51 protein-coding genes, 1 tRNA gene and 2 pseudogenes (1 of these 54 running past the window's edge) are annotated in these 57,671 nt (G+C 56.3%); 18 read left to right on the forward strand and 36 right to left on the reverse strand.

Features of this window, described 5'->3' with window-relative positions:
* Positions 1-108: 108 nt before the first annotated feature.
* Together COMA2_RS16530 and COMA2_RS16535 are read right to left on the reverse strand one after the other, a co-directional pair.
* Positions 109-3,117, reverse strand: coding sequence for an AfsR/SARP family transcriptional regulator (locus tag COMA2_RS16530; protein ID WP_090900896.1), 3,009 nt, complete (start codon positions 3,115-3,117; stop codon positions 109-111).
* Positions 3,118-3,123: 6 nt separating this feature from the next.
* Positions 3,124-3,336 (reverse strand): hypothetical protein, encoded by a 213-nt coding sequence (locus COMA2_RS16535; RefSeq protein WP_090900898.1) that lies wholly within the window; start codon positions 3,334-3,336, stop codon positions 3,124-3,126.
* A gap of 154 nt (positions 3,337-3,490) precedes the next feature.
* On the opposite strand from COMA2_RS16535, the gene COMA2_RS16540 reads away from it, so the two are divergent.
* Positions 3,491-4,075, forward strand: a complete 585-nt coding sequence (locus COMA2_RS16540) for an OmpP1/FadL family transporter (protein ID WP_090900901.1) — start codon at positions 3,491-3,493, stop codon at positions 4,073-4,075.
* Between the two features lie 20 nt (positions 4,076-4,095).
* Positions 4,096-4,872 (forward strand): OmpP1/FadL family transporter, encoded by a 777-nt coding sequence (locus COMA2_RS16545; RefSeq protein ID WP_175304676.1) that lies wholly within the window; start codon positions 4,096-4,098, stop codon positions 4,870-4,872.
* A 182-nt stretch (positions 4,873-5,054) separates the two neighbouring features.
* On the opposite strand, the gene COMA2_RS16550 is transcribed toward COMA2_RS16545, so the two are convergent.
* Positions 5,055-5,489, reverse strand: coding sequence for a putative toxin-antitoxin system toxin component, PIN family (locus COMA2_RS16550; protein ID WP_090900907.1), 435 nt, complete (start codon positions 5,487-5,489; stop codon positions 5,055-5,057).
* Between the two features lie 3 nt (positions 5,490-5,492).
* Positions 5,493-5,765 carry a type II toxin-antitoxin system Phd/YefM family antitoxin gene (locus COMA2_RS16555; protein ID WP_090900910.1) on the reverse strand — a complete coding sequence of 91 codons (273 nt, stop codon included), beginning with the start codon at positions 5,763-5,765 and terminating at the stop codon, positions 5,493-5,495.
* 118 nt (positions 5,766-5,883) lie between these two features.
* On the opposite strand from COMA2_RS16555, the gene COMA2_RS16560 reads away from it, so the two are divergent.
* From COMA2_RS16560 to COMA2_RS21420, 4 genes and pseudogenes are all read left to right on the forward strand, one after another.
* Positions 5,884-6,123: a hypothetical protein gene (locus tag COMA2_RS16560; RefSeq protein ID WP_090900913.1), complete on the forward strand. Its 240-nt coding sequence runs from the start codon at positions 5,884-5,886 to the stop codon at positions 6,121-6,123.
* Positions 6,124-6,358: 235 nt separating this feature from the next.
* The gene (locus COMA2_RS16565; RefSeq protein WP_090900916.1) at positions 6,359-6,649 is read left to right on the forward strand and encodes a hypothetical protein; all 291 of its coding nucleotides are present in this window, start codon (positions 6,359-6,361) and stop codon (positions 6,647-6,649) included.
* Positions 6,640-6,831 (forward strand): annotated as a pseudogene (locus tag COMA2_RS21415) (hypothetical protein); the annotation flags it as partial. The gene COMA2_RS16565 and the pseudogene COMA2_RS21415, both read left to right, overlap by 10 nt.
* The gene (locus tag COMA2_RS21420; RefSeq protein WP_407919021.1) at positions 6,798-7,025 is read left to right on the forward strand and encodes a toxin-antitoxin system TumE family protein; all 228 of its coding nucleotides are present in this window, start codon (positions 6,798-6,800) and stop codon (positions 7,023-7,025) included. The pseudogene COMA2_RS21415 and the gene COMA2_RS21420, both read left to right, overlap by 34 nt.
* Positions 7,026-7,540: 515 nt before the next feature.
* On the opposite strand, the pseudogene COMA2_RS21175 reads toward COMA2_RS21420, so the two are convergent.
* Positions 7,541-7,747 (reverse strand): annotated as a pseudogene (locus COMA2_RS21175) (DnaJ domain-containing protein); the annotation flags it as partial.
* Positions 7,748-7,897: 150 nt separating this feature from the next.
* On the opposite strand from COMA2_RS21175, the gene COMA2_RS16575 reads away from it, so the two are divergent.
* Positions 7,898-9,091, forward strand: coding sequence for an MFS transporter (locus tag COMA2_RS16575; RefSeq protein ID WP_139077441.1), 1,194 nt, complete (start codon positions 7,898-7,900; stop codon positions 9,089-9,091).
* A gap of 99 nt (positions 9,092-9,190) precedes the next feature.
* Positions 9,191-9,880, forward strand: a complete 690-nt coding sequence (locus COMA2_RS16580; protein WP_090900925.1) for a DUF6573 family protein — start codon at positions 9,191-9,193, stop codon at positions 9,878-9,880.
* A gap of 157 nt (positions 9,881-10,037) precedes the next feature.
* Here the strand turns inward: COMA2_RS16580 and COMA2_RS16585 are convergent, their stop codons facing one another.
* From COMA2_RS16585 to COMA2_RS16655, 14 genes are all read right to left on the reverse strand, one after another.
* Complete coding sequence (locus COMA2_RS16585; protein WP_090900928.1) at positions 10,038-12,686, reverse strand: CBS domain-containing protein; 2,649 nt, start codon at positions 12,684-12,686, stop codon at positions 10,038-10,040.
* A gap of 74 nt (positions 12,687-12,760) precedes the next feature.
* Entirely contained in the window at positions 12,761-13,207 is a 447-nt protein-coding gene (locus tag COMA2_RS21425; protein WP_090900931.1) for an RNA polymerase sigma factor, read from the reverse strand.
* 388 nt (positions 13,208-13,595) lie between these two features.
* Positions 13,596-15,140, reverse strand: a complete 1,545-nt coding sequence (locus COMA2_RS16600; protein ID WP_090900937.1) for an ATP-binding protein — start codon at positions 15,138-15,140, stop codon at positions 13,596-13,598.
* 4 nt (positions 15,141-15,144) lie between these two features.
* On the reverse strand, positions 15,145-15,861 hold the full coding sequence (locus COMA2_RS16605) for a response regulator transcription factor (protein WP_090900940.1): 717 nt from the start codon (positions 15,859-15,861) through the stop codon (positions 15,145-15,147).
* 165 nt (positions 15,862-16,026) lie between these two features.
* Positions 16,027-17,130, reverse strand: a complete 1,104-nt coding sequence (locus COMA2_RS16610; protein ID WP_090900943.1) for a lactonase family protein — start codon at positions 17,128-17,130, stop codon at positions 16,027-16,029.
* 263 nt (positions 17,131-17,393) lie between these two features.
* Positions 17,394-18,125: a DUF3047 domain-containing protein gene (locus COMA2_RS16615; RefSeq protein WP_090900946.1), complete on the reverse strand. Its 732-nt coding sequence runs from the start codon at positions 18,123-18,125 to the stop codon at positions 17,394-17,396.
* A 142-nt stretch (positions 18,126-18,267) separates the two neighbouring features.
* Positions 18,268-19,230, reverse strand: coding sequence for a class I SAM-dependent methyltransferase (locus tag COMA2_RS16620; protein WP_139077443.1), 963 nt, complete (start codon positions 19,228-19,230; stop codon positions 18,268-18,270).
* Positions 19,208-20,278, reverse strand: a complete 1,071-nt coding sequence (locus COMA2_RS16625) for a 3-oxoacyl-ACP synthase III family protein (protein WP_090900952.1) — start codon at positions 20,276-20,278, stop codon at positions 19,208-19,210. The genes COMA2_RS16620 and COMA2_RS16625 overlap by 23 nt, the downstream gene beginning before the upstream one ends.
* Entirely contained in the window at positions 20,275-20,772 is a 498-nt protein-coding gene (locus COMA2_RS16630) for a hypothetical protein (RefSeq protein WP_139077445.1), read from the reverse strand. The genes COMA2_RS16625 and COMA2_RS16630 overlap by 4 nt, the downstream gene beginning before the upstream one ends.
* A 268-nt stretch (positions 20,773-21,040) precedes the next feature.
* Positions 21,041-23,290, reverse strand: a complete 2,250-nt coding sequence (locus COMA2_RS16635) for an efflux RND transporter permease subunit (protein ID WP_175304677.1) — start codon at positions 23,288-23,290, stop codon at positions 21,041-21,043.
* A gap of 11 nt (positions 23,291-23,301) precedes the next feature.
* Positions 23,302-23,760: a YHS domain-containing (seleno)protein gene (locus COMA2_RS16640; RefSeq protein WP_090900961.1), complete on the reverse strand. Its 459-nt coding sequence runs from the start codon at positions 23,758-23,760 to the stop codon at positions 23,302-23,304.
* Between the two features lie 395 nt (positions 23,761-24,155).
* Positions 24,156-24,995 carry a DUF3047 domain-containing protein gene (locus COMA2_RS16645; protein ID WP_245631073.1) on the reverse strand — a complete coding sequence of 280 codons (840 nt, stop codon included), beginning with the start codon at positions 24,993-24,995 and terminating at the stop codon, positions 24,156-24,158.
* 4 nt (positions 24,996-24,999) lie between these two features.
* Positions 25,000-26,556 (reverse strand): mercuric reductase, encoded by a 1,557-nt coding sequence (locus COMA2_RS16650; RefSeq protein ID WP_090900964.1) that lies wholly within the window; start codon positions 26,554-26,556, stop codon positions 25,000-25,002.
* Between the two features lie 75 nt (positions 26,557-26,631).
* On the reverse strand, positions 26,632-27,369 hold the full coding sequence (locus tag COMA2_RS16655; protein WP_090901325.1) for a TVP38/TMEM64 family protein: 738 nt from the start codon (positions 27,367-27,369) through the stop codon (positions 26,632-26,634).
* Positions 27,370-27,554: 185 nt separating this feature from the next.
* On the opposite strand from COMA2_RS16655, the gene COMA2_RS16660 reads away from it, so the two are divergent.
* Positions 27,555-28,199, forward strand: coding sequence for a sulfite oxidase-like oxidoreductase (locus tag COMA2_RS16660; protein ID WP_090900967.1), 645 nt, complete (start codon positions 27,555-27,557; stop codon positions 28,197-28,199).
* 108 nt (positions 28,200-28,307) lie between these two features.
* Here COMA2_RS16660 and COMA2_RS16665 read toward each other — a convergent pair whose 3' ends face one another.
* The 12 genes from COMA2_RS16665 to COMA2_RS16720 form a co-directional block, all read right to left on the reverse strand.
* The gene (locus tag COMA2_RS16665; RefSeq protein ID WP_090900970.1) at positions 28,308-28,643 is read right to left on the reverse strand and encodes a YdbL family probable chaperone protein; all 336 of its coding nucleotides are present in this window, start codon (positions 28,641-28,643) and stop codon (positions 28,308-28,310) included.
* A 15-nt stretch (positions 28,644-28,658) separates the two neighbouring features.
* Positions 28,659-28,868: a YnbE family lipoprotein gene (locus COMA2_RS16670; protein WP_090900972.1), complete on the reverse strand. Its 210-nt coding sequence runs from the start codon at positions 28,866-28,868 to the stop codon at positions 28,659-28,661.
* An 11-nt stretch (positions 28,869-28,879) separates the two neighbouring features.
* Entirely contained in the window at positions 28,880-31,705 is a 2,826-nt protein-coding gene (locus tag COMA2_RS16675) for an intermembrane phospholipid transport YdbH family protein (RefSeq protein WP_245631089.1), read from the reverse strand.
* A 174-nt stretch (positions 31,706-31,879) separates the two neighbouring features.
* Entirely contained in the window at positions 31,880-32,434 is a 555-nt protein-coding gene (locus COMA2_RS16680; RefSeq protein ID WP_090900978.1) for a type IV pilin protein, read from the reverse strand.
* Positions 32,431-33,054 carry a methyl-accepting chemotaxis protein gene (locus tag COMA2_RS16685; protein WP_090900981.1) on the reverse strand — a complete coding sequence of 208 codons (624 nt, stop codon included), beginning with the start codon at positions 33,052-33,054 and terminating at the stop codon, positions 32,431-32,433. The genes COMA2_RS16680 and COMA2_RS16685 overlap by 4 nt, the downstream gene beginning before the upstream one ends.
* 130 nt (positions 33,055-33,184) lie before the next feature.
* The gene (locus tag COMA2_RS16690) at positions 33,185-33,400 is read right to left on the reverse strand and encodes a DUF3565 domain-containing protein (protein ID WP_090900984.1); all 216 of its coding nucleotides are present in this window, start codon (positions 33,398-33,400) and stop codon (positions 33,185-33,187) included.
* A gap of 105 nt (positions 33,401-33,505) precedes the next feature.
* Positions 33,506-33,925 (reverse strand): hypothetical protein, encoded by a 420-nt coding sequence (locus COMA2_RS16695; protein WP_090900986.1) that lies wholly within the window; start codon positions 33,923-33,925, stop codon positions 33,506-33,508.
* Positions 33,926-33,957: 32 nt separating this feature from the next.
* Positions 33,958-34,506 carry a GlcG/HbpS family heme-binding protein gene (locus tag COMA2_RS16700; protein WP_217490802.1) on the reverse strand — a complete coding sequence of 183 codons (549 nt, stop codon included), beginning with the start codon at positions 34,504-34,506 and terminating at the stop codon, positions 33,958-33,960.
* 118 nt (positions 34,507-34,624) lie between these two features.
* Entirely contained in the window at positions 34,625-36,616 is a 1,992-nt protein-coding gene (locus COMA2_RS16705) for an amylo-alpha-1,6-glucosidase (RefSeq protein WP_090900988.1), read from the reverse strand.
* A gap of 110 nt (positions 36,617-36,726) precedes the next feature.
* Positions 36,727-39,408, reverse strand: coding sequence for an MGH1-like glycoside hydrolase domain-containing protein (locus COMA2_RS16710; protein WP_090900991.1), 2,682 nt, complete (start codon positions 39,406-39,408; stop codon positions 36,727-36,729).
* A 264-nt stretch (positions 39,409-39,672) separates the two neighbouring features.
* A complete protein-coding gene (locus COMA2_RS16715; RefSeq protein ID WP_090900993.1) occupies positions 39,673-39,858 on the reverse strand; it encodes a hypothetical protein in 186 nt (61 codons plus the stop codon).
* A gap of 153 nt (positions 39,859-40,011) precedes the next feature.
* Positions 40,012-41,040 carry a right-handed parallel beta-helix repeat-containing protein gene (locus tag COMA2_RS16720; protein ID WP_175304678.1) on the reverse strand — a complete coding sequence of 343 codons (1,029 nt, stop codon included), beginning with the start codon at positions 41,038-41,040 and terminating at the stop codon, positions 40,012-40,014.
* A 63-nt stretch (positions 41,041-41,103) separates the two neighbouring features.
* Here COMA2_RS16720 and coaE point away from each other — a divergent pair, with 63 nt between their 5' ends.
* The 4 genes from coaE (at position 41,104) to COMA2_RS16740 (ending at position 44,210) form a co-directional block, all read left to right on the forward strand.
* Positions 41,104-41,721: a dephospho-CoA kinase gene (gene coaE / locus COMA2_RS16725; protein WP_245631074.1), complete on the forward strand. Its 618-nt coding sequence runs from the start codon at positions 41,104-41,106 to the stop codon at positions 41,719-41,721.
* A gap of 90 nt (positions 41,722-41,811) precedes the next feature.
* Entirely contained in the window at positions 41,812-42,732 is a 921-nt protein-coding gene (trxB, locus tag COMA2_RS16730) for a thioredoxin-disulfide reductase (protein WP_090901001.1), read from the forward strand.
* A gap of 47 nt (positions 42,733-42,779) precedes the next feature.
* Entirely contained in the window at positions 42,780-43,961 is a 1,182-nt protein-coding gene (thiI, locus tag COMA2_RS16735) for a tRNA uracil 4-sulfurtransferase ThiI (RefSeq protein ID WP_090901003.1), read from the forward strand.
* A 159-nt stretch (positions 43,962-44,120) separates the two neighbouring features.
* Positions 44,121-44,210, forward strand: a tRNA-Ser gene (locus COMA2_RS16740).
* Positions 44,211-44,422: 212 nt separating this feature from the next.
* On the opposite strand, the gene COMA2_RS16745 is transcribed toward COMA2_RS16740, so the two are convergent.
* The gene (locus COMA2_RS16745; protein ID WP_175304679.1) at positions 44,423-45,961 is read right to left on the reverse strand and encodes a DUF2779 domain-containing protein; all 1,539 of its coding nucleotides are present in this window, start codon (positions 45,959-45,961) and stop codon (positions 44,423-44,425) included.
* A 72-nt stretch (positions 45,962-46,033) separates the two neighbouring features.
* Between COMA2_RS16745 and COMA2_RS16750 the strand changes: the two genes are divergently transcribed.
* The gene (locus COMA2_RS16750; RefSeq protein ID WP_090901008.1) at positions 46,034-47,359 is read left to right on the forward strand and encodes an MATE family efflux transporter; all 1,326 of its coding nucleotides are present in this window, start codon (positions 46,034-46,036) and stop codon (positions 47,357-47,359) included.
* Here COMA2_RS16750 and COMA2_RS16755 read toward each other — a convergent pair.
* The 3 genes from COMA2_RS16755 to COMA2_RS16765 form a co-directional block, all read right to left on the reverse strand.
* Positions 47,344-49,626 carry a bifunctional SulP family inorganic anion transporter/carbonic anhydrase gene (locus tag COMA2_RS16755; RefSeq protein WP_090901010.1) on the reverse strand — a complete coding sequence of 761 codons (2,283 nt, stop codon included), beginning with the start codon at positions 49,624-49,626 and terminating at the stop codon, positions 47,344-47,346. The genes COMA2_RS16750 and COMA2_RS16755 overlap by 16 nt on opposite strands.
* A gap of 120 nt (positions 49,627-49,746) precedes the next feature.
* A complete protein-coding gene (locus COMA2_RS16760; protein WP_090901013.1) occupies positions 49,747-50,046 on the reverse strand; it encodes a hypothetical protein in 300 nt (99 codons plus the stop codon).
* Positions 50,047-50,188: 142 nt separating this feature from the next.
* A complete protein-coding gene (locus COMA2_RS16765) occupies positions 50,189-51,541 on the reverse strand; it encodes a 2-dehydropantoate 2-reductase (protein ID WP_090901016.1) in 1,353 nt (450 codons plus the stop codon).
* A 90-nt stretch (positions 51,542-51,631) separates the two neighbouring features.
* Here COMA2_RS16765 and COMA2_RS16770 point away from each other — a divergent pair, with 90 nt between their 5' ends.
* Positions 51,632-52,378: an SIR2 family NAD-dependent protein deacylase gene (locus tag COMA2_RS16770; RefSeq protein ID WP_090901019.1), complete on the forward strand. Its 747-nt coding sequence runs from the start codon at positions 51,632-51,634 to the stop codon at positions 52,376-52,378.
* Here the strand turns inward: COMA2_RS16770 and COMA2_RS16775 are convergent.
* The gene (locus tag COMA2_RS16775; protein WP_090901021.1) at positions 52,346-53,071 is read right to left on the reverse strand and encodes an HAD-IA family hydrolase; all 726 of its coding nucleotides are present in this window, start codon (positions 53,069-53,071) and stop codon (positions 52,346-52,348) included. The two genes, COMA2_RS16770 and COMA2_RS16775, sit on opposite strands and share 33 nt — an antisense overlap.
* A 142-nt stretch (positions 53,072-53,213) precedes the next feature.
* Between COMA2_RS16775 and COMA2_RS16780 the strand changes: the two genes are divergently transcribed.
* The 3 genes from COMA2_RS16780 to nadC all read left to right on the forward strand — a co-directional run.
* The gene (locus COMA2_RS16780; protein ID WP_175304680.1) at positions 53,214-54,359 is read left to right on the forward strand and encodes a response regulator; all 1,146 of its coding nucleotides are present in this window, start codon (positions 53,214-53,216) and stop codon (positions 54,357-54,359) included.
* A gap of 262 nt (positions 54,360-54,621) precedes the next feature.
* Positions 54,622-57,366: a valine--tRNA ligase gene (locus tag COMA2_RS16785; RefSeq protein WP_090901027.1), complete on the forward strand. Its 2,745-nt coding sequence runs from the start codon at positions 54,622-54,624 to the stop codon at positions 57,364-57,366.
* Between the two features lie 3 nt (positions 57,367-57,369).
* Positions 57,370-57,671 carry the start of a carboxylating nicotinate-nucleotide diphosphorylase gene (gene nadC / locus COMA2_RS16790; protein ID WP_090901030.1) on the forward strand. 580 nt of this gene lie beyond the right edge of the window, so 302 of the gene's 882 nt are visible here — the first part of the coding sequence; the start codon lies at positions 57,370-57,372; the stop codon falls past the right edge of the window.

A 57,671-nucleotide genomic window follows, 5' to 3' on the forward strand; every position in this document is an offset into this window, starting at 1 on the left:
ATTGTTTCGCCAATTCCAACACGCCAACCTTCGCCCGGATAATTTTCTGTTCGGTGGTCATCGTCCGCACTCCTTTCGTGAAGGCGAGGACTCTACCGGACTGTCAGATTAAGTTCTAGCACTTACATTCTTGGCGAGGCGTTGCATTTCCGTCGAGGGTTCTCTTCCAGCCATGATCACTGCCTTCTGATAGCGGGCCAAGACTTTCTTAGCCTCGCTCTGTCGATCTAAGCTATGGAGAAATCTGATCAAACGCGGATAAAGCGGTTCGGCCAGTGGATCGGCTTCCAGCCCGTTTTCCAAACAGGTCAATGCTGCTTCCTCCTGGCCTTCTGTCTTCTTCCAGTCACTTACGTGCTGCACCGCTTGTTCAAATTGATGTCTGAGGCGTTGTCTGTAGTGATCAGCCCATTCATGAGCACCATCGTCCTCAAGAAATGGCCCTCGATATAAGGCGATTGCTTGCTCATCGCGTCGGATTCTTGCATCCGGCTGAGTTTGTCGGTGCTTGGAATCGTCCGCGCCGCTCAGCAGTGTTTGAAATGCCATGGCATCGACCCAACACATCTGCCGGTTCAACGAGACCTTGCCATCTCTGGCTTGGATAAGGCCGTCAACGGCCAGGAAGCGCCGCAACCGTTGGAGAGATTTGTGAAGGTTTTCCTGACCTGTATCTCCTTCGGCATCCGGCCACAGCGCGTCGATGAGTCGCGAGACAGGCACGCCATCACCGCCCAACGCAACGATCGCCTTCAGGAGCTTCAGGACTTGATAGGGTGCTTTCCGGCGTGGCGGCAGGGGCTTGCCATCCAGATGAATCTCAAAGCGACCCAACGTGTAAATTTTGATGGGCCAAGGCCAGGCTTCGTTGGTAGCCGCTTCTCCCACGGGAGTCAGCTTGGTTGTACGGATCAGCTTCTGCACGTATTCCACTTCGATCTTGGCTTCCAAGGCCTGTGCACACAATCGCGCCATCATGTCCGGCATCCACCAGTAGATGAAGGTAAAGCCATGCTGATTACCGATGGCCAGCGCTTGCTGCAAAATGGCCCTCGCTTCCACCTCGTTCTCGTGATCAAAGGCAAAGAATGCTTTCAGCAGGTGCGCTACGTATCGAACGTATGGACTCTCCATGTCTTGTGCAATCTTCTCAACACGATTCAAGTATTGTCGTGCTTCCATAGTTTTGCCAAGCGCGTGAAGGAGATCTGCCGCAGCATAGCTGAGGTGTGCTTCCGGGAACGGACTGCCTTTCAAGCCTTTGACCTCAAGACCTTCCTGGATTAACGTCCAGGCCCTGGATAGGTCCCCTTTGATTCGATGAACCCAGGCTTGTTGATAGAGAAAGTTTGCGCGCATCATATGATCGGGATGCGCCACTAAAATGCCGAGTCGATTGAGGTACTGCTCGGCAGAGATCACATCACCCTGAAACAGCGCGCCATAGGCGCATACTCCTAACATCGTCGAATCAAATACATGCACCCCGGTTTTTTGGGAGATCTCAAGGCCCTGCTCTCCGTGGTGCACGGTTTGTGCGGGATCGCCGCAAAACCAGGCCAACATTGATGCATTTGCATGGTAGACCAGACGTGTCAACGGCTGGGTGGATTCAGATTCACCGGCAGATTTCAGGAGTCTCGCATATTTGTCGGCCGACGCTATCTGCTCGAGCCACAGGAGGAGGATAACCAAGCCCGCGACGAGAGTGGAGTGTTTCTCGATGCCTTGCACCCCTTCGATCAGATTCTTTGAACGGTCAATCCAGGGTGTGATGACTGAAGCGCGCGGACATCTCCACATCAATGCATTCAATAAGGAAAACGTTACCTGCGACTCGATCTCCGGGGAAGGGAAGGAGACATCCGACGAAACCACATCCAGCATGATAGCGATCCAGCGATCGAGTTTGCGGAAATCGAGCCAGGATATTAGGATAGAGGACAGGACGCCGGCGCAGGCCATGAGCATGCCCGCCCTGTCATTCTGCGCTTTGAACCTTTCGAATGCCCGCGCGAACAGGTCCTGGCTTTCAACCGGATCGATCGGCATTCGGCAAGCCCCGAGCCAATACGACAACCATGGTTGCTGATCGTACTGCTCAGCCGGAATCAGCTTGAGCCAGCCTTCCAACGTTTGAGTTCGTCCCTGTTGTAATAGCATCGGTGCCCGCGAGAGGATCAACCGGACAATCTGCTCTAGTTGACCCGCTTCGTAATAAAGGGCGACTGCTTCCTCAAATCTATCCGTCTCTTCCAGCAGCGAGGCCGCAGTCCGTTGAGTTGCTGCGATTTCGTCCGGGGATAAGGCAACCTTTGCATGTGCCCGTAGGAACTCCCGAAAGAGTGGATGGTACTGATATACGGGATCAGTTCCCATCTTCCGCTCGGTGAAGTAACGGGATTGGTAGAGATTGAACAGGATGTCATCCGCCATGACATTCCTCGTCAGCCGCTCGGCAAGCGCCGGAGGTATGTTTGGCAGAAAGGCCGTCTGCAAGAGGAATCGTTGGTGTTCAGGACTCAGACGGTGCAATACTTCACGGGCCAAGTACTCGAAGATCACCTGCGGCGTCTCGGAAGTGGAAGAAAGATCAGGGAGGCTTGCCGCCTTCTGTTCCAATTGCAGCACTAATCCTGCCACCCATCCCTGGAGCCGATTATGCAGTACCGCTGCCAGAGCTGCTACTTTCGCCGTTTGAGCACGGGCATGGAGTCGAATAATCGCTCGCGATTCTTCATTCGTCAGCCGAAGGGCTTCCTCATCGATGAAGTGGATCTGCCGGGTTGCCTGCAGTCGCGTGAACGCAGGCGGCGGCAAGGCGCGACTCATGACGATCACATTTATCTTTTCCGGTAATGCTTCTACGCCCAACGCCACCGTTTGATGGAAGAGAGAATCCAGAGGCACTTCCTGGTAGTTGTCGAGAATCAGGAGCGCGGGTCGCTTAAGGCGCGTATAGAGCTGTTCGAAAAAGCGGCGGGTGAACGTCGGCAGTCCTTGCAAGTATTCTGGCGTGAGGTGGGGAAGCGGCGTGCGGTACCGAGGCGCTGCTTGTTTGGCTGCCACACCCAGATAGTGGAAGAATGTGGCGAGGTCGCCGTCTCCCTCGTCCACCTGATATCACAAGGGACGGATCTTCCGGGCGCGGAGATAACTCGCCACGAACGTGGTCTTGCCGAATCCCGGTGGAGCATTGATCCAAATGACAGGTCGCTTGCGGGCTCCATCGAGCAATCGATACAGGCGGGGACGTTCGACTATTGCAGGAAGCCGTGGCGGGTTAAGTTTGGCCAGCGAAGCGTGGAGCTTGCGCGACTGACGCGCCCGTGGCATTCGGCATCCTCGCACTAATAGGTTACCAAAGCAGTCGCATCATCCCATGTCTGCCCCCGCAACTCAACATGAAACATTGACTCCCCATCTCTCTGTAGATCATTATGATGGCGACTCGCGCTCCAAAAACTCAGAACATCTGTGCTGAGCTTCTATGCGAGCAGACCGAGATACGAGTCAAGCACTGCGGAAACACCTGCAGCGCCTGCTTCCGCTGAGCATCGTTCTTTTCATTCTGCTGGATTGGTCTTCAGTTGTACGAGCCGACGGTATCCGCAATCCCTTCCAGGGCGCAGCCGCCATTGCACAGGGGAATGCCTTTGCGGCTCAAGCGGACGACCCTACCGCCGTCTTTTATAATCCTGCAGGCATGACACAGTTGCATGGCGTCCAGCACACGGCAGGCGTGCAATTTCTCAACGTCAATACACACTTTACGAGTCCTACCGGTGTTTCGACCAGAAATGATCAGCCGTTTCCAGTTGGTCTTCCTCCACCAGGGCAACTGTTCATCACGGCCAATCTCAAGGGTCTTGGCGTTCGCGCGCTAGGTGATCTCTCCGTCGGTCTCGGATTGCAGAACCTGTTTGGGTTTGCGGCGAAGTATCCACGGAATGGTCCATTCGCCAGTGCCGTCACGTTCGCGCAGTTCCCTTTGATCGATATCAAACCGACGTTTGCCTATAAAGTGACAGATAGGCTTTCTGTCGGGCTCGGCGCTGACGTCTTTACATTGTGAGCCTGCTGGGAGAGGGCCACTTGGAACAGCAGTCGGTCCAAGGAGGCAGCACCATCGAATTGAACGGGAAAGGCACCACCACCGGGCTCAATGCCAGCATATTATATACGTTGTTTCAAACCGATGAAGGGAAGCCTCGCCTCAATCTCGCTTTCGTCTGGCGCAGTCAAACGGTGCTTCCCGTTGACGGGGTATTCTTGGAAAACGGAGTCCGTGTAGCAGACACCGCCTCTTCAATTCGTCTTCCTGAGATCTATACGTGGGGCGTGGCCTTCTGGCCCATCCGGGACGCAGAGCGCGAATGGAAGGTTGAGGTGGATGTGGATTATGCGCGATGGGAGTCGATTCAAGATTTCGATGTTCGTCTTTCGAATGGCGTGATCCTGGCGAACCCACAACAATGGAGCAATGCCCTTAGCATCGGCGTCGGTACGGAATATCGATTGCTTTCGCTGACCAGCCATCCAGCTTGGAACGTGGCCTTGCGCACCGGCTATCTCCACTCTCAACAAGCCATCCCGGATGTGAATTTCAATCCGGCGGCGCCGGACGCCCCGTCTCATACCCTGTCCGTTGGTGTCGGCTTTCTATGCAAAGAGAACGGAAGATTTTTAGGCCTTTTAACCTGTGGCGCGGAAGCAGGCTTCTTGGGGAGGAAGGCCCTAGGAATCGATGTGGCATACCAGGCTCTTCTGTTCGAGTCTCGAACTGTCGTCGGCAATCCGAATCCGACCGTGAACGGCACCTACCAGACCATCATACACGCCGGCTCGATGACGATGCGGGTCAACTTCTAGACCCAGAAAGCCTCGCAATGTTGCACATGGTCGCCGCTGGGACATAGAACGTTGGTTACAAGTTTCGAGGTAGGCTTTGAGATGACGACTGTCCGCCGGAGAGCTGTGGAATGTTGAGTGACAGAAAGTGCTGAGCTCGGTCGAGACTGAAGGCCTGGCGCGGTAGAATACCATGTCATCATTTATGCCCCAGCTTGTCCAAGGATACGGTGGAACTCATGAGCCTTGACAATGCGCACCTCTTTATATTCGTGAAGGTCGAGAAGATCCGAGTCCCCACTAACAAGATAACTTGCGCGCCCCTCCAGTGCAGCAACCAGATATTTGTCATCATCCGGATCTTTCTCGACCGCCCTGATCTTCAAACGGCCTTCAGTGGGCTCAGCAATCAACGCAAGGGCGATGACCCAACGATCAATCTCCTCAGTGGTCAGGGAAAGATACCGTCGAACGCGTGGATAATTCAGACCGCGTCGAACTTCCTCAAAGATTGCAGCGGACCCGACAAGATGAAATGCCTGATCGTCTAATAAGAGACGAAGAATACGTCCCGGCAGTCCCTGCGGACGAAGACACGCACTGATATAAATATTGGCGTCGAGGACGGCTCGAATCACACGTTACTTCCGACGCGGCTTGCGAGTACGATGCTTGGCTTCGTTACCAAGTTGATCGGCCTGGCCTTGAGAGATCCTGTCCGATCTCTGAACAAGGATAGAAAGCAAGTGTACGCGCGCGGCTTGCTGCATTTGTTCAAGTCGTTCGACAGGGACCATCGCCGCCAGGGGCTTGCCTTTGCGCTCAATGACAAATTGGTCATGCCGAAGCGCCACCCGATTCAGGAGATCTCCAAGCCGTTGACGGATCTCAAGGGTCGACACTGTTTCAATCATAAATCACCTCATCCATTGCAACTAGTATAGTTGCGAGAGATCAACCAGTCAACACGATCTTCCCGTAGTTGACTACGAATTTAGTGAGCAGGATACTGGCGGCAAGGGAGGAAACGTTATGAGCAAGAAAATCAGATACACCAATGAGCGCTTGACCATGGGGGAACGTGTCGCAGATTTCCTGCCGCCACCTTCGGCCTTAGTCAAGCATGAGCCGACCACTAAGGTGACGCTCGAGCTGACGCAAAGTAGTCTTGCGTTCTTCAAGAAACAGGCCAAGGGTGCACATGTACCCCACCAACGAATGTTACGTGATCTCATCAATGCATATGCGAAACAATACGACGTTGCGGTGTGAGAAACCTTCGCTGCCCACTGCGCATCGCCCGTCACGAAGAAAGCGAGTTCGCCTATCGAAATGACGATAAGACAGGGCTCCCCTTTGTCTGTAGTGGGCAACATCATCGTCGTGCCGGATCCTCTTGCATCTGTCGGCGGCGGAGAACATGTTGACACTCCGCAAGGCCTTTGCTAGCGTCAGTACAATTCGCTTTTGATCGATCGAATGGTTATTCCGATGAAGGGATCCTCGCATGGCCACGATTCAAATTAAGACTCCCTCTCCCGATCAGACCATTCCGTTGGTCAAAGACGCCCTGGCAATGGAAACCAAACTTACACGCGACAGCCTGCGCACTACCGACGATCGTATCACCGCATTGACCCGACAACTCGATGTCACTCCGGAGCAAGTCCTCGCAGGCTCTGTCCATCGGACGGAAGGCAACGAGGCGCTTCTTCTCGATCTTGAAGGCGAGCTGGAGCTCCGCCGGGTGTTGCAGGACACGCTTCACCATCTCGAACAACTCGAAGTATGTCCGTAGCCGACTACGTTGCGGACATTCGCCGCCATATCCTCGACACCCCGCACATTGTCTCTCACTCGCTCGGATACGAAGAGCGCCCTCCTCTCGGCGCAATTGTGAATGGCTTCGTTACCTTCGCGGACGGATCGCGCGTCCACTTCAAAGAATTTCTCCAGTTTCGACCGGTAACCACCAGACTCAAGTACGTGTACCACTACACCTCTTCGACTCACGGCCCTTCCGATATGACAATGCCCGCGATCCCGCGGCTCGGCACCTCTCCACATACCCCGACCATCTTCATACTCCCGACGGTCTCTTTCCATCGTTCAGCCCTACGTTCACCTCTGCTCTGCGCGAGGCGGCCACACACGTAAGGCGTTCTTCTCGATAGCCGATCGCCCACCACCAGCCCTACGATGTTGTCTTTTCCTCTCACCTCATACCGTTTCACGTTTCGTCTTTTACTTTTCACGCCTACCTCCGTTCATAGAACAGCTCCAGCGCCGAGGCCACGCCGTGGATGCGGCCTTTGTAAAAACTCTCCTCGAGACGGGCCCGCAGTGAGCGAATCCCGCCTTCGTCGCTTCGCTTGGCGAGTCCCTGAGACACCAGCATTTCCGTGGCCACGTCGACGAGCCGGTGTTTCCGCCGATTCATCTCTGCCGTCACAAAATCGCCAAGAATTTCAGATGCCCTTGCCGCAACGACCGATTCCAGGAACGAATCGTACCCCTGTTCTCGGATAATTCGCTCACGTATCACGCTCAGTTCCGCCCGCACTCGAGCCACGTTCCGCATCAAGATTGAAAACAGCTCTTTTCGGCCTTCATCGAATAACTTCTGCTCGATGTCGTCGAGAATGAAGCCGGGATCAACCGCCGCCGCGCGCGGCTCATCTCCCCATGATAACCGGTCGTAGCTTTGGCGGTTTTCCGCATCACCGATGATTTCGTACGCGGCATTGAGTTCGCGGATCTTGGCTTCGGCCTCTGCATTGTCGGGATTTCGATCCGGATGATGCTGGAAAACCAGCTTGCGATAGGACTTTTTGATTTCCTCATCGGAAGCTTCGCGGGAGACTCCCAGCACACGATAGTAGTCCATCCGTGGCATGCGCAGGACTATAGCACGGAGCTTCTGAAGGCTTCACCTTGACTCCAACGGCGAACGATTCTAGCCTGGTGCCTCCATGACTTTTCTCACGACACCACATCCACAACGGTGCGCTGGCCTGCTTCGATATGTTCGCTGTGAGCGGTTGTGGTGAGCGACAAATCTTGGCACTCCGGCGTGATGTCCTATCAATGGCTCGTGCTCTTCGTCGCCTGGTTGGGCTGGGTCTTCGATGCGATGGACGCGACGATTTATGCCATTGTCTTGCATCCGGCCTTGCACGATCTGCTGCATACGGCTGGTGGCCCGCCGACCGCCGAGCAGATCGGCTGGTACGGCGGCATCATCTTTTCTATCTTTCTGATCGGCTGGGCGATCGGCGGTATTTCATTCGGCGTCATGGCCGATCGATTCGGCCGCACAAAAGTCTTGATCGCGACGATCATCATGTACGCCGTCTTCACCGGAGCAGCCGCATTGGCGGAAACCTGGTGGCACCTGGCAATAGCCAGATTTCTCACCGCGCTCGGCATCGGCGGGGAATGGGCGGCCGGTGCCGCCATCGTGGCTGAGACGTGGCCCGAAGAGAAGCGTGCCAAAGCCGCGGGTGTTCTCCAGTCGGCGTGGGCCGTGGGGTTCTTCCTGGCCGCCGCCATGAATCTGACATTGAAGGAAACCTATGGCTGGCGAGGATTGTTTGTCATCGGTATTCTTCCCGCGTTCGTCGCGCTCCTCGTTCGCTGGTGGGTCAAGGAGCCGGTACGCTGGACCCATGCGCTCGAGCAGCAAGCCGTTCCCTTGACGGCCATCTTTCGTGGCGAGTTGCGGCGAGCGACGCTGGTCGGTTCAGCCTTGGCATTCGTCGCGGTGTTCGGTCTCTGGGGGGCCACGAATTGGGCTCCGACGCTGATCCGTGAATTGCCGGACTTGAAGGGGCAAGATCCGGCGATACTCACCAGATATGTCAGTTATGCCATCATGGCGTTGAACGCGGGGGCGATCTTCGGCTATCTCGGCTTCGGCCCACTCGCGGACCGATTCGGCAGGCGACCGGTATTCGCCTTCATGTGTCTCGGAAGTCTCATCATGTTGCCGGTCACCTATTTAACGCCGTCGAGTTATATAGGCGTCTTGATGCTCCTACCGATCCTCGGTTTTTTTAACAATGGGATCTTCAGCGGATTTCCGATCTATCTTCCAGAGTTGTACCCAACACAGTTACGGGCGACCGGCGCAGGATTCTGTTTCAACGCGGGGCGGGTTCTGGCGTCGGCTTCTCCGTTCCTTACCGGCTGGCTTGTCACGACGGTAGGCTCGTTCGGACGTGCGGCACCATCGCGCTGATCTATCTGCTCGGACTTGTTGTGCTTTTGTTTGCGCCGGAGACGAAAGGCCGTCGCTTGCCTGACTAGCCCTTGACTTATTGGTGTCCGAGCTTATCTCATGGCCATGGACATGACAGGTACCCCACGAGCGCTTACTCATGATGAGCGAAAAGCTGCGGAAGCGGCCTTTTCAGGTCGGCCGTGTAATCCCGCCTGGTCTGAATCCGCCAAGAGAGTGTATGACGGCCTCATCCATGCGCTTCCCACTCCGTCGGATGAGACCGTGGCGACGTCCAATCAGAATGCCCCAAGCGAAGAATTGCCTATCCCAGCGGCTTCGACGTTACCGACGGAGGAAGAATCGAAACTCCAAGGTTCGGCTGATGCGGGCAAAACGCCGGAGGCACGAACCGACGTTCCGACCAAGCTGATCGCGAACCGCCAACAGGCGATTCAAGCCGGATTCCTGATCGATGTGTCGACGGATGCGCAAAAACTCGGCCTGACCTTCCCCGTCACCGTGACGAAGCCCTTGTGGGAAATCGGGATCGCGCCCGGTGAATCGATGTCGGATGAGGAGAAGGCGGAACGGTTGCGAGATGTGTTGATGGCGTTTCGGCTGCGCATTGCCAGCCAGACCACCCTCTCGCCGCTGATCGACTTTCCGGCGATGCTGGCCCTGCCGCCCGGCGGCGTGCCGCAGCCGGTGCCGTTATTCGCATTGATTCAACCGGATGAACAGAACCGCGCGATGGCCACCCTACTGCTGCCCAACGAAGTCTCCGCGACGATCATTCCGATGAACTAACAGGCTGTTGGAAAAGCCCGCTCGCGGCGCTTAAAGGCTCAACGTACGGCCCAAAGTACGCTTCGCCTCTTCGTTTGCTGCGGCCTTGCTGGACGAGCTTTTTGAACAGCCTGCGGGTTCTTGTGAAATGGTCCAGGACTTCTGGAGCCCCTGATTGCTAACCATCTAGTTTCAACCCGGCCAGCTTCATGACCACATCCTTCTCTTCCGATTCCGTCTTGATCTCCCCGTTCAGATGCCCCTCGAGCAGTTGGTCAAGAATCTGTTTGAACCGTGGTCCCGGTTTGAACCCCATGGCCTTCAGATCCGCACCGGTCAGAATCGGCTTCACGTGTTGATAGGTCGTCAGGAAGGCCGAGACCTGCCGCTTGACGGTGTCTCCTTTGCTCTTGGCCATGAGGAGCAACAGGGTTTCATCGGACAGTCCGGACAGGAGGCGGTACACGTCCGCCGGTTTGAGTGGTCGTTGCGACGCAAGTCGGCGAATCACTTTGTGACAGCCCACGCGGGCCATTTTGAGCCTGCCGGCTTCTTGTTCGGAAAAGGGAAACCGTTTGAGCAGATCCTTCACGGCGCGCTCCGGCAACAGCTCGAGGAGTGCCATCATGTAGACCAACCAGACATCCATTTTCCGATCCAAGTACAGGAGCCGGTACCAATCGACGGCTGCCTCGAGCGCGACCAACAACTTGTCCAACCGGTCGGACCAACTCAGCTTCGGATGGATGAATTTCAAGAGATTCAGCTCAGCCAATCGTTTGATGGCCTGCTTCGGTTCCCGCTCGACCAGCAGCAGTTTCAATTCTTCCAGCAGCCGGTGGCCGGATAATCGTTGGAACAGGTTCATCTTGACGGCGCCGGCGATCAACGCCGCCGTGTCCTTGCCCAAATGAAAGCCGAACCGGGATTCAAATCGGATGGCCCGAAACACGCGGGTCGGATCTTCAACGAAGCTCAGCCCGTGCAAGACGCGGATCACCTTGTCGTTCAAATCCCGTTGCCCGCCGTAGAAATCGAGCACGTCACCAAAGCCCTGGCCGTTCAAACGGACGGCAAGCGCATTGATCGTAAAATCACGCCGATAGAGATCTTTCTTGATCGAACTTTGCTCTATAGTGGGCAACGCCGTGGGGTACTCGTAATATTCGGTTCTGGCGGTGGCCACATCGAGCCTGAAGCCGTCCAGCATCAACAAGATAGCCGTGCCGAATCGTTCATGCGCCTTGACCCGCGCATGCAGCGTGTCACCGAGCTTTCGCGCGAAGGCGATGCCGTCGCCTTCGACCACGAGATCCAAATCCAGATTTTCGATGTTCAACAACAAGTCACGCACACAGCCGCCGACGACAAAGAGGGCGACCTCGCAGCGGTCAGCCAATCGACCCGCCTCTTCCAGCAATGTCACAAGCCGCTGCGGCAAGCGGCTCCGTAAGAGCCCCTTCACGTTGCGGCGCGATCCGCTGATTGCAGCTTCGGCTTCGCTCGGGCGGATGGACCGCATTCTGGCGACCTTCAGCACATCGTCATGCAAGGTCCGCAGCAAATCCGTCCGCGTGATGACGCCCACGATTTTCGCGTCTTTGATGATCGGCACAAAGCGCTGGTTGCGCTCGATCATGGCTGTTTCGATTTCATGAAACGGAGTGTCCGGCTGCGCAATATAGGCATCGGTCTGCATGATGTCACGCACCACCATCTTGCCGAGCCGATGAAACAAGGCTTTCTGAATCGACTCCCGACTGACGAGCCCGGTGTAATGGTCCTTCTCATCCAAGATCGGGAAGACATTCAGCCCATAGGCCGTCATCCGCTGTCCCGCTTCAGTCACGCTGGTATCGAGCTCGATCGCTTTGACCGGTCGGGTCATGACATCCTGGGCCAGCAGAGTCGGTCGATACTGTGTGGTCAGCAGCCGGACGACCTTCTCTTTGACTTCCACGAGTGTCTGCCCTTTGACCGTGGCGGCCGCCGCCACGGCATGGCCGCCGCCTCCGAATTCCCGCGCAATCCAGCCGACATCGATCTCGGGCCTGCGGCTTCTCCCGATCACTTCCACTCGGTCCGCCATCATCACCGCCACGACGACGGCATCGACCCCCTGTAATTCGGCGAGTCTATGCACCACGCCGGCCGCTTCTCCACGGCAGCGATCGACCGTGCTCGTGGCTACCAGTACCTTGCGGCCTTCTAGATAATGCACGTCGCTATGTTCCAATAAATCGTTCAACAGCGCGACGGCATCCGGATCGAGAGGGCGGTGCAGGGTCTCCGCCACCAGATTCAGATCCGCTCCGGCTGCGGCGAGAAACGCCCCGGCCTCAAAATCACGACTGGTCGTGGAGGAGAAGACGAACGACCCGGTTTCTTCGTAGAGGCCCAACGCCATCACGGTCGCCTCGAACGGCGTCACGGGAATATGCCGCCGTCGGAGTTGCTCGGCGAGAAGCGTCGTCGTCGCCCCGACCGATTCAATCACGGACTGCTTCGAACGGGCGGCGAGGGCTGAGTTTGGATCGGGGTGGTGATCGAACACGACGACTTCGACCGCCGGATTCTCGATGCACGATTTGAGCGTTCCGATCCGGTCGGGTTCTTGCGTATCGACAATCACCAGTCTGGTGATCCGCGAGAGATCGATGTCCTTGAGTTTGCTGATCTCGAGATCGTGCACCGCAAGAAAATTACGGACGGCTTCCTGGCCTCCGGCGGGCAAGACCAGCTTCGCTTCTGGAAAGAGTTTGCGCGCGGCAACCATGGAGGCCAGGCCGTCGAAATCCGCATTGCTATGTGTGGCAATGACCTCCATGCGTCCATTCTAGCAGGGGCCTTTAGACAGCGACATGATTGCAAGGATAATGGGTAGCGTGAAGAACCGCAAGCTCACACGAGGGAAAGCAGCCGAGTCGTCATACTTCTGCGCCAGCGGTCGCAAGAGGCGATGGTCGTCCCGAAGCTGCTGGGAGAACGCTGCCGACCAGGCCCCCTCCCCGCGTGGTCTGAATCGAGAGAGGTCGGGTTCGCCGCTCCATCTTTCGGTTTCCGATTCGAAGTCTGAGAAGACATTCTGTCGTTTCTCTCGGATGCCTCGATCCTTTGCCTTGTGATGAGAATCCCACAGATCCATGCATGGAGGGACGACCGGCTCTCGAACCGATTCAGCCCGTTCATCACCGCCATCCAACTCTCCTGCACGACTTTCTCCGCCGTTGCTCGATTGGCGACATAGCGTCTAGCCATTCGGATGAGTGTTTCCTGATAGTGGGTGACGACGGTTTCACATGCCTCTTCTTCCCCCTGCCCGCAGTTGTGACACAAGCCGATCCTCATCGTTCATCAAATGGGAGACGTTCTTCATCGGCGATGTCCTGCTCGCCGGTACAGCAAAAGGAATTGAGCCTGTATACTTGGTCACGTTTGTACTCATACTCTTCCTCCGGTCTACGGTCGCCTTGGACGCTTGCGTTCCAACACAGGTTTTTCGAACAAATCGATCGATTCAGCACTCATCCGTGAAGGCCGATGATAGACTCATCGACATATTCGCAAACAATGATCAAAAAACCTTCACGAAATCATGACGTCTTCGTCACAGACTAATTGTTTTCCGGACATATGGCCGTGCGATCACACCATGGCCCAGTAGAAAACACGGCTTGTCCGTATGAGGTGAGTGAAGAGGATCAGGACGGGAAGACGTGATATGTGACCGAAAACTCTACATGTGGGATGAGTATTCCGTTGTTACTGTAGCAACCGGCAGGACGCTCGGCTGGGCAACTGCGAGGTGAAAGACAAAGGTCGTCCCTTGATTGACGACACTCTGCACCTCGATGGCGCTCCCGTGCAGCTCTAGAATTCGCTTCGTGATCGCGAGCCCGAGCCCTGCCCCCTTGTCATTACTTCGATGGTTCTTCCCGACTTGATAGTATCGGTCAAAGACATGCGGCAAATCCTCCGGTGGAATGCCGCAGCCGGTATCCGTGACCCGTGTCATGACGTTCTCACCCATGCGGTTCAGGATCACCGTGATCCGCCCCCCTTGCAGCGTGTATCTGAGAGCATTCTCAATCAGATTTTCGAGAACCCGTTCGATCAGTCCGATATCAGCCGAGACAAACGGGAGATCCTCACCCAGCTTGGCCTGAAGGGTCATCTGTTTGGCTTCAACAGTCAACCGAAACTTTTGAACGACGTCCTGCACCAGTTCACTCAGGGAAAACGACTCGATACGAGGCTTCATCTCCTGCGAGTTCAGTTTAGCAAGCTCAAACAATTCCTCAATAAGTTCCCCTAATCGTTTGCTCTGCGCGATGGCAATGCCCAGATATCGCTGGCGCTCCTGCTGCGAGAACATGCCCTCCTTCAGCACCAAGGTCTCAAGATATCCCTGGAGACTGGTGACAGGGGTACGCAAATCGTGCGAAACATTGGCAACCAGTTCCCGCCGCAACTGGTCGGTTTCCTTCAACTGGTGAACTTGTTGACGAATGAGACTCGTCATGTGTGAAAAGGTCATCGCCAACTGATCGATATCGTCCCCCCGTCTGGTTGCGGATGGTTCTGCATCGGCTGGAGACGAGACGTCCGGCTGGGTAACCAGTTCACCGCACCGGAAGGTCTCCATTACCGACGCCAGCGAGCTGAGTCTTCGCGTCAAGAGTTTCAAACAGAGCAGTCCGGCTAGGAGGGTACCTACCAGGATGGCTCCGACAGTCCACAAGCTCAGCCGGAGAATATAGCTCTGCTCAAGCATCTGCATGACCGAGTCGAACTCTTCCCCGCCCAGGATAATGTACAGATAGCCTTCGAGGGAGCCGTCCAAGGTTTCGATGGGAAATACCGAAAACACCTTCCGACGCGTGATATCTCGAGGATCATCTCCCAGAATCGGGAAGTCCTCGGCGCCAGACAGAAAACGTTCAAGTGGTTCAAGGGAGATACGTTGTCGTTTGACCTTCCCTGGTGGAGCGGAAAAGGTCAGAATTGTGCCCTGCGGATCAAGCAGATACAGTTCAATGCTGGGATTGATCACCATGAGCTGGTGAAATACTTCCTTCAGCGCCTCCTCATTGACCCGTCCCTCCAGCATCAGCACCTGTTCGGACACCATCCGTTCGGCAAGCGTTCGATTCAGCTTCTGGCTGACCTCTTGAAAGTACAAGCGCGTGCTATACAGCGTGAGTGCCACCGCCACGGCGCCGATCACACAAAAGAGCCCGAAGAGCACGGCCGCTAATTTTCCATACAGTGTGTTGAACATGACGCTACCGATCCGACCATTCTTCCGAAAAGCTATAGCCGACCCCCCACACGGTCAAAATATACCGAGGCCGACTGCCGTCATTCTCGATTTTAGCCCGCAGTCGATTGATGTGAGAGTTCACGGTATGTTCATACCCCTCATGTGAGTACCCCCACACGTCGTCCAACAGTTTTGCACGGGTATAGACCTGACCCGGATGCTGGGCAAATTGGAGTAAGAGGTCAAACTCTTTGGCCGTCAATTCAATCGATCGGCCGCGCAGCTGGACCTTTCGCTTATCGACCTCGATCACGAGGTCACCCGCACGAATGGTCAAGGGTTTCGCAATGGGCGCCTGTGCACGAATGGCATCCATGCGCCGAAACAAGGCTTTGACTCGTGCAAGGAGTTCCAAAATACTGAACGGCTTGGTGAGGTAGTCGTCTGCCCCGACTTCCAAGCCCAGCACCCGATCCAGTTCCGTCGACTTCGCTGTGACCATCAGAACCAGGCTATACTTCGATGAGGCGCGCAGTTTCCGGCACAACTCCAATCCATCCATTCCGGGCAGCATCAAATCGAGAATGATCAGGTCATAAGATTTGGCAAGAGCCTGCTGAAGACCTGCCGGACCATCCTGCGCCACATCCACGTCATACCCCGTATCGCGCAGATGGAGATGCACGAGCTGGGCGATGTCAGGATCGTCTTCAACGACTAGAATCGTGCGAGGTGCCATCTGTTCCCCATCCTGTCCACCGCCAACCACTCGACAATGTCTGGACCAGCGCCGGTGTGAGCGCTTCAGTGTTCCCGTCGACTCGTCCGTCTCCAGACACTTAGAAGCCTCGCCTACGCGAGACTTCTGAGTGGTCCTGAGCCAAGGATCGGACACGGCGGGCGGTTACTGCGCCACAAGGCCATTCGCCCCATTAGGGAGGCCCGAAACACCGGTCCCGGCGGTCAAGCGCCCATTGGCGCGATTGACCTGAAAGACCTCGATCGAACGGGCCCCTGCATTGAGCACATACAGAAACCGACTGTTCCGATTCAACGCCATATCAATGGGACCAGCACCGGTGGGGGTTGCCACGGCTTCCTGCAAAGCCAACCGTCCGCTCCGGCCGACTCGATAACTCGAAATATTGTTACTACCGGTATTGCTGGCATAGGCGAACTGTTCGTTCTTCGTAATGACGATCCAGCAGGCGGCCGTTTGGGTGGTGGGCACCGACCCACTCCGCACGTTCAAGGTCCCGTCACGAAGAGTATATGAGGACACCGCAGAGGCATTCGGCGTGCCGCCAAACGCCTCACTGACTACCAACACCCCTCGCCGAGTAAAGGAAAATCCAAATGGGGTGATGCCGCTGGACGGCTGTGACACGGGACCAGACGCCACACCATCCTCGTCGACTGCATAGGTGTCGATGATCTGCGTCGCCTTCTCAGTCACGACCAGCGTATCTCCGGATGGATTGAACGAGATTTGCGCCGGGGCGGTGTTGGCCCCACTCAGCGGCCGAATCGATCCAGCGATAGGCTGCAACTTATTGAGGTGCGTCAGTTCGAACCCTGCGATGTTGCCGGCCCCTCCCGCGTTCAACACATAGACGTAATCATTATGAGTGGCAATACTGATGGGGCGAGTACCCCCGGAAGGCACTCGGTCCGTTAGCCTGAGTTGACGGCCGTGGATTTGAAACACCGAGATATCATTGCTGCCGGGATTCACCACCAAGAGCTCGTCTCCATCATCGCTGAATACCAGAGCCCCTTGATTGCCAAGGCCGCCTCCTGATCCCTTGCCTCCAGTCGGAAACGATCCTGCCGGTACCAGGGTGTCTCCATGCTGTCTGAAGACCAAGACAGTATTGCTGTCCGGATCATTCGACATTGTGTACACAACGGGCGACTGCCACTCATCGTTGGCAACGACTGAATCGGTGGCTCCCCACGATAAGGTGACGGCTGCCACCAGCGCACCTATGATCAATTCACGTATCATCCAATCCTCCTTGGTTTATGAGCAAATTGCAAGAACTCGACTCTCCCACGATAGAGCCGCCATCTCACGTCACTCTCGCGAAAGCATCACATTTCTGTCACAGAGCTGAGGATTGGAGCTTTGGTCTCCGGCCCTTATGAGGAGTACAGAGAAGTGAACCGGCAAGATGAATACTTGGGATTCGACGACAGCTGTCGTCGAACACGAGTTATTCAATAACTTGAGGGCTGGAAATGAGATCGAGGTGTATCGACGAACTCTTCTTACCGCGATTTCATGAACACAATATCGCCGTAATAGGCGGTGGCTCGTTCCTTCGTATTGTCCGTATCGCTCATGATGGCAATGCCGTTGATCATCGGCGGCTCTTCTCCGAAGGCCTTCTTATAATCCTCGTAGATGTTACGGGACTCCTCGATCCAGGCACCGAGTTTTTGAGGCCCGCTCTCAACCACCACCATTTTGACGAAATCCGTATAGGCATTGTCGATCATCGCCCCAACGGGAGTCTTAGTTTCCCACACGTAATTGATGGCTCCGATCGGAATATCTCCAAACAGCGCCTGGCCCGCCTTGTACTTGAGTTTCTTGCCGAAACTGACCTTGTCCGGGTCATATTCAAAGGTAATGTAAAGCCGGGCCGGATAGTCGTCCCCGTCTTTTCGCGTGGCATCGCTCTTCTGGAGTAAATTCTGGACCTTCCACCGCCATCGCACGATCGGAAATTCCTTCGGATCGATCCTGATTTCTTTGGTCAAGCCGGATGCCGATGCATCGCTCATGGCCTTGACGACCACTTGCGCCTCGTCTTTCACCAGTTCGTAGGTCGTCAGCCTCGGGATCTTCTTGAAGGTCAGCGGCATCCAGCCATCGGGCAAACTTGTGCCCGGTTCACTTGCGGAAAACTTCCCCACCTCAAGCACAGCACCGCCCTCTGCCCGTGCGGAGGTGACCGGCAACAGCGCGCACAAAATGACCAGCATGCGTGCCAACATATTCGGTCTCATTGTGTGAGTCTCCATACTACCGTATCCTTCACACAAACAGCTGCTCATTCGGGTTCGGCAGCCAGTCTTCCATGACTCGATCAGTTTCCGAAGGACCGCGGCTATATACACAGTTTGGCCCGACTCAAGCTCACACCGCATCGCCGTACCTTCCATCGCATAGGGCGCCGCGCGCGAAGGTCTTGAATGGCCCCCTGACCCGTTGTTGAAGCACGTCCAACTTCCGCCCCTCATCCAATTCGAGTGCTTGAACCACATTGGCTGTAATATCCTCTTCCCTAATCAGGCGCAATGAGCTTTCCGCCAGTTCAGTCTGCAGACGTTCCAGGGCGCCTCCTCGTCGTGAGGCAAAGCCTGCGAAGAGGAGCTCTCCTCCGGGCCGAAGTACACGGTACACCTCCGCCAGAAAGCGCGGGATTGAAAGATAACAGTGGGCGCTCTCGATGTTGATCGCGACATCGAAACCCGAAGCCTCGAACACAAGATTCTCCGCGTCTCCTTGTACATACCGCGGCCCTGTGTCTGTTTGATGATGTGCACGTGCTAAGGTTGTGGCACTTTGGGAGAAATCCAGCGCGATGAACGTCTTTGGCTTGAGGGTCCGTGCGAGGTAGGCCGCGCCGCCTCCGCGTCCGCTCCCAATCTCGATCACATCCAGGTCGGTTAACCGATCTCTCCGCGATCCTAAGGTAGCCACATACCTGTAGAGTTGCAGTGCAAAGCGTTCCGTGTCATGGAGTCCGAGGTTCTGGGGATGTGCATCGGATCCCAGTTCCGCATAGCCATAGTTCATGGTCGTCCACTCGCCGAACGGATAGCACCGCGCAAGGTACTCGTACAACAGGCGCGAGCCAATACGCTCAGCTTGTTCAGCAATAAAGCCATGACCGCGCGCACCAGTTACATAGCGCCAGGGGTGATTAAGCTGGAGGACATGCGTTTCAACCATGCCAAGACTGCTTGAGAAGCATGGCTCTGGCTGGAAGGCGAGTTGTGAGCCATAGATTTGAACCCGATAGGTTAAACCATTGATCGCATGACACAATCTTTTCAAATCTGGAAATGACCTTTCAGTGTTGATACATACATCCACCGTACAAGAATTTGCTTGCTTCGGCGCCTAATATGAGAACGCGTTGCCCTTTTTTAAGGTCTCCGGATCGGCGCAGCATATCGAGGCTGACCCAAATTGCCGCTGACCCCAGATTTCCCAATTTGTCCGCGGTGACATAGATCTTCTCTTCCGGCACGTCAAAGTATTGGCTGAAAAGATGGGCCAGACGTCCATTGGCCTGATGGGGAAGAATCCAATCGAACTCCCGCAGAGCATGTCCGCGCTGCATCATGGCCTCGACTCCGCGCACAAACAGCTCTCCTCCGTGCTCCCGCACGGTTTGCACATGATGTCGAAACACGGGCACCTGCATGCCGCACTGCGGCTGAGAAGATCCTCCGCCATCAATGAAGAAGCCCGGCTCTCGCCCAAGACCGATCTGACCTACAAAAATATTAGAGAGGATCTGGTCCTCAGATCCATCGTCCTGCCCAACGATCACAGCCCCGGCGCCATCACCCATCTGCACGTAATTCACGAGTTGTTCGTTGTTAAGAAACGCATCGGAAATGTCGCAATACGGAGACCCTGTCTCACTTCCGACAATAGCGATGGCCTGAAGCCTGTTCGCGGCTGCCATTGCCGACGCGATTTGCAGCCCGTTGGCGAACCCAGTGCATGCCTGACGCAGTTCTAGATAGGGGCCCGTGTACCGAAGCTCATCGGCGACCCAAGCGATATTGGGCGGCAACAGCGTGTGAGGGGATGAGGTATGGCCGATAAGGTACTCGATCGAACCGATGCCGATTCCCGCTTCCCGCATCGCTCCGGAAAGCGCAGCGTGGCACAACTGCGGCGCCTGCATGGTAATACGTGTGCCACTGAGTGGAACTTGCAGATCACGGCTGACATGGCGATGCGTGATCCCAAGCCGATAGGCAATACTTCTTGCACGTCGCACCGCGCGAGGATTGCAGGCATTCTCCAGCGCTTCAAACAAGGTGTCATTGCTGACCGCAGGCCCAGGCAGGCTTCGACCAGTGCCGAGCAGCTTCAGACGATTGATCGCGAAGTGCGCAGCCGTCACAGCGCTCCCCTCTTGATGCGAGTGAATAACAAGCCTGCGTCTATCCCAATATCCTCAAAGGAGTCGGCCACGTGCTCAAGCATGCCTGTCAGGCCGCCACGGACGAGTTCCCCCAAGCGCGAATAGTCATCACGGGAAAGGCCCAAGGCAAACGCATGTCGGCGGCTGATCGATACATGCCGTGCTTCGTCGTGCCGAATGTGTTCAACCAGCCGGCCAAGCATGCTGTTGCCGCCTACCGCACTATGCTCCATGTACCACATGATGGCGCACACGGCACTATCCAATTGTGACACTTGTCCGAAATGATGCGCGACGGTTTCAGCTCGTCCCAGGCTCGCGAAGTACGCCTGCGACCGCCGTCGAATCGCATGTTCGTCACTGGCAGCCGGTAGGTTGGCACGTAAGACTTGCAAGCTCGCTTCGTGGGCAGTCTCGTCATTCTCGATGCCGTGCAAGAGCGTCACGCTCACATGCAGAGTCTTGCGTGTCAAATGTCCGTCTTCAATCCGAAAGAGGTTAATGGCGGATTGTTCCCCGCACAACAAGGCAGGCGCTAACCTGGCCAGCGCCTCCTGATGCTTGCTCTTCATTATCAAGGGAAGAGTAGAGAACTCCTTACTCCATTGAGCGAACCAGGTCCGCGCTGGGGTCGAACGCCATCGCGGAGGAGCAAAGCATCGGAACACTTTTCTCGGACTGTTTGCACTGTCGTGAGGCGCTGGCCAGGCACCAAGAGGATTGGTGTTCTTCATGAAACCCTTATGGCACCGTTTGCCGAAGGAGGTTTTTGGAATAGGTACGTTGCAGCAATGCCGGCAGCACGAGAAGATCCGCTGCCAAGGCGACCAAGATGATGGAGACAGAAAGACTACTCATGGCCAGAATAGGAGCGAAATCGGAAAGCAAGCCTATCAACAATCCCATTGATAACGTCATCGTCGTGATGATCAGAGCCGGTCCAACCTGGTTGAGCACCGCCGGGATGACCATGTCGCTCTGAGTCTGATTCAGTCGCCAATACCTCGCCAGAAGGTAGATCGTATCATCCACGATGATGCCCAGGATCATGCCCAGCACCACCGCTCCCCCAAGAGCAATATTGCCATCCACCAGCGCCCACAGCGCATACGCCACGAGAACAGGAACAACATTGCACACGACACCGATCCACGCGGCCTTCACAGAACGTAAAATCAATCCGGCAATGAGGGCGATGGCGACAAGACCAATACTGAGTGAGTAGACCATACTGGCCGCGTTTCTCTGACCAAGATGGGCGAACGTGAGATTGGCGCCGGCACCGCCTTGATAGGAAAAAGGCGTGAGATGACGATCAAGCCAGGCACGGACCCGATCATCGAACGCAATCATGGTTCGTGCGTCAAGGTTTTTGAGATAGACCGCAGCATGAATCGCCGAGTAGTCTTCGGATACATGATGCTGCAGCGACAAGGCAGCAGGCGTGTTGTCCTCCGCAATTCGTTGATAGCGCATCAATGATGATGCGTCTCGCACACCCACCCCTTGGCGGATTCGAGGAAGATCGGCAATGGTCACCACACGGTTTACCTCTGGCTGTGTACGCAGCCAGAGTGAGAACGCTTCCATCCTTTCAAGGAACATCTGCTGGAAAATCCCGTACCGTTGGCCCGTCTCGAGAGAATAGCTAATCTTATTCACACCACTAAACTCTTCATCAATAAGCCTGGTAGCTTGGCGGAACTCATGGCTATCCGGGAAATATTCAAACACATTGTCGTTAATCTCATTACCAAACACTCCCACAGCGGAAAGAAGAGCCACCAGAGTAAACGATGTCACGATCGACCGAGAATTGGTGGTAATGAATCGAATCAACAGGGGAATCTGAAACACGGTGCGAAAATCGAGACCTGGCTTCACCTTCACGCCGCACAGTAATACCGGCAATAGAATCACCGTCACCAGGAACGACAACGCAATACCGAACGCAACAATATACCCAACGGTCCGTACCGGCGGCGAGGGACTGAATGCGAGTCCTAGGAATCCCAGGATCGTTGTGAAGTTGGTGAGAGCGAGCGGCAACAAATTGAGTGTCAGCGCATGCCGGACGCTCTCCATTGGATTCTGCCCGTCCGCACGGCTATGGAGATATGATGTGGTGAAATGAACGGAGCTTGCGATGGCCATGCTGACAATGATCACGGGGACATACACAGCGATCGACGCCAACTCGAATTCTAACCAACCGGCAACTCCGAAGGCACCCACCACTGGGAGAAGGGCGGTGAGCAGGATGGAGACGGCGACCCAAAAGCTAGAAAAGAGTACCCAGAGGGTCGCCAGGAAAAGCAGGATCAGGGCCGGCAAGAACATCTTCAAATCATGTCGAACCACCAGAACATAGGCTTCTTTCAGGGCTAACGTACCGGTGTAGTGGGCAATGATTGGAACCTGAGCGAGGCTGATCTCTTTCTTGACGAAGGCCCGCAGTTGCGCCATGGTGTTCAGCAGAACATCGGCCTTCCCGTCGCCGGGCAGGGCAAGAGTTATTTCGATAAGCGCGAACCGACCATCTTCCGACAATAGCAGGCGGCGTGCATATTCATCACTCAACAAACGGTCGCGGTTGGGATGGAGGACAGCAGGTTTGGTTGAGGGGGTTCCTTCATTATCCGAATCATGACCTTCAATCTGGACGGTATCAATTTCCGGATGGAGATCAACGAAGTCGGCAATGGAACTGACGCGCTTAATAAATGGGAGGGCTCGCTCAGCGGCGATGATACGATCAATGACCGCATAATGGGCAGGAATGAGCATGTCGTGTTTCACACTCTCGAGAATAATAATGACACTATCGTCGCCGGCGTACTTATCAGCCAGATCATTGTTGACGGCAAGCAGCGGATCATTGGTGTCAAAATAGGCGTCGTAATTGGCGTTCAAGCGCAATCCGCTGGCGCCGTACCCAAGCGCGCCAATCACCACCAGGACGGCAGCAACGGAAACCCATGGGTACTTCATAGTTGTCGCTATTAACAACATGACCTGTCGGCTAGGCTTTTAAGCTTCTCAGCCCAATGGTCATCAGCTTTTCTGACCTTGCCCGAGAGGTCTTCGAGCCAGTTGTCTCTGACGCGCAGGCTGTAATTGAGGTACAGTTTGCCTGCATGGATGGTCCACGCTTCGGGAACCGTTGAGGCGATGAAACCTTTGCTCATCGCATAGGCGCAATAACCCCCGTACTGGGGCATGTACGCCTCAGGAGCATTTGCGAACAGGTCGCGGTTCGTTTTGTTTTCAAAGTACCAGGTCGCTCCCGCATGTTGGTGCGTGAACTGGGAGCTACCTTTGACTGGCCTGTTTTGGCTGAAGTAGGCCACCGGGTCATAGCCGCGGATCGCAACATCATCTGTGGTGAACGTCCTGCTTTCTAAGGTGGTGCAGCCCACACAGATAAACACCAGCAGGGTTAAGAAATAAAGGAGTCTCATGTTTATCCCATCATATCCGTTCCGTTTATAGATTATCGCTACGTGGGCAACAGATCTGTCTTCTTGAGCTAATCAGCTGACACGACCAGAGGGCGTCGCCATCATCGCTGAAAGCTAACGCGCCGTGATTGCCCAGCCCACAACATTGCAAGAACGCGACTTCCCCACGATAGCGTCGCCATCTCACGCCGTTCTCGCGAAAGCATCACATTTTCGTCACGGAGTTGAACCTTGGGGCAGCAATCTCCGACCCCCAGGAGGATTCAATAGCCAGGAAACAGAAGGATGATGGGATATGTGGGATTCGACTACGGGTGTGTTTGAACGTGGTTGTTCAACGAGCAGAGGGTTGGAACGCAATCGAGGCGTGTTGCGCCGCTCTTCTTACTCATAGGTCAGCAATTTGTACGACAGTAGATCAAGCATCCACGCGGGTTGCAGGGCTGTTTGTGTTGTCTAAGTTGCTGACTTCGGAGTAATGCTTTTATAAACACAATATCACCGTAGTAGGCAATGGCCCGCTCTTTCGTGTTGTCCGTATCGCTCATGATCGTCACCCCGTTGATCATCGGCGGTTCTTCTCCGAATGCCTTCTTATAGTCTTCGTAGATGTTGCGTGACTCATTGATCCATATGCCGAGATTGTGAGGGCCACTTTCCACGACCACCATTTTCACAAAATCTGTATAGGCGTTATCGATAATCTCGCCGACCGGTGCTCTCCTCTCCCAGATATAGTTGATCGCTCCGATGGGAATGTCTCCGAACAAGATTTGACCGGCCTTGTGCTTGAGTTTTTTGCTCATGCTCACCTTGTCAGGGTCGTATTCGAAGGTGATGTAGAGCCGAGCCGGATAATCGTCTCCGTCTTTGCGCGTGGCATCGCTGTTCTTCAAAAGATGGTCGACCTTCCAACGCCACCGCACGACGGGAAATTCCTTGGGGTCGATCCTGACCTCCTTGGTCAATCCCGATGCGGACGCATCGCTCATGGCCTTGACGACGACATGTTCGCCGTCTCTCACCAACTCATATGTCGTGAGCGTAGGGATTTTCTTGAAGGTCAACGGCTTCCAGCCATCCGGCAGACGGCCGCCTGGCTCGCTTGCGGAAAACTTGCCCACTTCCAGCGCAGTTCCACCCTCTGCCATAAGCCATGCCGGAGCGATGAACAACCACATGGCAATCCCTAGGCCCGTCGCGATCAGCCTCTTGCTGTTTTCGTCGGACTCCATCCTCCTATCCCCGTCTCATCCATGCGAACAGCTTGGTCAGAATGTGTTTTGTGCTCTGTGTAAAGTGGGCCTTCCGCCAGAGATTGACTACCTTTTTGTTCACCTCGGCTTGGGTAGGATAGGGATGGATGGTCCCGGCGATCGTTTTGGCTCCTCCGCCCGATTTCATTGCCACGGAGAATTCACTGATCATCTCGCCGGCATGGGCCGACACGATCGTGGCGCCGAGGATTGTATTCGTCCCCTTTTGAATGTGCACCCGCGCGAACCCTTCTTCTTCTCCGTCCAGAATCGCCCGATCCACCTCTTCGAGCTTGTACGTATAGGTTTCCACCTCGATGCCTTTCTGTTTGGCATCGCTCTCGTACATCCCGACATGGGCGATCTCCGGTTCCGTGAACGTACACCAGGGCATGTGTAGCGACTCGACATTGGCATACCCCAAGCCCAATGGATGAGGGAAGAGCGCGTTTTGGATGACGATTTGCGCCATGGCGTCCGCGGCATGTGTGAATTTATAACGAGAGCAGACATCACCGGCCGCGAAAATCTTGGGATTGGTCGACTGCAATCGGGCATTCACCCTGATCCCGTTCTTATCGTACGAGACTCCCGCGGTCTCCAAGCCGATCCTCTCTGTGTTGGGAATCCGACCGACGGCGACGAGAATCTCGTCGACGATGACATCGTACTGTTGTCCGTGTGAATCGACCGTCAGACGTTTTCCGCCGTTGATCTTTTCGACCTTCATATTTTTTGCGCAACAGCGCAACTTCACGCCATCGCGAAGCATCTGTTGTTCAACGATACCCGCCGCATCTCGATCCTCGTTCGGCAGGATGCCATGTGTCTCTTCGATCAGATAGACTTGGCTCCCAAATCTGGCAAAGGACTGCGCCAGTTCGCATCCGATGGGGCCGGCCCCGATCACTCCAATACGTTGCGGTAGTTCCGTCAGTGAAAAGACCGTTTCGTTCGTCAGATAGCCGGCTTCCTGAAGGCCGGGGGTATCCGGTATTGCCGCTCTCGCGCCCGTGCAAACGGCGGCGGTCGCGAAGGTGAGAAGTCGATTCCCTGCCGGACCTTCCACTTGAGCCGTATCAAAACCGAGAAACCGCCCGCCGCCGATATACACGTCGACGCCGAGTTTCGTATAACGTTGGGCCGAATCGTTCCGGCTGATACGTGCGCGCAGCTTGCGCATCCGAGCCATGACCGCGCCGAAGTCATACTGCACGCCTGTGGGAATATGGAGGCCATACTCCGTGACCTTCCGGAGATCGGCCCAGACCCTCGCTGCTCGGATCATGGCTTTGGAAGGGACGCATCCGACATTGAGACAGTCCCCTCCCATCAGATGTTTCTCGATCAAGGCGACCTTCGCTCCAAGGCTCGCGGCGACGACGGCCGTGATCAAGCCGGCGGTCCCTGCCCCGACGACCACGATGTTGTAGCGGCCGGTCGGCTCCGGATTGACCCAATCGGCGGGATGCACATTGGCGACCAGCTGCTGATTGAATTCGTCGTTCGGGGTGAGTAAGGGCTGATCGTGCGTACTCATTTCAGCGACCTGGTAGAGGTTCGGTCATCATAGCGTGGCACTCTTCGTTGTGAATCGTCCATTGAGAGATGTTCATCACGCTCGTTTGGCCGTAACCCTCTTATAGATGACAGGCAACAAGGCAAGTAGTCCTAAGAGGACAAAGGCGCCGACGACGTTCGGGGATGCGATTTCTTTCAATGAGTTGATCGTCCCCAGCTGACGGCCTGCATAGGCATAGACGAAGGAACCGGGAATGATGCCGAGCGCCGTGGCGGCAACGTAGGTTCCGACGTTCACGCGCGTGAGCCCGGACACAAGGTTCACCACGAAGAAGGGAAAGAGGGGGATGAGTCGCAAGGTCAACAAGTAGCTGAACGCGTTCTTGGCAAATCCTTCTTGGAATGGTCCCAACCACGTGCCGAACTTCTGTTCAACCGTATCTCGTAATAGATACCGAGCGGTCAGAAACGCGAGGGTCGCTCCGGTTGTTGCTCCAATATTCACAAGCAACGTTGCCAAAACAGCGCCGAACAAGAACCCTCCGGCCAATGTGAGGATGACCGCGCCCGGCAGCGATAATCCGGCAACGATCACGTACGCAGTGATGAAGATCCCCACCGCTGAGACAAAGTTGGCATCCGTGAACGCCAACAACCCGTCTCGATGTTCTTTCAACGTGGCCAAGGACAACAATCGTCCCAGGTCGAAATAGAAGAAGGCCGCGATTGCCAAGCCGATCACAATCGCGACAGAAATCTTGCCGAGATTCGAATCGCTGGATTCATTCTGATTCAAGATCGGGGTCGTCATGGCGGCGTCGTGGCGTATCATGGTGGCTCCTGGTGGTTCTGTCAATGAGATAAGCTGCTGGCGTGTAAGATCCGACAGGACGGCACATTCGTCGATGCTGTTCGATGAAATGTTCGGTTGCCGGAATGCTGTCAGGTGATCGACCGTCGGTGGGTGGGTTGCCAGATCGACTTCGATTCCCGTAGTCTGTTCAACAGGAGGCCGCAATGGATGAAGCAAGCAGACTCACCAGAACTAAGGAACAGTGGGCGAAGGCCCGTCGAGGGGGAGAAGAACGCGAAGTGTTCTATGAAGGAGACGAGCGTCTCCCTCCCGGCCAGCATCTAGTCGAGAATTTTCCCGTGCTGGATCTCGGCTTCAAGCCGGAGATTTCCGTACGCGAATGGAGGCTCACGATCGGTGGATTGGTCGCCGCCCCTCTCGCTTGGACCTGGGAACAATTTTTGGCGCAACCCCAATTCAAAAACCGGTCGGATTTTCATTGCGTCACCTCATGGAGCCGGTATGACAACGACTGGGAAGGCGTGAGCTTCAAGCACATCGCATCCCTGGTGCAACCGCTGGCGCTTGCCCGATTTGTCCTGTTCAAGTCCTACGACGACTACACCACGAATCTACCGCTCGAAGCCTGTGACGATGATGATGTGCTGCTCGCCCGCAGTTGGAACGGCACTCCCCTCTCCAGGGACCATGGTGGGCCGGTCCGTGTGATCGTCCCGAAACGATATGCCTGGAAGGGGGCGAAGTGGGTGAAAGAAATTACGTTTTCGGATACGGATGAGAAGGGGTTCTGGGAAGTTCGAGGATATTCGAACACCGCGTTTCCCTGGAAGAACGATCGCTACGGATAGCAGGTGTTGAAAAAGGTCTCCGGCTTCACTCTCGCGTCGCACGCCTCGTCGCCTCTTCACTCGCCGCGGCCTTGCTGGAAGGCCTTTTTGAACATCCGGGAGGGCTGGTTATTTCTTGATCCACCCACCCGGACCTTCAACGAAGTTTCCCGGTTTGGTATTCTGAACGGCCTTTTCTCCGGCGAGCGTTTCAACGGCCTGGACGTTGGTGCCGTTTCGCTTGGCGATCTCTTCGTAGGCCTGCCGCCGCTTCTGATTCACGTCTTCGATCAGTGCTCGGGCTTCGGCATCGGCAAGGGTCACCGCCCCCAAATAGCCGTTGGTTTTCTCCCCGACCAACCCCTTCGCTTTCGCGTCATCCAAGGACAGGGCGAAAGCGGAAGAAGCGACCGTGGTCCATAAGATCGCCGCACACACCGCGATGGTCAGCCGCGCAATGAGCATGATTTCCTCCGATAGCTAGAACAGTCCGCTGTCATTCGACAACACTTGATCCAAGTCCTTGTCGACCTTCAGCCGAATCTCATGATCGATCTTCACATTGAGATTAATCGTAATCGGTTTCTCCGGCGCGGCAACCTCGACTCGCGGGGTACAGGCGCCCAACGTGAGGAGCAGGATTCCCCACGCCAATATCCCGGCGCCGATCGGTTTGGGTCCACTCTGCATGGTCCGCCTCATCATAATGGTCGCCTATACTTTCTTTCGATGGCTCCCTGGATATCTTCGACCAAGCGAAGGCTCTTGAGGAGCGTGGGGATATGTTCCTGCACGGTCAGGTTGAAGTGAATCGGAGGGGTATTCTGGAGGTCCGGATTCCTGCCTTCCAACCGCGCATTCAAGTCCAATATGCCGGTTTCTCCGTATTTCACGCCGACGCGCAACAGCGAGTACTGAAAGTTGTTGAGGGCTTGCGCGACAAGCTGGAGTTGCCGATCCGAATCTGAAAGGATCTTCGACGAATCGGACGTCGAAGCATACCGTATGATCCCTCCGGGAGGCTGTGCCTCGATCACTCCGTCTTTCACGATGATCCCATCCGATGTCATGGTCACGGGAAGCGTCCCGTTGAGCGTTCCGGTTCCCTGAAGCCCCTTTTGTTGTTCCACGCTGAGAATTTTTGCGAGATCGAGATTCCGCAGGGAAAACGTCGTTGTGAGCGGCAGCTTGGCTAAGTCTACCACGGGACCTGGATTGCTGACCGTTCCTCCGAATACTTCGCACTGGAAATCCCTTACCTCGACCACCGGCAGATCATCCGCCGCTCTCCATTGTATCTGGTAGGAAGCCGCAAGGTTCGTCACGTCCACGCCGCTCTGTACCGCCGCAACGAAGATCGGGGCCGGCTGGGTCGTGACAATCGACTCAAGCCCCTGGGCGTGCAACGTCAACGTGGTGCTTAAGCCCTTCACGACATGATCGTGGTATTGGCCGGACAGTTTCTCGGCCACCACCTTCGCGGTCGCCGACACCCCGTTCATCATCGTGATCCGGTCCCGGAAGGCGCTCGACCACGACGCATCGACGTTCACCGTGAACATCCCATCGATCAGATCGGTCGCATGAGGAAGTCCCATGATCATCTTGCTGAGCCGCCGGTCGGTTCCGTTAAACGTCAGCGGACCGATGACACCATGCGCCGCTCCTTGCGCCGTTTGCAGCGGCTGCTCGATGGCAGCGATCACGAACCCTTCGTGCGTGGGGATATCGACCCGCAGGTCGGCCTTGATGCCGCCCTGATCCGCCGAGAACTTGACTATCCAATCACTCGTGGCAGGCCACCAGGAACCAGACACCGGACTCACCCCTGCCATCGACAACGTTCCTTGCGCGGCCCATGCGGTCTTGGTCGTTTCGGCTCCCTGGACCTTCAAGACACCTTGCGCGATATGAATGTTCCGACCGCTGAATTTCACGGTCGGAGCTCGAATCGTTGCGATCAGCACTCCCCCGCTGCAGCGGATCGCCGTCAGGTCGCATTCAATGGTCAGCGGCTCCGACAAATTCAGCGTGACACTGGGAATAAGCGTGGGCCCCTGTCCGATCTGTTTCGCCGTCACTGAGGATGGAGGCAACAGTACTCCACGCACGTGTGTCCGAGCCAGCTTGACCGTCCCTTGGACTCCTCCCATCGCTTCTTTGGCTGACAGCAGCTCGGTCACGGCTTTCGGGAGAATACCCTCTAGATCATAGGCTCCTTCGGCCAACACCAGCTCATTTCCAAGGCCCTCGACGCGGGTGGCTTCGAACTGCGCTACTAATGGGCCTGGTGTCCGACCGTAGGTCACATGCAACGGTCCTTCCGCGACCGTGCGTATGGGAGTTTCCTTCCAATAGAGCGCCCCTTGCACGGCCTGCGTATTCTCAATCCGCACCGGCTGATCGCCATGAGGCAGTATCAAGCGGACCGCTTCGGGAATAATGCGAGGTTGAGCATTGACCGTCGCGGTCAGCAACACGCCGGGGTTCATGGCCCACTCAGCCTGAGTCGCATTGCCTCCGAACGTGCCGTCGTAGGCAACGGCAATATCCTTCGCCACGCCTTTCAGCGCCGGCAAGGTGACATGGACTCGAATATTGCCGTCCAGATGGGTGCGTTCGTCTTTCCACAAAGAGCTGAGCGCGGCTTCCGCGGCGGCAATCCCCGCCCAATCTATGGACACCTCTCCCGTGACCCTTTCCAGTTCCGGACCGATCGGGACAAGGAGCGCGATGAATGGAGCCAGTTCTTGTACATTGACCTGGAGGCGGCCATTAACTTGAATCTGCGCGCCGTTTGGATGCGCCTTCGACTGCAAGGAAACAATCGGCGCCGCTTGGGGTCGCTGCGACGCCAAGGTTACCGACCAGGTACTGGCGGAATGTCCGACGACGGCCAAACCATAGGATGCGGTATCACGCCCGCGAAAAACGAGATGACCACCGACCTCGCGGCCGCTATACGTCAGATTCCCGTCGATCGTCACTCTGCGTAGCGGACCCGTCGCCTGCTCGCGAAAGATGGTGAGATGATCCAGTTGCAACTCGTCGAATGGAAGAATGGGGAGACTGCGCAAGAGATCCCCCGCCGTCAACAATCGCCACGGCGATTCCCCGTCATCGGACTGATCCGTATCCCTTCCATCGTGCGCAGTGGGTTCCGCGGACTGCACGGTCAGCACATGGATGGCCGCGTCTCGGAGTAGGATCTGCCTCACGCGACCTTGAAACAGTTGGCCCAGGTCATATCGTATTTCTGCATCAGTCAGGGAGACCATCAGTCGTTCTTCGCCCAAATCCTGTTGAAATGAGACGACGGGAATGCGCATGCGCGTCCAGCCCGGATAGCTCAGCTGGAGGATGACGTTGCTGTAGCCGGAGTCACGAAGCCTACTCGCCAGCAAATAGGATGCGCTCAGCGGCAACAGTAAATAGCAGCTACAGAGCGCCGCCAATCCAAGGAGCACGACAATCTGGTATCGTTGGGCCAACATCGTTTGCGTGATTCGACTCGATGGTTCAGCCACGGTTGTCAAACAAACGCTCAAGCCCTGTCAAGAGGTCCGAACGGCTCTGCCGTCGGACTCGATCCGATCGGCCTCTGTGTTCTTGACGTTGTAATGGAAAAACGGAGGGTCAGCCGTTTTCTTGCAACCCACCAGCTGGAGCGAGGGCGACCGCGAAGTGATTGTTCGCCGGCATTATTTCAAGCAGAAGTTCATATCCAACAATCCGTCTTGTGCGACCGTTGCCTCGCCGCCGTCTTTGCAATGGAGCTTTTTCGGATTTTCGCCGACTCCTTGATCCGAGACAGACGAGGCACTGCTCGATCCGGGTGAGCCTCCACCCAGTCCGACAGCGGTGACCGAATCGATCCGTCGCAGAGCGGTTCCCTCTTTGAGAGATGTCAGGACGAGGGCCTGCTGCGGCAGGGTACCGGCGAGCGGTACGGCTATGGCTTGGAAGGCTGTTCCCCCGTCACGCAGCTGCACCAGAACTTTATGGTACTTGAGCGTGGGACTCAGCGTGAAACCGATCACGGTGAAGTCACTCGAATAGGCTCCATGGTTGGCATGGTAGAGCGTTTCAAGACGGCTGATCTCGGCCAGCGCCACCTCCGCCTCCACAGACCTGGCCTTCTCCACAACATGCCGGTGCGAGACCATGGCCATGGTAGCCAGAATGCTGAGGACGGCCAGGACCATCATCAACTCGATCAACGTGAATCCGGCATTCTCCCCGAGTCGCTGAGTCATCGAATCTTCACGCGCGTCTCGCTCAGAGATCTGAAGTCAAACCGCCGCAATACTGCGGCAATCTCTTCCGTGGCATTCTGCGCTTCTTTAATGCCCGAAGGAGCGGACTGCTCGATCTTCGAAAGGGCTGCCAGAAGCGACTGAGTCTGGTCCTGAATCGTGGCGAAGGATTGTTCGATATGTTGAAGCGCCTGGTTTGCGGTGCCCGCCAACTCGTCTAATCGATCACTCGGACGAAACCGTATTCTCCAGCGGAGATTGCCCCTGCCCCACTGTCGCACACTCTCCTCGAGCCGATACAACGGGCCTGCGATCCGCCTCGTGATGATGAGACTGAAGATCACTGCGCCGAAGAACAGAACGGGAACAGCGACCCAGACGGTTTCGCTCAACATCAGCATCTCTGCGGAGGCGACCTGACGCTCTTCCAATGAACCACTGCCGTAGAGTGCCAGCATCGGCTTGAGATGGGCGCCATAGAAGGCCAGCGTGAAGAATAGGGCCGAGTAGAGAAACAGCAGTAATCCGATCCAAATCGCATAGCCCTTCTGGATCTGGTGGATGAAAAAACCATCTCGGCGGTCGACGCCGGATCGCGTAGGCGTTGCGGCAATGGCCATAGTCAACCTTCCTTCAGTTGGGTCCTTCCATGACACTTCCCGATAGCTCTGCGATCCACGGTACCATTGAGGCCGCCGCCGACCAAGTAATGGAGGGTTTTGTGAGGAGGCGGAACGGAGACGGCGGAATTTATCCGGAAGTTGGAGGAAGATCGGCAGCCGGTTCCTCGCACTTCTTGCAGTTCAGATGGGTCCCCAGACGCTGCTCACGTCCAGCGACGGTAAGTACCCAAGGGCGATTGATGAAGGGAGGCTGATGTCGGACGTGCTGCCCATGGCCACAGGCCAGATCGGCCACCCAGTCACCCTCTTCATCTTGGTGATATCCGATGATCGGTTGTTGCATCTTATGATGGTGCTCGCATCGCAGCCGGAGGGTCGATGGAGATCAGAGTGGTGAGCAGGCCAACACTCGATCCCCTCCCGCAACCCGTTATGTCACAGCGTGAGATTATCGTTTTTCGAACGGCAGTTCCGGCCGCTGGGCGGCGGGAAAATACCGCCAGTGTTTTTCCCCGTCTTGATCGAAGCTTCCGACAAAGATGACGTCGCGATCGAGCGATCGAAATTCCGAGAGGTGTGTGTGGCAACTCTGGGGATCGATGATCCGCGCATCGTATTGCCCGACCACATAGACTCTGCCGTGTGCCGCTTGATAAATATTGCGCCGGCCGGCATAGCCGGTATCAGGAAACAATTCGGTTGAGGAGGAACAACCTCCCAGTCCCTTGGCGTGCATGGTGAGGGTAAATCGCTGGAGGAAGGGGTCCGTCGCCATCCTCACGATGCTCAGCCGAAGTCCCGCCGACGCAATGTCAGCCGAAGCCGGCTCGGGAGTGTTGCTGTTGCACCCGAGGCAGAGGAGCGCCATTCCTCCAAAGACGGCGGACCAGGAACGCGTGCTCACTTGGGCGCAAGAACCTTTGGGGCCGCGCCGATGGCGTTGAGCCCTTCCTGAGCGCAGGCATCATCCAGATGGGCCCCCGGTGCTCCACCCACACCGATCCCTCCGACCACTTCTCCGTTGATTTCGATGGGCAATCCTCCGCCTAGGATAAGAATCTCGCTGTTCATGTCGCGAAGTGCCTGCAGCGTGGGAACTTTTGCGGCGAGATCGGCCAACTCACTGGTCGGGCGTCGCACGCTGGCCGCCGTGTAGGCTTTTTTCCGGCTGCTATCGACCGTGTGTGGCCCAGCACCGTCAGCACGTCCCATCGCACGAAGGACGCCGGCTCGATCCACCACCGACACACTCACGCGATAGCCGTCTTTCTTGCAGGCGTCCAACGCTGCTTGAATGGCCTTATTCGCTGTCCCAAGCGGCAAAACTGATTCTTTTGCAAGCTCGTCCGCAGACGTCGGCTGTGGCGTGGGTAACCCCGCGAGAACCAGCACGACGGTCCCGACAACGGTCAGCCGATTGATTGATTTCTGCGCGAACGGAGGCATCATGGTCTCACCTAGCCTTTCCTCGATAGCATATGAGACTACGGATGCCTCAATGCGCTGTCAAGAGAGCCGGCGGCTGCCGGTGAGATGGAGGTAGGGCGTTGCTGAGAGGCTGCCTGTTTCAGTTTCGTTGATCGAGCAGTCCCTTTGTCATCGGCGCCCCCAATTCTTCGACGAGGGCGCGCAGCGGCTCCGCAATCGACCACGCTTGTGCCGGACACCCTCGTGGATGGTGTGGAGAGTCCCCGTCAAAAATTTCGGATACGTGCCCGAGACAGGCTTCTTGTACATGGGCCTCTAGTCCTTTGAGAAAAGATCGCGCCTCAGCCCTTGTTTCAGCCGTATTTCCAAAGGTCTTGACCCATGCCGTTATAAAAGGACCCAAGAGGAACGGCCAGACCGTCCCCTGATGATAGGCGCTATCTCGTTCCAGAGGACCACCTTCATACCGCGGGCGATACCGACTGTCCTGTGGTGACAACGTTCTCAGCCCCACCGGCGTGAGGAGCTGGTCTTTGATTGTGTGGAGCACCTGCTTGGCTTGCTCCTTCGTCAGCAGATCATCACAGAGGGAGATCGCATATACTTGATTAGGACGGACTGATGGGTCATCTCCCTCAGGCCCATCGATCGTATCGTACAAGTACGTTCCGTCTTTGCGCCAGAACCTCTTCCGGAAAGACTCCGCCGCTCGCATCCGATCTTTCAGGCAACTCCGAGCGTACTCCGATTCGCCGACTTCATCAGCCAGACGCGCGCCGATGTCCAGAGCCCTCATCCACAGGGCCTGGATTTCTACCGGCTTTCCGTACCGAGGTGTCACGACCCAATCCCCGATTTTCACATCCATCCATGTCAGCTGAACGCCGAGCGTTCCACCGGCGATGAGTCCATCTCCATCCATATGAATGTTGTATCGGGTACCTCGACGGTAACCGTCGAGAATCTGTTTGACCGCCGGCCAGGCGACGGATCTGAGGCTCGTCGTCCGACGACTGTATGCAAGATACCGATCGACGGCATAAACGAACCAGAGTGATGCATCGATGGTATTGTATTCCGGCTCCTCGCCGACATCGGGGAACCGGTTGGGCACCATCCCGTGAGAAACATGAGCGGCAAATGATTCGATGATGTGTCGGGCGACATCATGCCGTCCCGTGACAAGGCACAATCCTGGAAGCGAGATGAAGGTGTCTCGCCCCCAATCCGTAAACCAAGGATACCCGGCGATCACTGTTTGCTTCGCGTCTCGCACGGCAAGAAATGCTTCTGCCGCCTGCCGGAATGCCTCGGCCAACGGATCGGCACCCCGCGCAGACGTTCGCAATCGCCCACGTCGCAGGCGCTCGCGAGAGACGAGCCGAGTGATGTCGGGGCTCTCGGTCGCGTTGCCGGTGAATGTAACCGTGTGGGGTTTTCCAGCTTTCAGCTCGAATGTAAGCTCGCCGGGTGACCACCAGTCTTCTTCACCATCAAGTCCCCGTTGCTGTTCCGCAGGAAATTGCACATGCCGATACCAGTCCGGCGCATGGCGATAGGCGCCTGAGTGATAGGCGCGGACAGCCGGCAGGCCGTGGTAGGGAGACCAGGTGACGCACTGTCGGCCGATCGTGGCCGACGGCGAAAGGGTTCTGTTCTCGTGATGCAGGCCATGATACTCACGTCCCGTCAGCATCGGTCGCACTCTCAGCAGGACCGGCGCGCGCTGTGCGCCCATCAACTTCCACCGAATAATGACAAGGTCTCGTCCACGGACACAAAAGATTTCACGTTGAATGAGTGTGCCGCTACAAGCGAACGTCCATGTCGGCCAGGGGATTGATGAGAATGAGGTGCAGTGCCTGTATCCGTGGGGATGGAGTGCTCCTGGATACAGGTTGGTGGAAAGAGAAAACTTCTCGTTATCGATGTGAACCCATTCTTCGACGTGATTGACCAGTACGTATCGATCGGTTGGTGGTCGGCGCGCCGTCAATAACAGTGCGTGGTACCGGCGTGTATTGGCGCCGGCAACGGTCCCCGATGAAAACCCACCGCGACCGTTTACCTCCAACCATTCAAGGCTCAGCGCGCGATCCAGGTTCTGACAAGTACCAGCTTCAATGTTCATGTTCGAACGCCCCTCGCCGCTCGAGAAGCCCGCTTCGAAGCGAGCGCATCGCGTCAGCGAGCGACCGATTCGTCCAGCGCTTCACGCTTCACGAACCACGCTTCCCGTTCCTATTCTCCTGACTGCTGAATCAACTTGGCGACCAGCCCGGTCCATCCCGTCTGGTGGCTGGCTCCGACACCGGCGCCGTTGTCGCCATGGAAATATTCATAGAAGAGAATCGCATCGCGCCAGAATGGATCGTCCTGGAATTTCTCGGTGCCTCCATAGACCGGCCGTCGGCCGGTCTTGTCGCGAAGAAAAATGTGCGTCAACCGTCGCGAAATCTCGGAGGCAACCTCGTTCAAAGAAGCAAATCGACCAGATCGGACCGGGCATTCGACTTTGTATTCGTCACCCAGGAAATAATGGAACTTTTGGAGCGATTCGATCAGCAGATAGTTGACCGGAAACCAGATGGGACCCCGCCAGTTCGAATTGCCCCCGAAAAGTCCCGTGCTCGATTCCGCGGGTTCATAGTCCACCCGATAGTCGTTGCCCATGATGGACAGCACGTAGGGATGGTCCTTATGGTAGCGCGAGAGCGCCCGGATGCCATAGGGGGAGAGGAACTCTTCTTCGTCGAGCATGTACCGCAACACCGACTTGAGCCGCGTGGGATTGACCAAGGACAAAAACCTCCGCACCTCTCCATCGTGTGAATGGGTCTCGACATGGGCGCTGAAATCCGGTCTGTTTTCGATAAACCACTGCATGCGGTGCTTGAAACGAGGGAGTCTGTCGATCAATTCTGAGTCCAGCGTCTCGACCGCAAAGAGCGGGATCAGTCCGACGAGCGATCGGACCTTGAGCGGACAGGTGTGACCGTCCGGTAGGTGCAGCACATCGTAAAAAAACCCATCTTCTCTATTCCACAACTCGATTTTTTCGCCGCCGATGTTATTCATGGCTCGGCAGATGTACACGAAGTGCTCGAAGAACTTGCTGGCGACGTCTTCGTACGCTCGATTGTCGCGCGCGAGCTCCAGCGCAATGGAGAGCATATTGAGGCAGTACATTCCCATCCAACTGGTCGCATCCGATTGCTCGATATGCCCCCCGGTCGGCAAGGGCGCGCTCCGATCGAAGACACCAATATTATCGAGTCCGAGAAAGCCCCCTTGAAAGATGTTTTTCCCTTCCGCATCTTTTCGATTGACCCACCAGGTGAAGTTCAACAGCAGCTTATGGAACACCCGTTCGAGAAAGACGCGATCACCGATGCCTTTCCGTTTTTTCTCAATCTTATACACGCGCCATGCGGCCCAGGCATGGACCGGAGGATTGACGTCTCCAAAGGCCCACTCATACGCCGGAATCTGACCGTTCGGGTGCATGTACCATTCTCTCAACATTAAGATGAGCTGTTCTTTGGCGAAGGTTGAATCCACGAGGGCCAGTGGAATGCAATGGAACGCCAAATCCCATGCGGCATACCAGGGATACTCCCATTTGTCCGGCATCGAGATCACATCGGCGTTGTAAAGATGTGTCCAGTCCGAGTTCCGTCCACGGAGACGTTCTTGGGGAGGGTCCGGCATCCCTGGATCGCCGACGAGCCAGCGTTTCAGGTCATAATGGTAGAACTGTTTACTCCACAGTAATCCAGCGAACGCCTGCCGTTGGACCAGCCTTGCGTCCTCGGAGAGGTCGGCCGGAGCCAGTTCGTCATAAAATTCATCGGCTTCATGAATGCGTTGCTCAAAGAGTTCATTGAACGCTTGAACTTCAAACCCCGCTGCCTTTGTTCCATTGGTCAGTCGCAGGCGAATGATCTCCGATGCTCCAGGAGGGAGTGATAACTGATATTTGGCGGCAGCCTTTGAGCCGACCTTCTCAGGATTGACCGCGTCTTTTCGGTTGTGGACAACGTAATCATGAAAACTATCTTTCACATATGTAGCGCCGTCTAGGTCGCCGTATAGTCGGCGCGTATTCGTCTCATTCTCGGTAAAGAGTAACGGGGGCTTCCCGTGGCACCATAGGCGACGTTCACCATAATATTCATGATCCAATTCAATCACGCTCATCCCGTCGACGGCTTTTCCTTCCCGCATTCTCGGCCGGCGGGCATCGATTCCCCATGACCAAGTATTCCTGAACCAGAGAGTGGGTAAGAGTGTTAAATCAGCGCAATCCGGCCCGCGGTTCGTCACATGAATACGAACGAACAGATCCTCCGGCGTCGCCTTTGCGTACTCGACGATGACATCAAAGTAGCGGTTCGCATCGAAGACACCCGTATCGATCAACTCGTATTCCGAGTCTCCACGTTGACGCCGGCGATTTTCCTCGATCAGACGGGCATAAGGAAATTCAGCCTGTGAGTACTTATAGAGATACTTCATGTATGAATGTGTGGGCGTTGAATCCAGATAGAAATAGTATTCCTTTACATCTTCGCTGTGATTCCCTTCGTTTCCCGTCAACCCGAATACCCGCTCCTTGAGAATCGGATCATGTCCATTCCAAAGGGCGACGGCAAAACAAATATATTGGTGACGATCTGAAATCCCGGCCAGTCCGTCTTCGTTCCATCGGTAGGCGCGTGAGCGAGCATGATCATGCGGAAAGGATTCCCAGGCCGTTCCGTGAGGGCTGTAGTCCTCACGCACCGTTCCCCAGGCCCGTTCACTCAGGTAGGGCCCCCATCGTTTCCAATGCTGTTTTCGGGTGGCATCTTCTTCGAGGCGCTGCCGCTCGGCGAGCCGGGAAACGTCAGCTGGGGAGGGTGTCCGAACCGTTTTTGCCACGACACCTCTTTTCTACGTATGGATCGTGAGAAAGGACGGCGCTACGATGCGCCTCCTCCGGCTCCAAATCAAGCCGTGTCGTCGATCATGAACCACCAATTTCCTGCTCTTCTTCGGTTTCTTGAGGAGTTATCTAAAGAAAGAGACAGGGATTGTGTCGAGGGAAGGAGGACGTCTTACGACAATCTGTAGCGGAGGCGGTCGCGATATACGGGGTGTGCGTATGGAAATGGAAGAACGGGATGGGTCAACCGGACCAGGCGGTTAACTCCAGACCACTCGTTCCTGATTCAAGAGGTACTCAATCACCTCGATGCTGTTCCTCATCTGGATCTGGGCCTGTTCGGACATAGGGAGCACGGCCCCGACCAGCTTGCCGGATTCCATATCCATGAGCGAGGGGATGTCTTCACCCGACAACTTTTCAAGATTGCTGCGAAAGCTAGCCAAGGGGAACCTCCTGGTTGAATCCTTCTCGGCGCACTTGCGGCGTTACTTGAGTTAAGGAATGATCCGGAGGTGCACACGCTAGAGAGAAATCATACCATACAGGTCCCCTCCCTCAGGGGCAGCCCCTCTATCTCATTGTTTCCGTGATGGTTATCAGCGATTGTGTGCGGGGATCGGAAGCGGAGGAAGCGCGCCAAGATAACGAAACGCCCCGCGCTTGAGCAGCGTCGTGTCTGGCTTCAACCGGAAATCGTCATGCTCCATATCGACGAAACCTGGATCGGTCGTTATATCCGACTCAGCCTGGAGCTCCGGCGCCGGAACATTCGGGGAGCCGGCTCTCACATAGTTTCCATCACTATTGAATAACGCGTTGTACGAGGTCTTCGTCTGACTTGAAGCGGCAATGAGAAAGCCGATCTTATTGAAGCTCAAAATATTTCCCGAGGCCTCGATCGTCGACGAGCCTAGGAATGCCGCTCCGCCGCCGTTCTTGACCAGGGTATTGTTGGTCAGGACCGCTTTTGCCTGATCATTCACGACAATAGCTTCAAACCCACTTCTCGTGATGATGTTCCGATCAAGCCGAATATCAGACTTTCCCGTGACATTCACTCCGTAGTCATTGTCATGAATGAAGTTTCCGATCAATTGGACTTGAGAATCCGTGACATGCACGCCGGTCGTCTCACTCCCCCCGATCACACAGTCTTCGATACGAACACCCTGCACCTGTTGGCCGAACACCATCCCTTTCACATGAAGATGATGGAGTGTAATGCCGGTTCCATTGAAGATCCCAAGGGCGTGTCCACCGTGCTCGTTGATCGTGAGCCCGCTGATGTCGATGTCCGTTGCCCCATACGGCCACTTCCCCACATGGAGCACACCGACCATCGTCCCTCGTCCCTGCAGAACCGTTGTGTCGACTCCCGCACCGACGATCTTGATCTTTTCTTTGCTATGAATGGTCAAGTCCTGCGCATAAGTTCCGGCCTTGATCAACACCGTATCGCCTTTCCCGGCGCTGTCGACCGCTTCTTGAATCGAAGCGAAATCCCCCGAGCCGTCGAGCGCGACAGTGATGGTTCGAGGTGCTGGTGCAGGGTTCTCCGCCTGGGCTATCGCAAACCCTGCGCCGGTCAACCAGAGAAGCACCGCCGTGAGAAAAACGGGCCGCATGGAGAATTTCATACAAGCGGAGAGCCAACCCTGTCAATCACCCTTTGTGGTACGGCATAACGCATGATAAGCTCCGCCGCCATGATACTTGTCGGTCTGACTGGTGGCGTGGCGACCGGGAAAAGCACGGTTGCGAAAATGTTCAGGCGATGCGGCGCCGTCGTGATCGATGCCGATCAGTTGGCGCGAGAGGTTGTCCAGCCGGACAAACCGGCGTGGCGAGATATTGTCCGCGCATTCGGCACGAGAGTCCTCAATCCTGATCGGACGATCAACCGCCCAGCGCTCGGCTCGCTCGTATTCCATCTTCCCCGAAAACGGCGTCAGCTTGAGCGGATCATTCATCCTCGTGTGGCTCGTGAACAGCGACGGCTGACGAGACAGGCGGCGAGATTCGATCCGAGCGCCGTCGTGATCTATGACGTTCCCCTCTTATTTGAGGCGGGTATCGATAAACGTGTCGACACGATCGTCGTCGTCACGGCCGATCGCGAAACCCAAATCACCCGTCTCAGTAAGCGAAACGGCCTCTCACGATCCGAAGCCTTGCGACGGATCAGGAGCCAGCTGCCGATGAATAAAAAGTGCCGGCTCGCTGACTTTGTTCTCGATGGGACGAAAGACACACGACGCCTCAAAAAAGACGTAGCCAAGATTTGTGAAGACCTTCGGTCGTCGTAGCGGGCCATTTTCTTCCATGAGAAGACCGACCGGATACGGCGTAACAACCTCCTACCTTCTGATTCTTGCGCTGTGATAGAGTCACAAACCATGCGGCGAGTCGTCATCATCGGTTCCGGTCCGGCTGGGCTCACCGCCGCCATCTATGCGGCGCGGGCCAACCTGGCGCCGCTTCTCATCGAGGGATGGCAATCCGGCGGACAGCTGACGACCACGACGGAGGTCGAAAACTTCCCCGGTTTTGCAAAAGGAATCATGGGTCCGGATCTCATGAAGGAAATGTGGGCGCAGGCGGAGCGATTCGGGACGGAGTTTCTCACCGGTGACGTCTCCGCCGTACGCTTCACGAACCACCCGTTGACGCTGACGATTGATGGCGAGCGTACCGTCCAGGCGAAAACCGTCATCATCGCCACCGGGGCATCGGCCATTCAGATCGGATTGCCGAATGAAAAGCGGTTGACCGGCCATGGCGTTTCCACCTGCGCCACCTGCGACGGGTTTTTCTTCAGAGGGAAAGAACTCATCGTGATCGGTGGCGGCGACAGCGCGATGGAAGAAGCGATCTTTCTTACCAAATTTGCGACGAAAGTCTCGATCGTCCATCGACGCGATAAGCTTCGCGCATCGAAGATCATGCAAGATCGAGCGATGAAGAACGAAAAAATCGCCTTTATCTGGAACAGCGTCGTAGAAGATGTGCTCGGACAGGATGTTGTGACCGGAGTTCGTCTCAGAAATATAGTCACTGGAAAAAGATCAGAGTTGGCCTGCGCCGGTATCTTTGTCGCGATCGGTCACAGACCGAATACCGCATTGTTTGCCGGCCAGATCGATATGGACGAGAAGGGCTACATCAGGACTCACGCGGGAACAGCCACCAGTATCCCGGGCGTCTTTGCCGCCGGTGATGTGCAGGATTCAAGCTATCGCCAGGCCGTGACCGCAGCCGGATCCGGCTGCATGGCTGCGATCGATGCCGAGCGGTTCCTTGAAGCGCTCGGCGCGTGAATCGTTCCTCGCGAAGCGGGCTTCACGGATAACGAGCGACGCCAGATATGAGATGTGCCATCGCCCATTACCACGAGCTTGCCCTCAAAGGCCGCAACCGCGACTACTTCGAGCAATGCCTCATTCGGAACATCCGGACAGCCCTCAAGGATGTGGGTGTTCGACAGGTCCAGAACCTTCACAGCCGGATCCGTATCGACCTCCCTCCGGAAGCGCGCGCGGATATTGTTCGAGATCGGCTCGTTCGTGTGTGCGGCATCGCAAACTTCTCGCTGGGGCGCGTGATTCCGCTGCGGATCTCGAACCCTGACCTGGCGGCGCTCGCCGAGGCCGCCGTCGAAGAAATCAATGCCACATCCTGCGCGACGTTTCGGGTCACGGCCAAACGAGCCGATAAGCGATTGGCGCTGACGTCGATGGACATTGAAAAGGCCGTCGGCGCAACCGTCTGCGAACGGACCGGTAAGACCGTTAATCTGAAGAAGCCTGACATTACTATTTATATCGAGCTGCTTTCGAGGGAAGTCTATTGCGCGGCGGAAAAAGTCGAGGGTCCGGGTGGGATGCCGGTGGGAGTCAGCGGAATGGTCGCCTGCCTTATCTCGGGAGGCATCGATTCGCCGGTTGCCGCCTACCGCATGATCAAACGAGGCTGCCATGCCTCCTTTGTTCACTTTTCCGGCCGCCCGTTGGTCAGTCGTGCCTCTGAGGACAAGGTGCGGGAACTGGTCCAAACCCTCACGGCCTATCAATATGCGTCGCGTCTCTACGTCATTCCTTTCGGGGAAATCCAGCGTGAGATCGTGCTGAATACGCCGCCACCATTTCGCGTCGTCCTCTACCGGCGGATGATGCTCCGCATCGCTCAAGAACTGGCGCGGAAGGAACGATGTTGGGGGTTGGTCACGGGAGATAGCCTCGGGCAGGTCGCGTCGCAGACTCCTGAGAATCTGACTGTCGTGGAGGAAGCGGCCGAGCTTCCGATTCTCCGACCGCTCATCGGAATGGATAAGCGGGAGATCATCGACGAGGCCAAGCGGATCCGAACCTACGACACATCCATTGAGCCCGACCAAGATTGCTGCAAACTGTTCACCCCGCCACACCCCAGCACGAAAACCCGGATCGATGACCTTCGAAAGATCGAACGGAGCTTGGACATCACGCAACTCGTCAAGCAGGGGTTGGAGAAGGCTGAAGTGTCAGAATTTACTTTCCCGGCTGATTGAAGATCCGATTCCCGGCGTATCGTCACTCAGAGCATCGGTACCCATCGCCAGCATCGAAGCCATTGCAAAACTGCATCGACCACGGTAAGCTCGGCACTCCCGTCGAGCATGTTCCCCTCACCTGCTCGATCTTCGAACCAGCCGACGATCTACCATAACGGAGAGGTGCGAGAGCGGCCGAATCGGGCAGTCTCGAAAACTGCTGTCGGGGTAACTCGACCGTGGGTTCGAATCCCACCCTCTCCGCCAAACCAACAGCCGTGTCTGCTCAATTTACCTAACCGATCCAAAACCCATCGCCCTAAGAACACAGAGAGAGGGTGGGATTCGAACAAGAGGGTCCGCGGGGGAAAGGTTCCCCCGCGTGGGGAGCATACGAGGGGGCTGGCCCCCTCAGTAGGAGCGTGAGGCGCCTCGGCGAACGCGACTTCGAATACCCACCCTCTCCGCCACAAGATATCTCAAGGCAAAGAGTCTTTGTTTTGAGATATCTCGCTCTTTTTCTTCAGCACTCTCCGTAACTCCACCATTGCCAACGTATCTCGCGCGCAATAGCGTAACAGCGCCTCCCGTATGGAATTTCGTTCTATCCAATCGCGTTCGAGAAAGACCATTCGATAGTATTCAGCCGCCGCCTGACCGCCGGCTTGTATCGCAAGATCGTCATACCCAAGCGCAGGCACCACCGCAGGCAACACGGACTTAATCGAGTACGATCCGTTGAAGGCGGGATGATAATAGTGATTCTTGATGATCGGGAGCAGGTCCCATAACCGTTTCACGATCGCTTTGCACGCGGACTTGAATTCCGGAAACGTCTCCGCCAACTGGCGTATGAGCGATTCCTCGTATGCTGAATAGACTACAATGCTTCCGGTCTCACCGAGCGATTCGATGAGAGCCTCGACCCACCGTCTGCGAGGGTCCGACGCCTCATCGTGAAGAAACTCTTGGTGCGTCACCTCGCCGGATTCGAGTTCGATATGGTTGGACCATTGCACCGGAAGAGACTGATAGGGTCTGGTAGAGGGAAACCGAGGCAATGCCAACATGACGGTTTCGGCATCGAGATGATGTATGGGATAGTTCAACGAACGAAGAATCCGACCCAATTCCGATGAAACCCACTCGACATTGTTTTTGACCTTTCGTTGCGCATCCGACAGCCTTGCGTCGTCTGGAATGTCGTCGATCGTCATGATGCCCTGCCGGACAAGTTGACCGACAATCTCTTTCTTGCCCGGCAGATGATAGATCCAGCGCTGGGGCTTCTCCTTCGTGCAATGGGTCCAGAAGGGACAGTCGTAAGGTGTGTGACAATGCTGAGCCGGCTCGATCATCGGGACCTGCGATCCCGACAAGAGAGCTTTCATGGCAGCCACTCGTTCCGGCACCCGCCCTCGACGATCCGCCACTGCTTCCGATACGTCTTCGATCGAGAAGAGCGCCTGCAGATCGACGTTCCCGTCTTTGTAGAGATATCCTGTGTCGATATGCATGAGGCAGGTCGCATCAAGCCGTAACCCGGCCCCTTGTACCACATGGCTTTGTATGGCGAGGTCATCAAGGTGGACATCCTTCACCCTCGTTGATGACTTCACCTCGATCAAACGCCAGGACGATGATTCCCCTTCACCAGTCTGCACGCGTTCCAAAATATCGACGCGCACCAGCACTCCGTCATGTTCGAACGCCCCTTCGAAGATGGCGGGGATCATGGGATCTTGAAGCAAGGCAGCAGTCTCTGCGATCGCCGCCTCTCGCTGACGAAATCCGGACTTCACCAATACCCCTCCTCGAAAGCGCTGCCGGGCCAGGATCCCGATCTCGGTTCCCATATCCAAGATCGCCTGCGTCGACGCATCCGGCGGAGTTGCCAACGCAGGCTGATGAATCTCCAGATAGAGCCGCTTGTGGCATTGCAACCCTGAGAGGTATTTCGATTTAGATAAACGGGGCGGCGCGAATGTCGTGGGGAATATCTGATGAGTGTCGGCCATTGTTCTCCGGTCCATCGAACATCAAGGATTTCTCACAGAGCCTCGGAAGGAACTCTGTTAGGATAGCGCCCCATGGGTAACGGTGTCACTCAGATCAGACGGTCCGTGATGACTTTGGCGCTCCCCGTCACGCTCACCACGCTGCTCCAACGGGCCGAAGGCATTGTCGCTGTCTTTTTGGTCGGCGGGTTGGGTGCCACATCAATCGCCGCGGTCGGTCTGGGGCAACTGCTGGCCTTCGTGGCCACGACTCTGGTCTCCGGCATTTCGGTCGGGACGAATGTGATCGTCGCCCAGTTGTGGGGAGCGCGGCGCCGACAAGACGCGGGAGAAGCGGCTCGGCACTTCTTAGGACTGTCGATCGGCGTCTCGTTCCTGTTGGCCGGCCTTGGGATAGCCGGCAATCTGCTCGTCATGCAGCAGCTCGGTGCGGAATCCGCAGTCATTGAGCTCGCCCTCCCCTATTCGACGCTTATTTTCCTCCTGATTCCCTGTACCGTCTTGATCCAAGTCCTGTCGTCCATTCTCCAAGGGACAGGGGACACAAAGACTCCCCTGTACGGTCTGATCGGTGTCAACCTCCTCCATGTCGTCCTGGCGTATCCCCTCATCTATGGACGGTGGGGAGCTCCCGCGTTGGGGCTCAAAGGGGCGGCGATTGCCGTCGGCCTCGCCGAAGCCTCAGGGATGCTCTATCTCTTGCTGCGTTGTCGCCCCATCTTGAAGGAGTCGTCCACGCTGCGCCTCGACCTCATACGATCGATCTGGGACATTGGCGCGTCGGTCTCCGGTGAACGGATCGTTCAACAAGCCGGCATTTTCATCTATACCAAACTTGTCCTCCTCTACGGCACTGTCGCCTATGCCGCGCATCAAGTCGGGTTGTCGATCGAATCCTTTTCTTTCCTGCCTGGCTATGGACTTGCCATTGCCGCCGCCACCATGGTGGGCCAAAGTATCGGAGCCGGCAAGTACACCAGAGCGAAACTCGAAAACTGGGAAGCCAATCGGCTGGCCATTGTGATCATGGCCGGCATGGGTGTGCTGTTTTTCTTCTTCCCCTACACGTTGCTTCGTGCATTTACAACCGATGAAGCGGTGATCGAGCTTGGAACGACATTTTTGAAGATTGTCGCCTTGTTGCAAGTGCCGCTCGCCCTCACCATGGTTTTGGCCGGGTCGCTGCGGGGCGCCGGCGACACACGCTTTATCATGGGCGCCACGATGATCGGTATGTGGGGTGTCCGTGTGCCCTTGGCGCTGATCGCGGCGCTCTGGCTCCGCCAGTCCGTCTCATTCATCTGGGCGGCGATGATCGCGGACTGGACGGTGCGAATGGGGTTGTTGATCTGGCGATATCAGTCCGAACGGTGGCGGCAGATTCAGGTCATCCGGTGAGAGGCGGGATGCGATCGCGCAGTCTTCGGCAACGCTATCTCGTCCAATCCCTCTTCTGCCAAAAATTCGATGTCTCCCGTCGTCACGTCGTACATCGCACCGACAATCGCGATGCGTCGTTCTCGAACCAAGCAGTCAAGCGTCCGACTGTGGTTGCGCATCTCTTTGACCACCCGCAGAACATTGTCTTTGGCCACGGCATTCACGATTTCCAACATCGCAGGCGAGGATGGTTCACCCATCTGTTCAGCGAGACCTTCTGTAGAGCGCTGAATTGCGCTGACGATGGAATCGAGGTGTTGACACCCTGTTGCTTCGGCAGCGGTCTGGCGCGAGGAGAAGAATTTGACCGCAGCGGACACTGCGCCGCATCTGGTATGTCCGATGACGACAATGAGTTTGGCCCCAGCCACGGCACAGCCGTATTCGGCGCTAGCCAGCACTTTTCGACTCGTGATGTTTCCAGCGATCCGGATGCTGAAAATGTCGCCCATGCCGAGATCGAAGATCGACTCGACCGGTGTCCGAGAATCGATGCAGCTGAGCGCCACGGCCAACGGATGTTGCCTGTCCGCCGTGGCACGAACTTGGCGATTGAAGTCTCTGGTGAGACGCCGCCCTCTGCGTACCCGTTCGTTGCCGTCTTTGAGAATTTGCAGAACTTGATGCGGCGTGATGGCGTCTTGTAATTCCCTGGTCGAATAATCGACATACTGGATCTCATCCTCAAAGTCGTACTCGTCCCGAAATCCCACCAGGCTGACCTCGACGCCATGGGCCGGCCCGGTTTGTTCCTTGAAGTCTCGAATCAAGTCCAGAACGTCCGGATCGATATAATCCGTGTTCCGCGCGTCAAGCAGGACATGGCCGTTGCGAGGCACCTCATTCAGCACTGTAGAAAGGGCGGCGCGATTCAAGAAACTCACTTGATTGGCCAGCTCGATATGGACCACGTCTCCGCCGAGATGCCTTTCCACGAAGCGATGCACCGGACGGCGCATGTTGCTGTTGAGGATGAAGCCGATGGCCACAACCATGCCGATCGCGATCCCGATCAAGAGATCCGTGAAGACAATGGCCGTCACGGTCGCCGCGAAGGGGATGAATTGGTAGCGACCCTCGTTCCACATCTGCTTGACGACCGCCGGGCTGGCCAGTTTGATGCCGGTCATCAATAAGATCGCCGCGAGTGACGACAAAGGTATGACGTTGAGCCAGGTCGGTATGAGCGGAACACTGATCAACAGCAACGTGCCATGCACGATCGTGGCGAGCTTCGTTTTCCCGCCAGCATTGACGTTGACGGAGCTGCGGATGATCACCGACGTGACCGGCAGCCCGCCGACCAATCCACTGGCCACGTTTCCCACTCCCTGCGCCACCAACTCTCGACTCGGCGGTGAAGTCCGCTGTTGCGGGTCGAGCCGGTCGACGGCTTGGAGGTTCAGCAAGGTTTCCAAGGAGGCCACGATGGCAATCGTCAACCCGGCTGTATAAACAGCCGGGTTGGTCCATTGCGTATAGTCCGGCAGAGGAAGCAATCCCAATAATTCACCCATGTTGTCCGCCACCGGCACCTGGACAAGGTGACTTGATCGAATGAGCCAGGGATCGCCGAGTTGCTCGAACCAGAAGCTCATACCGACTCCGAACAGCACCACGGCCAGCGGAGCGGGGAATATCGATTCTTTGAGGGGCTTCCATCTGCTCCAGAGAACAAGCAGGGCAATGGAGGCTAAACCGATGACCGACGCGCCAGGCTGAAAGGCATCGAATATTTTGATGAGTTCAGAAAACGTCGTTTCGAGGTCCGGTTGGGAAAAGGCCATTTCTCCTTCGGGGTCGGGATCATGTCCCACGACGTGAGGGATTTGCTTCAGGATCAAAATGACTCCAATGGCGGCCAGCAATCCCTTGATCACACTGGAGGGGAAAAAGGCCGCGATAAAGCCCGCCTTGGCCAGCCCAAGGCTGATCTGAATCAATCCGGCGAGGATCACCGCGAGCAAGAAGACCGAGAACGAGCCGAGAGACAGTATTTGAGCGGCAACGATCGTGGTCAACCCGGCCGCCGGGCCGCTGACGCTTAGCTGAGATCCGCTGAGCAGTCCCACCACGATGCCGCCGATAATTCCGGCCAACAGCCCGGACACTAACGGTGCATCGGAAGCAAGCGCAATCCCCAGGCACAGAGGCAGCGCGACAAGGAAGACAACAAGACCTGATTTGATATCAGCCAGTAGGTTGCCGGCAGACATAGCGGCCATTGTATGCAATGCCCCGAACCCACACGATCCGGGAATTTCCTAGCAGAGGTCGATTCAGACGGACGTGATCAATAGCGCGCCGGAGTATGTGAGGGTGCGAATGCTGTGGAACATGTGTCATCAAGTCATTCGCTGATCCGACCAAGCATAGGCTGCGCCAAAACAGAGACCGGCCACCGCCGCCTGGATGAAGGCCTCCTCCGCATGGACGGCGATAGACCACCAGACAATGGCTGCTATCAGACCCGACACTCCTCCCAGAAGAACCTTGCCCCCTGCAAGTTTCAGCCAATCGGTCAAAAGCACCCATGACGTCATGTACACGACTCCGGCTGCAGCCGATGCCCAGAGATGCATGAGGTCGTGCTGAAAGAACCAGACTTGAATCGCTCCCGCGATCGCGCCAAGAATGACCCCCATGATCGCTCTTTTTACCAGTATTGAATAGTGAAACGTGGTGTCGGCCAATTCATCCTCCCACTAGAAGGTAAAGATCCGCGCTTCAGCGCAAAATGCCATTACCGACATCTCTAAGCGCAATGGCGCGACCCACCGTCCTCATTCAGCTCACAACGTTAGGTGGGCAAGTGGTTTGCCTTGTGTCACGGCCCGGCCCTTTCGTGATTTCAATCCGCGCGACACCTTTGACATTGGCGCAGAGATCACCCAGTCCCGGCGTGACCAGGCGGAACGGGCCGCCCTTCGTGTCCGGCAAGGACGCTCCGTCCAGTTCGTAGACAAGCACCCCATGCTCTCTCGCCTGCTGAAGCGTGAGACAGGCGGAATAGGTTCCATCCGAGGCGTGAAAGGCGACATGGTCTGCCTCGATCGCCAAAGCCGGAACATCGAGCAGCCCCTTCAACCGAATCCCCCGTCCCTTCATGCCGGGCATGACCGTGGCGATATCGAGTTGATGCTCTTCCGGCAACGACGCGATGGCCCTGCGGTCGAATGACACCGGCTGAACGACGGCGCCTTCGATCCGGATTCGGCCGTGGCCGGTCTGTTCCTTCTCCGTGATCGTCTTGATCATCGCCGTCAAGGCTTCATTCACCGGTGTCGGAATGCCGAACTCGCGCCCTTTCCTGACGATGAAGCCGTTCAGGTAGTCGATTTCCGTCCGCCGCCCGGCCTTCCAATCGTCATACATCGAAGTGTGAATGTCCCGAATCTCCTGCGTCGCTTTCACGACTCGCTCCGGCATATCCAACGGCAAGGGCACCTTCATCGCAGCCGAGATGGCCGCGCATTCTCCGACAATCTGTCGGATCACACCCGTCATCTCCGGATGATCGAGCGCTTTGGCCACACGATCATCGATGAGCACCGTGATCGGATTGAAGACGCAGTTCCAACACATCTTTTCCCATTTGCTGCGGCGAAGATCTTTGGAGAGATGGCAAGGAATGTCCGCTGTGACAAACAGGTCACGGATGGCGAGAAGCCGTTCGCTCTCATGGCCCATCAATTCACCGATGGCGACAGCGCCCTTCTTGTAATGGTCGATCACCCCGGGCTCGGCGATTTTGGAATAGATATAGGCGACGCCGCCCACGACGCAATCACGACTGAGTCGAGCGATGAGCCGGTCTTCGGTATCGATCCCGTTCTGCAACGTCAGAATCACGGTCTTCTTGGTGAGGATGGGTTCGATCTGGTTCATGACTTCATCAAGGTCGTAGGCTTTTACAGCCAGAACAATGAGGTCCGGTTTCGGGAGTCCGTGAGCTTCGGATGCAACCGGCGGTCGGACGGTGAACGAACCACCGGCACTACGAATTGTCAGGCCATTCTGTCTGACTGCCTCACACGTCTTCGGCCTGAGAAGAAAAGAGACATCGGGATTATTCTTCGCCAGGTGTGCCCCGAAAAACCCGCCGACCGACCCAGCGCCCACGAATAAAATGTGTTTCATCGCTCATCCCCGTTCAGTTGCTTGCCAAGCGGCCGTACTATAGCATGCACCTCCACAGAGACACAGTAGCGTACTTGCGCATCGATACCTATGGCTCGTGGATCCGATCTCGGACTCGTGAAAGAAAAGATGGTTGCCGCTGAGGCAATCACCGTCCTCACCGGCGCCGGCATCTCGGCCGACAGCGGAGTGCCGACGTTTCGCGGCGCGGACGGCTTGTGGAAGAACTTTCGCGCGGAGGAGCTTGCGACGCCCGACGCCTTCGAGCGGGATCCGGGTCTCGTGTGGGAGTGGTACAACTGGCGGCGCGAGCTGATCGCCACAAAACAGCCGAACGATGCGCACAAAGCCATCGCCGAACTGGAGCGCCGCTGTCCGGACTTTTGGCTGATGACTCAGAATGTGGACGGGCTGCATCGAGACGCCGGCTCACGGAAGCTCTCGGAGATTCACGGCAACATCTGGATGGTGCGGTGCACCGGATGCGGCCGGGTCGAAGAGAATCGTGAGGTTCCCATCCAGATCCTGCCGATGTGCACGGTCTGTCACTGTCTCCTGCGACCCCATATCGTCTGGTTCGGAGAATCCTTATCTCCTGATGATCTCGCCCACTGCTCCAGAGCGCTCAAACACTGCGACGTCTTGCTTGTCATCGGCACATCCGGTGTCGTCTATCCGGCCGCAGGGTTTGCATCCGTCGCCAAAGAGGCCGGCGCATTCGTCGCCGAAATCAACCTCGACCCCACCCCGCAGTCGACGCTGGTCGACATCTCATTGCAAGGCCGGGCAAAAGATCTCGTACCCTTACTTTTCGAATTGCTCCAGAAGCGGGATTAACTCCTCCAAGCTCTGGATGGTCCGAACGCTTAGGCCCTCCTGCTTTCCGTCACGGTCCAAGAGAACGGTGTGAAGGCCGGCTTTTCTCGAACCTTCCACGTCGTCTCGCAGACTATCGCCGATATGCAGGGCCTCCTCCGGATCGACGGCATGCTTCTCCAACGCGAGATGAAAAATCCGGGGAGCCGGTTTCGCGGCTTGGGCCAAACTCGAGATGGTGACGGTATCGAATGCCTCGGCGATCCCGAGCCCGCGCAGCACGGCAAATAGACGAGAATCGAAATTCGAGATGATACCGAGCTCCAGATCCAGTTCTTTGAGCCGAGTCAGGGTCGAAGCGGTTTCAGGAAACAAGCGCCAGGATCGATGGTCCTCAAACACGCCAAATACGTGGTCGAAGAACTCGTCGAATCGCTCGAACATGCCCACGCGATAAAAGACGTGATGCACGATATCGAACCACCACAGCCGTTCATTCTGTTTGAGTCGAGTCGGCTCGGTTACGGAAAAAACCGGCGGTGGCGCTTCACGGAAGGCTCGACCGAACGCATGCTTGATCGCGAGCGACGAGTCAGGTTTCTGTGGAAAGCCGAATTCAACGGCATGTCGAAGGTAGATTTCAGCGACCGATCCGTGCACGTGAAAGAGGGTATCGGCTGCGTCGAAAAACACAACTCGTATCGACGAACTCATGATGGGTTCACCGTGATCTCATTTCGTAATTCGGTCGCGTACCGAAATGCATCGCAAATCCGATCACCTATCGGCGGTTTTCTTGACAAAGCATACCCCCCTTGTTAGCTTCGAAGAAACTAAAAAGTGGGGAGAATTTTTCATGGCTTCGCCGATCTTTGTCGTGGACAGCAGCCCGGCGGTGAGACGGATGGTGGAACAGATCTCAACCCCTGAAGGGTTTGAGGTCCTTGGGTTTCAGGATGGACCAGCCGCCCTCGAGGCTGCTCGGCGAAGCTCGCCGTCACTGATCATCGCGGACTATCATCTCGACAACATGACGTTTTCAGGGTTTTGCAAGGAGATCAACAAGCTGGACAATCTGACGGAAACCTATCTCATTTCGTTGGTGAATCCGGCCGACCACCCGGACGAAAATCACCTTCGCGCGTTGGGCGTCAAAGCCTTTCTGAAGAAACCGTTTCAATCCGACGATTTGCTTGGCGTCCTGAAGTCTCTTCAACAGGAGCCCGCCGGCACCTCGAACGGCAAGGGCTTGAAGCGGCGCGTTTGGCCGCCGACTTCGGCTTCCACCGATTTCGATGATGAGGCGATCGATCATCTCTCGGATGGCGACGGCCAGGAGGAGCCTATGATCCAGTCCGGCAGCCCATCGAGTGCATCACCGGCATCATCTGCCGCCTCTACGGCTCCGGAAGATGCCATGAAGAGCCTCTTCGACCAACTCTTCCAATCGATGATCAAACGAAGCGAGCTGAGCCTTGCCGAGCTACTCCCTCGCGTGATCGAGGAGAAACTGGGAACCCATGTCCGACCGATCGTTCAGAAGGAGTTGCATGCGCAGCTGGGCAGCATTCTTTCTCAGGAATATCTCACCACGATCATTCACCCTCTGGTGTCACAGGCATTGCCCGCTCTCATCAAAAAGGAGCTCGAGGCCGGCGAGCCCATCATCCGGCGAGCCCTGTCCGATGTGGCCAGCGCTTCTCTCGGCGAGAGCGTCGATCGGCTGGTCACGGCTCAGGTCGAATCCGGAGTCCGGCAATACTTACCCGTTGTCGTGCGGGAACAGGTGGGAACGGTCGATCAGCTGGTCAAAGATGAGATTCAACGTGCTGTGCAGAAGCAGGCCCCGCTCCTGGCAGACGACATGGTGAGAACCGCAGTTGGACAAACCGTGGAACAGGCCGTTCAGAGAATCGTGCCTGATATTGCCGAGCAGCACATCAAAGCCGAACTCAAACGCCTGATCGAGACCGAAGAAGCGTCGCACTCCTCTACGATCTAACTTTTCTTGCCCCGTTTCCCTCGCCGAGCCTTGGCCAGGGCCTTCACCCGCTTGACATTCTTCTGGTGTTTCTTTCGTGTCTTCCGATCCTTCTCGCGACCTCGTGCCATGATCCTCCTACTGGAAAGTGTGTGATGCGCTCTTTTGTGGCCGATTGTATAGCACATGCCTCGCCAGGTCACAAGCTGAGAGCACATCCATTTTCCGCATCGTTATAGACATGCTAAGATGCGCGTCTCTGTTCCGAAAGGACCTTGCAGCAATGACCACACGTCAACTCGATAAAACATATGACCCGAAAGCCGTTGAAGACCGCTGGTCCCGCGAGTGGATCGCCCGGGGATATTTCCGTGCCGACGCAACGAACCACCCCGGCCGACCCTACAGCATCGTCATTCCTCCTCCCAATGTGACCGGCTCGCTCCATGTCGGACATGCGCTCAATCATTCGCTGCAAGACATTCTGATCCGGTGGCGGCGTATGCAGGGGTGTAACACCCTCTGGCTCCCTGGAACCGACCACGCCGGCATTGCCACGCAGAATGTGGTGGAAAGGCAGCTGATGACCGAAGGCCTGTCGCGCGAGTCGCTGGGACGGGAGCGATTCGTTGAGCGGGTTTGGCAATGGAAAGCGACGTCGGGCAACACGATCGTCAATCAACAAAAGCAGCTCGGAGAATCCTGCGACTGGGACCGCTTGCGATTTACGATGGACGACGGCTTGTCCAAGGCCGTCATCGAGGTCTTTGTGCGCCTGTATGAAGACGGGTTGATCTATCGCGGCAAGCGGCTCATCAATTGGTGCCCGCGCTGCCTGACCGCCCTTTCCGACATCGAAGTGGAACATGAGGAGATAAAAGGTAAACTCTATCACCTCCGCTATCCGCTCGTTGATGATCCGAACATCGGTTTGATCGTAGTCACGACACGGCCTGAAACGATGTTGGGAGACACGGCCGTTGCCGTGCATCCGGACGACCCTCGCTATCGCCATCTGATCGGCAAGAAGGTGCGTCTGCCGCTGACGACGCGAGAGATTCCTATTGTAGGAGACCGGATCCTTGTCGATCTGGAATTCGGCACCGGTGCCGTCAAGATCACGCCGGCTCACGACTTCAACGACTACGAAGCGGGAGAGCGGCACGGACTCCCTCGTCTTGCGGTGCTTGATCATGCCGCATTGCTTGATGCCGCCGGGATGCAACAAGCCGGAGTCGAATCATCCGTCGTCGAGATGCTCCGTGGCCTTCCCGTCTCCAAAGCCCGTCACAAGGTTGACGCGCTGCTTCGTGAGCAAGGGATCCTGGAAAAAACCGAAGACCACAAGATGGCGGTTGGAAAGTGCTATCGCTGCAAGACGGTCGTCGAGCCATATCTGTCCCCCCAGTGGTTCATCAAGATTCAACCTCTTGCCGATCCCGCTATCGAGGCAGTTGAAGCGGGACGGATCCGGATTATCCCCGAAGGCTGGGTGAACAATTATCTCGGCTGGATGCGGGATATCAAAGATTGGTGCATCTCACGGCAGATTTGGTGGGGGCACCAAATCCCCGCCTGGTACTGTCTGACATGCAACAGCGGTCAGATCGTCACCGCGGACGGTCGGGTCACAATCCTACAAGACGCCGTACCGATCATCTCCAAATCGGTCCCCCTTCAGTGTCCGGCCTGCAACAGCCGGCAATTGCTCCGCGATCCGGACGTGCTCGATACCTGGTTCTCCTCCGCCCTCTGGCCGTTCACGACCCTGGGCTGGCCGGATCAGACGCCTGAACTCAAGACCTATTATCCGACTTCCACGTTGGTCACGGGCCTCGACATTCTGTTCTTCTGGGTGGCCCGCATGATCATGATGGGGCTCAAGTTCATGGGAGATGTGCCCTTCAAAGACGTCTATATCCATGCCTTGGTCCGCGACGCGGAAGGCCAGAAGATGAGCAAGTCCAAGGGCAACGTGATCGACCCGCTGCATGTCATGGATCAATTCGGCACCGATGCCCTTCGGTTCACCCTCGCCTCGATGGCCTCGCCGGGGCGCGATATCAAGCTGGCGGAAGAACGGATCGAGGGTTACCGCAATTTCGCCAATAAGATTTGGAATGCGGCGCGATTCGCGTTGATGTATCTCGACGGACCGAGTACCGCTCTCCCCGTGGCGCAACGGACGTTCCCCGACCGGTGGATCCTGAGCCGTCTTGCCCACACGATCCACATCGTCACGGCGGAGTTGGAGTCATACCGTTTCGATCGTGCAGCGACAGCCCTCTACCAGTTCATGTGGCATGAGTACTGTGACTGGTATCTGGAATTGATCAAACCGATTCTGCAAGCACCCGACCATCCGGATGGAGCCGGCACTCGGCACACGCTCGTGGAGACATTGGAAACGACCATGCGGCTGCTGCATCCCTTCATGCCGTTCATCACGGAAGAAATTTGGCAAACGATCCCCCATCAGGGAGACAGCATCGTCGTGCAGGGCTATCCGGTCCTGGACCAGGCGTGGGCCGCGCCCGACGCGGAGCAGCACTTCGCGTTGCTGGAACAAACGGTGGGACTCGTCCGAACCGGCCGAGTGCTCTTGAATTATCCGCCGGGACAGCAGATTCCGTTTCATGTCGGGCACGACGACCCGAACAAGCAGAACCGGCTCCATCAGTTACACCGACATCTGGCTCACCTCGGCCGCGGCACCGCCGACGTGAGTCCGCCCCGAGATTGGCCGGCGGCAAGATTGTTGCGATTGGTCACGGAAGGCCTCTCAGTGGGTATCGCCGTCGCCGATGACGTCGACCTGAAGAAAGCGATTGAGCGCCTAGGAAAACAGCTCGCGGAGACCGACAAGGAATTGCAACGCGTCGACGGGAAACTGAAAAACGCTGAGTTTGTGTCGAAAGCTCCGCCGGATGTGATTGCCGAACACCAGGAGAGGGTACAAACCCTCGCTTGCGATCGTGCTTTACTGGCAGACAGCGAACGGCAGCTCCGCGCGATGCTTGGGACCTAAACGATGGCCACACTCCCCGCCGCAGAGATCCGCCGCACGGTGCGCCAAGGGCTCGAGGAGGATCTGGCTCAGGGAGATGTCACGACAGCGGCACTCTTTTCGTCTCCGGTGCCGGCTCGAGCCGAGATTATCGCGCAACAGCCGTTGGTTGTGGCAGGCATGGCCGCAGCCGTTCAAACCTTTCTCATGGTCGATCCTTCTCTGCGGTTGTCGGTTTCCAAACGAGACGGCGACCGAGCTCAGAATGCAGAGCCGCTTCTTCAGATCGAGGGTGATGGGCGGTCCATCTTGCAGGCTGAGCGGGT

Source organism: Candidatus Nitrospira nitrificans, from assembly GCF_001458775.1.
GTDB lineage: Bacteria > Nitrospirota > Nitrospiria > Nitrospirales > Nitrospiraceae > Nitrospira_D > Nitrospira_D nitrificans.

What these genes read in the sequence shown, in the direction of transcription:
- COMA2_RS16535 (WP_090900898.1), bottom strand. Translation starts at nt 3,336, where the DNA reads ATGCCACGGGCGCGTCAGTCGCGCAAGCTCCACGCTTCGCTGGCCAAA.
- COMA2_RS16540 (WP_090900901.1), top strand. Translation starts at nt 3,491, where the DNA reads ATGCGAGCAGACCGAGATACGAGTCAAGCACTGCGGAAACACCTGCAG.
- COMA2_RS16555 (WP_090900910.1), bottom strand. Translation starts at nt 5,765, where the DNA reads ATGATTGAAACAGTGTCGACCCTTGAGATCCGTCAACGGCTTGGAGAT.
- COMA2_RS16560 (WP_090900913.1), top strand. Translation starts at nt 5,884, where the DNA reads ATGAGCAAGAAAATCAGATACACCAATGAGCGCTTGACCATGGGGGAA.
- COMA2_RS16565 (WP_090900916.1), top strand. Translation starts at nt 6,359, where the DNA reads ATGGCCACGATTCAAATTAAGACTCCCTCTCCCGATCAGACCATTCCG.
- COMA2_RS16580 (WP_090900925.1), top strand. Translation starts at nt 9,191, where the DNA reads ATGGCCATGGACATGACAGGTACCCCACGAGCGCTTACTCATGATGAG.
- COMA2_RS16585 (WP_090900928.1), bottom strand. Translation starts at nt 12,686, where the DNA reads ATGGAGGTCATTGCCACACATAGCAATGCGGATTTCGACGGCCTGGCC.
- COMA2_RS21425 (WP_090900931.1), bottom strand. Translation starts at nt 13,207, where the DNA reads ATGAGGATCGGCTTGTGTCACAACTGCGGGCAGGGGGAAGAAGAGGCA.
- COMA2_RS16600 (WP_090900937.1), bottom strand. Translation starts at nt 15,140, where the DNA reads ATGTTCAACACACTGTATGGAAAATTAGCGGCCGTGCTCTTCGGGCTC.
- COMA2_RS16605 (WP_090900940.1), bottom strand. Translation starts at nt 15,861, where the DNA reads ATGGCACCTCGCACGATTCTAGTCGTTGAAGACGATCCTGACATCGCC.
- COMA2_RS16610 (WP_090900943.1), bottom strand. Translation starts at nt 17,130, where the DNA reads ATGATACGTGAATTGATCATAGGTGCGCTGGTGGCAGCCGTCACCTTA.
- COMA2_RS16615 (WP_090900946.1), bottom strand. Translation starts at nt 18,125, where the DNA reads ATGTTGGCACGCATGCTGGTCATTTTGTGCGCGCTGTTGCCGGTCACC.
- COMA2_RS16635 (WP_175304677.1), bottom strand. Translation starts at nt 23,290, where the DNA reads ATGAAGTACCCATGGGTTTCCGTTGCTGCCGTCCTGGTGGTGATTGGC.
- COMA2_RS16640 (WP_090900961.1), bottom strand. Translation starts at nt 23,760, where the DNA reads ATGAGACTCCTTTATTTCTTAACCCTGCTGGTGTTTATCTGTGTGGGC.
- COMA2_RS16645 (WP_245631073.1), bottom strand. Translation starts at nt 24,995, where the DNA reads ATGGAGTCCGACGAAAACAGCAAGAGGCTGATCGCGACGGGCCTAGGG.
- COMA2_RS16650 (WP_090900964.1), bottom strand. Translation starts at nt 26,556, where the DNA reads ATGAGTACGCACGATCAGCCCTTACTCACCCCGAACGACGAATTCAAT.
- COMA2_RS16655 (WP_090901325.1), bottom strand. Translation starts at nt 27,369, where the DNA reads ATGATACGCCACGACGCCGCCATGACGACCCCGATCTTGAATCAGAAT.
- COMA2_RS16660 (WP_090900967.1), top strand. Translation starts at nt 27,555, where the DNA reads ATGGATGAAGCAAGCAGACTCACCAGAACTAAGGAACAGTGGGCGAAG.
- COMA2_RS16665 (WP_090900970.1), bottom strand. Translation starts at nt 28,643, where the DNA reads ATGCTCATTGCGCGGCTGACCATCGCGGTGTGTGCGGCGATCTTATGG.
- COMA2_RS16670 (WP_090900972.1), bottom strand. Translation starts at nt 28,868, where the DNA reads ATGCAGAGTGGACCCAAACCGATCGGCGCCGGGATATTGGCGTGGGGA.
- COMA2_RS16680 (WP_090900978.1), bottom strand. Translation starts at nt 32,434, where the DNA reads ATGACTCAGCGACTCGGGGAGAATGCCGGATTCACGTTGATCGAGTTG.
- COMA2_RS16685 (WP_090900981.1), bottom strand. Translation starts at nt 33,054, where the DNA reads ATGGCCATTGCCGCAACGCCTACGCGATCCGGCGTCGACCGCCGAGAT.
- COMA2_RS16690 (WP_090900984.1), bottom strand. Translation starts at nt 33,400, where the DNA reads ATGCAACAACCGATCATCGGATATCACCAAGATGAAGAGGGTGACTGG.
- COMA2_RS16695 (WP_090900986.1), bottom strand. Translation starts at nt 33,925, where the DNA reads ATGGCGCTCCTCTGCCTCGGGTGCAACAGCAACACTCCCGAGCCGGCT.
- COMA2_RS16700 (WP_217490802.1), bottom strand. Translation starts at nt 34,506, where the DNA reads ATGATGCCTCCGTTCGCGCAGAAATCAATCAATCGGCTGACCGTTGTC.
- COMA2_RS16705 (WP_090900988.1), bottom strand. Translation starts at nt 36,616, where the DNA reads ATGAACATTGAAGCTGGTACTTGTCAGAACCTGGATCGCGCGCTGAGC.
- COMA2_RS16720 (WP_175304678.1), bottom strand. Translation starts at nt 41,040, where the DNA reads ATGCGGCCCGTTTTTCTCACGGCGGTGCTTCTCTGGTTGACCGGCGCA.
- coaE (WP_245631074.1), top strand. Translation starts at nt 41,104, where the DNA reads ATGATAAGCTCCGCCGCCATGATACTTGTCGGTCTGACTGGTGGCGTG.
- trxB (WP_090901001.1), top strand. Translation starts at nt 41,812, where the DNA reads ATGCGGCGAGTCGTCATCATCGGTTCCGGTCCGGCTGGGCTCACCGCC.
- thiI (WP_090901003.1), top strand. Translation starts at nt 42,780, where the DNA reads ATGAGATGTGCCATCGCCCATTACCACGAGCTTGCCCTCAAAGGCCGC.
- COMA2_RS16745 (WP_175304679.1), bottom strand. Translation starts at nt 45,961, where the DNA reads ATGGCCGACACTCATCAGATATTCCCCACGACATTCGCGCCGCCCCGT.
- COMA2_RS16750 (WP_090901008.1), top strand. Translation starts at nt 46,034, where the DNA reads ATGGGTAACGGTGTCACTCAGATCAGACGGTCCGTGATGACTTTGGCG.
- COMA2_RS16755 (WP_090901010.1), bottom strand. Translation starts at nt 49,626, where the DNA reads ATGGCCGCTATGTCTGCCGGCAACCTACTGGCTGATATCAAATCAGGT.
- COMA2_RS16760 (WP_090901013.1), bottom strand. Translation starts at nt 50,046, where the DNA reads ATGGGGGTCATTCTTGGCGCGATCGCGGGAGCGATTCAAGTCTGGTTC.
- COMA2_RS16765 (WP_090901016.1), bottom strand. Translation starts at nt 51,541, where the DNA reads ATGAAACACATTTTATTCGTGGGCGCTGGGTCGGTCGGCGGGTTTTTC.
- COMA2_RS16770 (WP_090901019.1), top strand. Translation starts at nt 51,632, where the DNA reads ATGGCTCGTGGATCCGATCTCGGACTCGTGAAAGAAAAGATGGTTGCC.
- COMA2_RS16775 (WP_090901021.1), bottom strand. Translation starts at nt 53,071, where the DNA reads ATGAGTTCGTCGATACGAGTTGTGTTTTTCGACGCAGCCGATACCCTC.
- COMA2_RS16780 (WP_175304680.1), top strand. Translation starts at nt 53,214, where the DNA reads ATGGCTTCGCCGATCTTTGTCGTGGACAGCAGCCCGGCGGTGAGACGG.
- COMA2_RS16785 (WP_090901027.1), top strand. Translation starts at nt 54,622, where the DNA reads ATGACCACACGTCAACTCGATAAAACATATGACCCGAAAGCCGTTGAA.